The organism is Actinosynnema sp. NPDC091369 (genome assembly GCF_044757065.1).
Taxonomy (GTDB): Bacteria; Actinomycetota; Actinomycetes; order Mycobacteriales; family Pseudonocardiaceae; genus Actinosynnema.
On the sequence record NZ_JBIVUG010000018.1, the window covers coordinates 57672 to 101219 of the forward strand.

Consider the following 43548-nt stretch of genomic DNA (forward strand, 5'->3'; position numbering starts at 1 on the left):
CGCGACCAGCACGTCTCGGCGTTTGGGGCGCAGCTCCACTCCGTCATCACAGCACAGGGCGGCACCGGTGGCGTCCTACGAACTGATGACCCGGGGTCGGCCGGCCCGACGACGCGCGAGGAGCGCGCCACCGGCAGCATGGTGATCGTGGTTGAACCGTTGGTCGTCCTCATCGTGGCGTGCGAGATCGGGTTCTGGGTGGTGCTGGGCGCGGGGCTGCTGGTCCGGTACGTGCTGCGGAAGCCCAGGTTGGGCGCGGTGCTGCTGGTCTGCACACCGGTGGTCGACGTGGTGCTGCTCGTCGCGACCGTGTTCGACCTCAGGTCCGGTGGCGAGGCCACCGGCGTGCACGGGCTCGCCGCGATCTACCTCGGCGTGAGCGTGGCGTTCGGGCACAGCATGCTGCGGTGGGCCGACCAGCGCGTCGCCCACCGGTTCGCCGGCGGACCGCCGCCCGTGAAGCCGCCGAAGCACGGCATGGCGAAGATCCGCTACGAGTGGCGCGAGTGGGGCAAGTTCGCCATCGCCTGGGCCATCGCGTGCTCGGTGATGCTGTTCCTGATGTACGTGGTGGGCACGCCGGAGCGCACGCAGGCGCTGTGGGGGCAGATGGCGACCATGACGCTCGTCGGCGGGATCTGGCTGGTCGGCTGGCCGGTGTACCACAGCGTGACCGAGCTGGCGAAGGGCGGCCGGACCAGGGAAGAGGTCGGCGACCGGGGCGAGTGACCGGCGCGGGTCGCGGGGTAGGCCGCTACGGGCGGTGCGTGGCCCCCGTGCGACCATCGTGCGCTGTTGACACGCGTTTAAGCAGGAGGTTCGCCGCGGTGAGCACCGCCAGTGGTCCGTTCCAGCCGGGAGACCGGGTGCAGTTGACCGACCCGAAGGGACGGCACTACACGATCGTGCTCGAACCGGGCAAGGAGTACCACACGCACCGCGGCGCGTTGCCGCACGACAAGCTGATCGGGCAGCCCGAGGGGTCCGTGGTCGTCTCCGTCGGCGGCACGTCGTTCCTGGCGCTGCGGCCCCTGCTGTCGGACTACGTGCTGTCGATGCCGCGCGGCGCCCAGGTGATCTACCCCAAGGACGCGGCCCAGATCGTCATGTACGGCGACGTGTTCCCCGGCGCCCGGGTGCTGGAGGCCGGCGCCGGGTCGGGTGCCCTGACCTGCTCGTTGCTGCGCGCGGTGGGCGAGAAGGGCAGCGTGACGTCCTACGAGGTGCGGCAGGACCACGCCGACCACGCCATCCGCAACGTCGAGCAGTTCTTCGGCGAGCGGCCGGGCAACTGGTCGCTGACCGTGGGCGACGTGGCCGAGCACGAGGGCGAGGTCGACCGGGTCGTGCTCGACATGCTCGCGCCGTGGGACGTGCTGCCGGCGGTGTCGCGCAGCCTCATCCCGGGCGGCGTGCTGGTGGTGTACGTGGCGACCACGACGCAGCTGTCGAAGGTCACCGAGGCCATCCGGGAGCAGCAGCACTGGACCGAGCCGCACGCGTGGGAGACCCTCGTGCGGCCGTGGCACGTCGTGGGCCTGGCCGTGCGGCCGGAGCACCGGATGATCGGGCACACCGCGTTCCTGCTGACCACCCGCAGGCTGGCCGACGGCGTCACGCCGCCCCGGCCGCAGCGCCGCCCGTCCAAGGGCTGACCAGCGAGAACGGCCCCGTACCTCGGGTGCGGGGCCGTTCGCCGGGACTGAAGTCGATCAGCTGTTCGGGCAGGCCACCCAGCCGTCGTCGGTCTTCTTGAACGGCAGCGTGTCGGTGTCGTCCTTGACGTACTCCTTCATGCTGTCGGGCACGCCGCTGAACTTCACCGAGACGGTGGCCGTGGCCGCCGTGTCGCTGGTCTCCTCGACCTTGTCGACGGTCAGGTTGACCTTGATGTCCTTCGCCGCGGCCTGGGCCTCCTCGACCTGCTTCTTGAACTCCGGCGGCAGGTCCTCGAGCTGCTTCTCCAGCTCGGCGGCGAAGGCGCCCGGGTCGGTCGCCTTCTTGATGTCGTCGATCGTGCCGTGCTTCTCGGTGCAGGTCAGCGTCTTGAGCTTGTCGAAGTCGCGGGAGTTGACCGCGGCGACGTAGCTGTCGGCGGCGTCCTTGGCGGTGCCGTTGCTGCCACCGCCCATCGTCATGACGAGCACGACCACGACACCGATCACGACCAGCGCGCCGACCCCGCCCAGGATCCAGGGCAGGGGGCTCTTCTTCGGCGGCGCGCCGTAGGGGTCGCCGAAACCACCCGGTTGGCCGTAACCGGGCTGGTTGAACTGGCCGGGCTGGCCGTAGGGCTGCTGGCCGGGGCCGGGCTGCTGCGGCTGCCCGTAGCCACCGGGCGGCGTGCCGTAGCCCGGCTGCTGCCCACCCTGTGGGAAGCCCTGAGGTGGCGGGGGGTACCCGCCGGGCTGCTGGCCGTATCCCGGCTGCTGGCCGAATTGGCCTGGTTGCTGGCCAAATTGACCCGGCTGCTGACCGTAGGGACCCGGCTGCTGCGGCGGGACGGACATCACGTTCTCCTAGAACTTTCCGCTGGTGGCAGTGGACACTGCCCGGACTACGCGCGTGGGACTCGTTATGGGACGCACGGTAGCGGGTAGGAGGTTCCGGCAGACACCGGTATGGAGCAGTTGATCCGGCCGAGCGGGCGGTTTGTGTGATCACACGACGCCCGGGAACCCGCTGGGTGGCGGCTTTTGTCGGTGATCGCCGGTACCGTTGTCGTACGAACACGGGAGGAGGGTGCCGACATGCAGCACGGTCATCCCGGCAGCCAGCCCGATGAGGGTGGCGAGCTGAACAAGGGCAACAACTCTGGTGAGCTGACAGCGCAGATCAGGTTCCTGGAGGACGAGATCGCGTTGCTGCGCCGCAAGTTGACGGAATCCCCACGACACGTCCGCCTGCTGGAGCAGCGGTTGGCGGAGGCGACGGAGCGCGTCAGCCAACTGACCGAGCGCAACACGAAGCTCATCGACACCCTTCGAGAAGCGCGGAGCCAGCTGCTCGCGCTGCGCGAGGAAGTGGACCGCCTCGCGCAGCCGCCCAGCGGCTACGGCGTGTTCCTGGCCCGGTTCGACGACGGCACGGTGGACGTGTTCACCTCCGGCCGCCGCATGCGGGTCTCGGTTTCGCCGGCGGTGGAGACGTCGTCGCTGGTCCTGGGCCAGTCGGTGCGCCTGAACGAGGCGTTGACCGTGGTCGAGGGCGGCGACTTCGAGCGCACCGGCGAGGTCTGCACGCTGCGTGAGGTGCTGGCCTCGGAGACGGCCGACAGCTCGATCGGCCGCGCCCTGGTCGTGGGCCACGCCGACGAGGAGCGGGTCGTCTGGCTCGCCCAGCCGCTGATGGACTCGCCGCTCAAGGCGGGCGACTCGCTGCTGGTCGACTCGAAGGCGGGCTTCGCCTACGAGCGCGTGCCGAAGGCCGAGGTCGAGGACCTGGTGCTGGAGGAGGTGCCCGACGTCCGGTACGAGGACATCGGTGGCCTCTACCGCCAGATCGAGCAGATCCGCGACGCCGTGGAGCTGCCGTTCCTGCACGCCGACCTGTTCCGCGAGTACAAGCTGCGCCCGCCCAAGGGCGTGCTGCTGTACGGCCCTCCCGGCTGCGGGAAGACGCTCATCGCGAAAGCGGTGGCGAACTCGCTGGCCAAGCAGGTCCACGCCGCGCGCGGCGAGGACCACCGCGAGGCCAAGAGCTACTTCCTCAACATCAAGGGCCCCGAGCTGCTCAACAAGTTCGTGGGCGAGACCGAGCGGCACATCCGGTTGATCTTCCAGCGGGCCCGCGAGAAGGCTTCCGAGGGCACCCCGGTGATCGTGTTCTTCGACGAGATGGACTCGATCTTCCGCACCCGCGGCAGCGGCGTGTCCTCCGACGTCGAGACCACGATCGTGCCCCAGCTCCTCAGCGAGATCGACGGCGTCGAGGGCCTGGAGAACGTGATCGTGATCGGCGCCTCCAACCGGGAGGACATGATCGACCCGGCGATCCTGCGGCCCGGCCGGCTCGACGTGAAGATCAAGATCGAGCGTCCGGACGCCGAGGGCGCGAAGGACATCTTCAACAAGTACCTGACGCCCGACCTGCCGATCCACGCCGACGACCTGGCCGAGTTCGGCGGCGACCCGGTGGCCTGCATCGACGGCATGGTGCAGCACACGGTCGAGCGGATGTACGAGGAGTCCGAGGAGAACCGCTTCCTGGAGGTCACCTACGCCAACGGTGACAAGGAGGTCCTGTACTTCCGGGACTTCAACTCCGGCGCGATGATCCAGAACATCGTCGACCGCGCGAAGAAGGCGGCCATCAAGAGCCTGCTGGACACCAAGCAGCCGGGCTTGTCGGTGCGCCACCTGCTGGACGCGATCGTGGACGAGTTCGCCGAGAACGAGGACCTGCCCAACACGACCAACCCGGACGACTGGGCCAGGATCTCGGGCAAGAAGGGCGAGCGGATCGTCTACATCCGCACGCTGGTGACCGGCAAGAACCAGGAGTCGGGTCGGGCGATCGACACGGCCACGAACACCGGTCAGTACCTGTAACACCGCACTGCCTGCCACAACCCGCCTGGAGGACCCGCCCGGACGACGCGCCGGGCGGGTCTTCCGCGTTGCGGGGGTGTCAGGCGCGGGCGGTGACCAGGCCGGATTCGTAGGCGGCGATCACCAGCTGGGCCCGGTCGCGGGCCTGGAGCTTGTGCAGCAGCCGGCCGATGTGGGTCTTCACCGTGCCGGCGGACAGGTGCAGCTCGTCCATGATCTCGGCGTTGGAAAACCCTCGGGCGATCAACAACAACACCTCCTGCTCACGTTCCGTGACGCCCTCCAGGCGGATCGAGCGAGGCGGAGGGGTGCGGGAGAACTCGGCGACCAGGCGGCGGGTCACGGAGGGTGACAGCAGGGCGTCGCCGGCGGCCACCACGCGGATCGCGGCCAGCAGGTCGGTCGGGGGAGTGTCCTTGAGCAGGAACCCGCTCGCGCCGGCCCGCAGCGCCGAGTAGACGTACTCGTCCAGGTCGAACGTGGTCAGGATCAGCACCCGGGCGGCGCTGAACGAGCCGATCTCGCGGGTGGCCGCGATGCCGTCCACACCGGGCATCCGCACGTCCATCAGCACCACGTCCGGGGACGTCGAGCGCACCACGGACACCGCCTCGGCACCGTCGCCGGCCTCGCCGACGACCCGCAGGTCGGGGGCGGAGTCCACGAGCACCCGGAAGCTGCCGCGCAGCAGCGCCTGGTCGTCCACGATCACCACGTCGATCACGACAGCGGCACCTCGGCGCGCACCGCGAACCCGCCGTCGGCCAGCGGACCGGCCCAGAACGTGCCGCCGTAGACCGCCACCCGTTCCCTCATCCCGATCAACCCGTGCCCTCCGCCGCCACCGGCCAACACCCGTTCCCCCGGTCCGTCGTCGACCACGTGGACCCGCACCGAATCGTCCCCGACGGCGATCGACACCTCGCAGCGGGCCGGCGCCGCGTGCTTGACCACGTTGGTCACCGACTCCTGCACGAGGCGGTACACGGTGAGCCCCAGCGCGTCGGGCAGCGACCCGGTGACCGTCAACGACACCTCCACGCCGGCCAGCGACGCCCGGGTCACCAGGTCGGGCAGGTCGTCCATGCCGGGCATGGGGGCGAGCTCGACCCGCGCGTCCTCCGAGCGCAGCACGCCCAGCAGCCGCCGCATCTCGACCAGGGTGCCGCGGGACGCCTGCTCGATGACCTCCAGCGCCTCCTTGGCCTGCTCGGGCTGCGCCGAGGCCACGTGCGCGGCGACACCGGCCTTGACCGTGATCAGGCTCAGGCTGTGCGCGACCACGTCGTGCAGCTCGCGGGCGATCCGCAGGCGCTCCTCGGCGACGGCCTTGGACGACGCCTCGGCGGCCTGGCGGGCGTGGTAGGAGCGGCGGATGCGGGTGGTGCGGCCCAGCGCCCAGGCGGCGCACACGATCACCGTGAGGAAGACGGACAGCCCGAAGGAGTCCGGCCACGGCTCGCTGACGAGCACCGTCGCCGACGACACGCCGAGCGCGGTGACCAGCGAGCCCACCGCCACCCGCTGCGCGCAGGTGGTGGCCACCATGTACATCGCGAACGCGGTCGCGCTGTAGGGCTCCAGCGTGATGTGGGCGAGCGTGGCGACGTTCTGCGCCACCAGCACGATGCCCAGGGTGAGGACCGGCCGCTTGCGGCGCAGCGCCAGCGGCGCGCCCACGAGCAGCGCCACCGGGTAGCCCAGCCACGCCGGCGCGCCGCTCATCCGGGCGAAGTCCAGGTAGACCACGACCAGGGCGACGGCGATGGCCGTGTCCAGCGCGTACAGGGGGGCGTTCGGCAGCATCCGCAGGACTCGCGACGTCACGGGGGCACGGTAATCGGCGTGGCGGTGCGTGACGTCGGACCACGGTCCGACCCGAAATCGCAGACCTTGGTCCGATCCGCCCCGAGCCCCGCCCCGGCAAGCTCCTCCCCATGATCGAAGTGAGGCAACTGACCAAGCGCTACCGCGCCACGAGGGCCGTGGACGGGCTCTCGTTCGAGGTGAAGCCCGGTTACGTGGCGGGTTTCCTGGGGCCCAACGGCGCCGGCAAGTCCACCACCATGCGGGCGATCCTCGGCCTGGACCGCCCGACCAGTGGCGAGGCGCTGGTCGACGGCCGCCGGTACGCCGGGATGCGCAGACCGATGCACGAGGTCGGCGCGCTGCTCGACGCGGGCGCGGTGCACGGCGGCCGGTCGGCCTACGACCACCTGCGCGTGCTGGCCCGCAGCAACGGCATCAAGGACAGCCGGGTCGTCGCGACCCTGGAGCAGGTCGGCCTGGCCGGGGTGGCGAAGAGACGGGTGGGCTCGCTGTCGCTGGGCATGAAGCAGCGCCTCGGCGTGGCGGCGGCCCTGCTCGGCGACCCGGGCGTGCTGCTGTTCGACGAGCCGGTGAACGGCCTGGACCCCGAGGGCATCCGCTGGATCCGGCACCTGATGCGCGGCCTGGCCCGCGAGGGCCGCACGGTGCTCGTGTCCAGCCACCTGATGAGCGAGATGGCCCTGACCGCCGACCGGGTGATCGTGATCGGTCGGGGCAGGCTGATCCTGGAGGCGTCCATGGAGGACCTCCAGGAGAAGTTCAAGCGGGACGTGCTCGTGCGCACCCCCACCCCGGACACCCTGCTCCCACTCCTGGCCACCGCCGGCGCCACGACCCGCACCGAGGCGGGAGCGCTGCTGGTCCAGGGCCTGGACGCCCCGGAGATCGCCACCCTGGCCGCCCACCACCGCGTCCCGATCCACGAACTGACCCCGCGCAGCGCGTCCCTGGAGGACGCCTACCTCGAACTGACCGAGGACAGCGTGGAGTACCGCTCCAAGGAGACCACGGGATGACCGCCCTCCCACCTCACCCTCCGGCCACCTCAGCGCCCACCCGCACCGACCCCGTCGCCGCGCCGACCCCGCACCTGGAAGACCCTCCCTCGCCATCCCGACGCCACACATCCCCGAAAGCCACCCACGGCGTGTCCGACCTGGTCACCCACGACCGGCCACCCATGACCACCGCCCTGCCGCGCCTACCCTCGCCGGGCACTCAGGCTCCCGCCCCCCCCCGCACCGGCCCTGCACCGGTCCCTCAGGCTTCACCCGCCCGACTTCGCCAGGCGCGTCCTCCGCGGTCCGCCGGGGCGGTCACCCGTCGACCACCGTCCCACCACCCCTGCCCTGGGCCTCCCAGTCGTCACCCACCCGACCTCTCGTGGGCGTCTCCTCTACGGCCTGCGTGCGGTCCGCCGGGTGGTGCCGTCCTGCCGCGCCTGCCTTCGCGGGGCCTTCACGTGCCCGCCCACAGCGCGCCGGTCGTGCGCCGGGCTCCGCGGTCGTCACCTGCCCGACTTCTCCTCGCGGCCTGCTTGCCGCCGGGCGGGGTGATCACCCGATGACAGCGGTCCTGTCGGGCTTGCCTTCGTGGGGCACTCGGGTGCCCGCCGGCACCGGGCCGGTCCTGCGCCGGCCTTCCCCCACCCGACCTCCCGGAGCGTCCTCCGCCGCCTGGTTGACGTCCGCCGGGGCCACCGCCGTACCGGTATGCCCGTTCACCCGGGCTGCTCCGGTGGCTGCCCGGGTGATCACCGTCGGCTCCGCGCCGGCTCAACCTGCGGACTTCTCGTGTTCGGCCGGGCTGCCTTCGCCGGGCGCGTCTGCCAAGGCTGCCTGCCTGGGCGGTCGTCCCCCGCAACGGTCCGCGACTCCGCCCGCCCACACCGTGCCGAGCACGGGCCTGTCCGCGCCGGACATCGCCGACCTGAGCCCCGAGCGGCACCCATGCCCTCGCCGCCGCAGCAACCCGCGTCCAAGCAGCAGCCCCGCTGTTCCTGGGTCTGAACGCCCCGAACCCACCGACCCGACCCCGCGCCCGGCGAACACCTACCTCACCGACAGCAGCGCGTAGCACCCAAGGAGACCCCCGATGACCGACGTCCTGAGCTCGGAGTGGCTGAAGCTCCGCTCCGTCCGCTCGACCACCTACATCCTCCTGGCCATCACGGCGTGCCTGCTCGGCGGCGCGCTCGTGTCGTACCTGATGACGGCCGACTGGGACACCTCGCCGCCGGACTTGCAGCAGAAGTTCGGGTCCGCCGACCCGAGCGCGATGGTGGTCCCGTTCACCCAGTTCTGCCTCGGCGTGCTGGGCGCGATGGCGATCACCACCGAGTACGGCAGCGGCATGATCAGGACAGCCCTGGTCTCGGTGCCGCAGCGCAAGGCTTACCTGCTGGCCAAGACCGTCGTGGTGGCCGGCGCGTCCCTGCTGATCGGCCTGACGACCACCTTCGTCGCGTCCGGGACGGGCGAGCTGATCACCGGCGACCGTCCGGAACCGATCTCGGCCTACGCCGCGTTCGGCGACGCCGTGCCGACCCTCCTGGCGAACACCGCGTCGCTGGTCCTCATGGCTCTGCTCGGCCTGGGCCTGGGCTTCGTGCTCCGCTCCACCGCGGGCACGGTGGTCACCCTGTGCGCCCTGCTGTTCGTCCTGCCCCCGCTCACCCTGATCCTGCCCGAACCCTGGAACGGCCGGCTGTACTCGGTGATGCCGCCGTCCCTCGCCCCGCAGCTGTCCGGCGAGATGTCGGGCGCGCCCCTGTCGCCGGTCCAAGCCGGACTGGTGATGGTCGCCTACGCGGTGCTCGCCCTGGGCGCGGGTGCCCTGACCCTCCTCCGCCGCGACGCCTGACCCAGGCCGCACGGGCGGTAGGCGGGCGTCCGGCGGGGGTGGCGGTTACGGTGGCGGGCGTGTCCGACTTCGCCCTTGGCCTGGCCGCGCTCGGTCGGCCCGCCTACATCAACCTCGGCCGTGAGCACGCGTTGCCCGAACACCGGGACGTGGACGCCATGCGCGCGCAGTGCCACGCCGTCCTGGACGCGGCCTACGCGGCGGGGGTGCGGAGGGTGGACGCGGCCCGGTCCTACGGCCGGGCGGAGGAGTTCCTGGCGCAGTGGCTGGCCGCCCGCGGCCACCAGGACGTCCAGGTGTCCAGCAAGTGGGGCTACGCCTACGTCGCCGACTGGCGGCGCGACGTGGACACCCACGAGGTCAAGGAGCACTCGGTCGAGCGGTTCACCCGGCAGTGGCGGGAGACCGAGGACCTGCTCGGGGCGCACGTCGGCCTCTACAACGTGCACTCGCTGACGTCGGACAGCCCGCTGTTCGGCGACCCGGACCTGCTCCTCGCCCTGGGCGGGCTGCGGGACTCGGGGGTGCGCCTCGGTTTCTCCACGTCCGGCCCGCACCAGGGCGAGACGGTGCGGCGGGCCTTGGAGCTCACCGTCGAGGGGCGGCGGCTGTTCGACAGCGTCCAGTCGACCTGGAACGTCCTGGAGACGTCGGTGGGACCGGCGTTGGCGTTCGCGAGGGAGTCCGGCGCGGAGGTGTTCGTCAAGGAGGGACTGGCCAACGGCAGGCTGGCGGTCGACCCGCCGCCGCGCGTGCGCGAGCTGGCCGACAAGCACGACGTCGGCCCGGACGCCATCGCGTTGGCCGCGGTGCGGGCGCAGCCGTGGGCCGACGTGGTCCTCTCCGGCGCCGCGAGCCCGGACCAGCTGCACGCCAACCTGCGGGCACGGGACGTGGACCTGGACCCCGACGAGCTCGCGGACTGCGCCGAGCCCGCCGAGCGGTACTGGGCTACTCGGGCGTCGCTGGCTTGGGAGTGAGCCGGACGGCGCCGGAGTCGAGGTCCACGGGCCCGTACGGCGGCGCGCCGGACTCCTCGTCTTCGCCGAGCATCCGCGTCACCTCGCGCTGCCGCAGCTCGATGTGCTTGCCGCCCTGGAACACGGTGGTGAACTCGTCGAAGGCGGTGGCCGACACCACCGGGTGATGACCCTTGCGTCGGCGCACCCACCGCAGCACCCGCTCACCGGTCGCGAGGCCGACCAGCAGCACGGCCAGGCCGGGGATCGACATCGCGAACATCATGCCCATCGCAACCACTCCCGGATCAGGACCCGGCCGTCCGGCACGACCGGCCACCCGGGGTCTTCCGCCAACACCCGCACCTCGTCCACGCCCAGCCAGCCACCCCACGCCACTTCCTCCGGCTGGTGGGTGAACGGCCCGTCGCTGCGCACCTCGTAAACGTGGGCGACGTACCGGATGGTTCCGTCCACGAACGGGGTGCTGAACCGGAACTCCGGGGCCGCCACGACCCCCAGCTCCTCGGCCAGCTCCCGCACCGCGCACTCGTCGGGCGTCTCACCCGCCGAAACCACCCCACCGCACGTCGGGTCGTACAGCCCGGGGTACACGTCCTTGGTGTCGGTGCGCCGGTGCACGTACAGGCGCGTCCCGTCCAGGGACCGCACGACGATCACCGCGCAGAGGTGCCACAGGCCCTCCGCGCGCATCCGTGCGCGCGTCGCCGTGCCGATGGGCGTGCCGTCCGGGTTGACCACCACTACGTGTTCCACGTGAAGATCCTCCCCAGGTAGTACCGCTCCGTGCTACCTCGGGCCGACGCCTGCCGATGCCGCCGGTTCCTACCGTCGTGGCGTTCGCGTCACGAGGAGGAGTTGTGCCCACATCCCTGCGGCTCGCGGTCGCCGAGTTCCGCAACCGGCCCGGCCGCGCCGTGCTGCCCGGTGTCGCCCTGGTCGTCGGCATCGCCTGCCTGCTGGCCGCCCTGATGCTCAGCGACGCCATGGTCCGCGCCACCGACGAGGGCGCGCCCACTGTGCCCGCCGGTGTCGACCTCGTCGTCCGCCCGCCCGTGTACGGCGGCGCGGTCCTCGACCAGGCGACCGTCGAGCGGGTGGCGCGGGTCGCCGGGGTCACCGTGGCGCAGCCGATCCGCGAGGTCCGCGCCGACCTGCTGCTCGACGGCGGCCGGGCGGGCGACCGCCGGGCCACCGCCGACATCGAGCCGGACCGCGCGGACCTGCACCGCGTGCCGATCCTGGAGGGCCGCTCGCCCGGCCCGGACGGCGAGATCGCGATCGACCGGGTCACCGCCTACGAGCACGGCCTCAAGCCGGGCGCCTCGGTCCGGGTGGCCGACGCGGCGGGCAAGCCGCTCGACGTCGTCGTCCGCGGCATCACCAAGCGCGGATCGGTCGGCGAGGAGCCGGTGATCGTGGTCGGCGAGGGCCTGGCCGCGAAGCTCGGCGGCGAACCCCGGGTCGAGGCGATCTACGTCGTCGGCGGCGACCGGGACGCCGTCGCGCAGGTGGTGGGCGACGGTCAGAGGGTGGACACCCGGGCGGCGATCGCCGCGGAGCCGTCCGACAAGAGCCTGGCGGCCGTGCTGCTGCCGTTCAGCATCCTGGCGCTGGCCACCTCCGTCTTCGTCGCCTCCGCCACCTACCGGGCCGTCTACGCGCAGCGCCAACGGCACACCGCGCTGCTGCGCTGCCTCGGCGCGCACCGCGGCCCACTGGTCTGGTCGAACCTCGTCGAGGCGCTGGTCACCGGCGTGGCCGCGGGCCTGGTCGGCGCCGTGCTCGGCGGCTCGGTGGCCTGGCTGCTGGCCAGGCTGTTCGACGCCACCGGCCTGTCGTCGATGCTCGGCGCGGTCGAGCTGAGCCCGGCCCTGCTGCCCACCGTCGGCCAGACCGTGATCGGCGTCGTCACGGCCGCCGCGCTCAGCGCGTTCGCCGCCGTCCGGCCCGCGCTGGCCGCCGCGCGCATCTCGCCGCTCGCGGCACTGCGGACGTCCGAAGGCCAGACGCCCGACCAGGCGGTGGTGCGCCGGCGGCGGATCTTCGGCATCGTGCTCGTGGCCGCGGCCGGCCTCATGGGCGCGCTGGCCGTGCTCGCGCAGGGCTCGCTGGTGGCGATCTTCCTGGTCCTGTTCTCCGGGATCACCGCCGTGTTCGGCCTGTTCGGCGTGCTCGGACCGGTCGTCGTGCCCGCCCTGGGCCGGATCTTCGGCTCGGTCGCGAGCCGCTTCGGGGGCGCGCAGTGGAAACTGGCCGCGGCCGAGGTGCGGCGGGTGCCGCAGCGGTCCGCGTCGGTGGCGATGCCGCTGCTCCTGGCCGCCGCCATGGTCACGTTCTTCGCCGTCACGGTGGGTTCGGCACAACGCATGGAGGACGAGTTCAGCAACGAGCCCCAGCCCGACGCGGTGGTGGCGGACTCGGGCGGGCGCGCGCTGGACGGCGGTGTGGGCGCGGCGGCCAACCGGCCGGAAGCGGCGACGACCGTCGTGGTGCACGGCGTCGACGTCGACCAGGCCGACGAGGAGGGCCGCACGATCCCGACGCAAGTCCTCGGCGCCGACCCCGACCCCATGCGCGAGTGGCTGACCAGGCAGGACGTCAACGCGAAGGACTTCGGGCCGGGCACCGTCATGCTCGACGAGTGGTACGCCGAGCGGTTCGGCGCGCGGCTCGGCCAGCCGTTCACGGTCCAGGGGCTGCCCGGCGGTCCGCGCACGGCCACGTTCGTCGGCACGTTCACCGGCTCGGTGCTGGACGACGCCGACGTGCTGCTGGCCGACCCGGACCTCGCGCCCGCGACGAAGGTGCTGGTGGCGTTCGCGCCGGGCGCGGACCCGGCCGCCTACCAGGCGGGCGTGCGGGCCGCGCTGCCCGACTCGCCCACCGTTCTGGTGAAGACCAAGGCCGAGACGAGCGCGCAGAACCAGCGCTACCTCGACCTGGGGATCGTGATGCTGATGGTGCTGCTGGGGCTGTCCGTCGCGGTCGCCGTGACCGGTATCGGGACCGCGTTGACGATCTCGGTGCAGGAGCGCCGCAAGGAGCTGGCGCTGCGCCGCGCCCTGGGCGTCACCAAGGGCGGGTTGCAAGGGGGCGTGGTGGCCGAAGCGGTGCTGTTGGCGCTGGTCGGCGTGCTGGGCGGCGGTGTGTTCGGCCTCGTCTACGCCGAGCTGACGCTGGCCTCCGTCGGCGTGTTCGTGTGGCCGACGGCGGCCGTGGCCCCGCTGCTGGTCGGCGGCGCGGGCGTGGTGGTCCTGGCGGTGCTCGCCGCGTTCGGCCCGGCCCGCGGCGCGTCCCGGATCGGGCCCGCCGCCGGGCTCGCGGCCGGCTGAAACGTGACCCTGGTTCGGGCGGTGTGCCGGTGGAAGGTCGTAGTCTGCGTACATGCGGCGGATCATGGGAACCGAAGTCGAGTACGGCATCTCGGTGCCGGGTGACGCGACGGCGAACCCGGTGCTCACCTCGACACAGGTCGTGCTGGCCTACGCGGCGGCCGCCGACATACCGCGGGCGCGCCGGGCGCGCTGGGACTACGAGGTCGAATCGCCGTTGCGCGACGCGCGCGGCTTCGACCTCGGCACCCCCGGCGGCCACCCGGGCGACAGCGATGTCGAGGACCTGGGCGCGGCCAACGTCATCCTCACCAACGGCGCGCGCCTCTACGTCGACCACGCGCACCCCGAGTACTCCGCGCCCGAGGTCACCAACGCCCGCGACGCGGTGATCTGGGACAAGGCGGGGGAGCGGGTGATGGAGGAGGCCGCGATGCGCGCGGCCACCGTCCCCGGCCAGCCCCGCCTGCAGCTCTACAAGAACAACGTCGACGGCAAGGGCGCCAGCTACGGCACCCACGAGAACTACCTGATGCAGCGCAGCACGCCGTTCACCGCGGTGATCGCCGGGTTGACGCCGTTCTTCGTGTCACGGCAGGTCGTCGTCGGCTCCGGCCGCGTCGGCATCGGCGCGGCGGGCGAGGAGGCCGGCTACCAGCTGTCCCAGCGCTCGGACTACATCGAGGTCGAGGTCGGCCTGGAGACCACGCTCAAGCGCGGCATCATCAACACCCGCGACGAGCCGCACGCCGACGCGGACAAGTACCGCCGGCTGCACGTCATCATCGGCGACGCGAACCTGGCCGAGTACTCCACCTACATCAAGTGCGGCTCGACGTCGCTGGTGCTCGACATGATCGAGGCCGGCCGCCGGTTCGACGACCTGCGCCTGCAGGAGCCGGTCCGGGCGGTGCACCAGATCAGCCACGACCCGACGCTCAAGACCAAGGTCGAGCTGTCCAACGGCCGCAAGTTCACCGGCCTGGACCTCCAGTTCGCCTACTACGAGCGCGCCTCCGCGTTCGTGGAGCAGGAGGGCTACGGCGACCGGGACGTGCTGCGGGTGTGGGGCGAGGTGCTCGACGCCCTGGCCCGCGACCCGCAGGAGTGCGCCGACCGCCTCGACTGGGTGGCGAAGCTGCGGTTGCTCGAAGGGTATCGGGCGCGGGACGGTCTCGCCTGGGGCTCGCCCCGGCTGTCCCTGGTCGACCTGCAGTACTCCGACGTGCGACTGGACAAGGGCCTCTACAACCGGCTGGTGGCCCGCGGCTCGATGAAACGCCTGGTCAGCGAGGAGGAGGTGCGGGCGGCCATCCTCGCGCCGCCGGAGGACACGCGCGCCTACTTCCGCGGCCGCTGCCTGGAGCGCTACCCCACTTCGGTGGCCGCCGCCTCGTGGGATTCGGTGATCTTCGACCTCGGTCGTGAATCCCTCGTCCGGATCCCCACCCTGGAACCGCTGCGCGGCACGAAAGCGCACGTCGGAGCCCTGCTGGAGGCTTCCGACACGGCCGAGCAGCTGGTGGAGGCGCTCACCAGGGGCTGATCAACAGACCCGAGTGGCGGGCACAGGATGTCGTGCCTGGTGGGTAGTGTTTAACTCGCAGGACCCGAAGACCGGGAGGTCGACATGGCCCAGGAACAGGTTCAGCGCCAAGGCGGCGGTGACGGCGACGAGAACGGCGACGGCGCGGCCGGCGCCGGCCAGGAACGCCGCGAGAAGCTCGGCGAGGACGTCGACGCCATCCTCGACGAGATCGACGACGTGCTCGAGGAGAACGCCGAGGACTTCGTCCGCGCGTACGTGCAAAAGGGCGGCGAGTAAGAAGCCGCCGGCGGGACAGGAGAAGAACGCACACATGGACCACAGCTCGACCGGGCACTACCCGGCCGCGTCGTTGCCCCCGGCCTACCTCAGGCCGGGGTCGTCGTCGTTCACCGATTTCCTCCGCGCCCAGGCTCCCGAACTGCTGCCGTCGAGCCGCCACCTGCCCGAGGGCAGCGCGGTGCAGGCTCCGCACGGCACGACCATCGTCGCCCTGACGTTCAAGGGCGGCGTGGTGATCGCGGGCGACCGGCGCGCCACGATGGGCAACGTGATCGCCCAGCGCGACATGAAGAAGGTGTTCATCACCGACGACTACTCGGCGGTGGGCATCGCGGGCACGGCGGGCATCGCGGTCGAGATCGTCCGGCTCTACGCGGTCGAGCTCCGGCACTACGAGAAGATCGAGGGCGTCTCGCTGTCGTTGGACGGCAAGGCGAACCGGCTCTCCGCGATGATCAAGGGCAACCTGGACGCGGCGCTCGCGGGCCTCGCGGTCGTGCCGCTGTTCGCGGGCTTCGACACCGACGCGCCCGACCCCGACCGCGCGGGCCGCATCATCTCCTACGACGTGACCGGCGGCCGGTACGAGGAGTCGCAGGGCTACCAGGCCGTGGGCTCGGGCTCGCTGTTCGCGAAGTCGGCGATGAAGAAGCTCTACGACCCCGACGCGGACGCCGAGGCCGCCACCAGGACCGCGATCGAGGCCCTGTACGACGCGGCGGACGACGACTCGGGCACCGGCGGCCCGGACGTGATCCGCAAGATCTACCCGGTCGTGGTGACGATCACCGCCGACGGCGCGGTCCACCTGCCCGACGCCGACACCGCCACGCTGGCCGAGTCGGTCGTCGAGGGCCGCAAGGCCAGGCCGGCGGGCTGAGCGCCGTGTCGACCCCCATCCCCACCCGCATCCGCCGAGCCCGGGAGCCGCAGCAGTGACGATGCCGTTGTACGCCTCACCCGAGCAGATCCTCCGCGACCGCGCGGAGTACGCCCGGAAGGGCATCGCCCGAGGCCGGAGCGTCGTCGTGCTCCGGTACGCCGACGGCGTGCTGTTCGTCGCGGAGAACCCGTCCGCGACCCTGCACAAGGTGTCCGAGATCTACGACCGCATCGCGTTCGCCGCGGTCGGCCGCTACAGCGAGTTCGAGAACCTGCGGCAGGCGGGCATCCGGTTCGCCGACATCCGCGGCTACCAGAACGACCCGCGCGACGTCACGGGCCGCTCGCTGGCGAACGTCTACGCCCAGACCCTGGGCTCGATCTTCGCCGAGCAGATCAAGCCGCTGGAGGTGGAGATCTGCGTGGCCGAGGTCGGCACCGAGCCGGAGCAGGACACGCTGTACCGCCTGACCTACGACGGCTCGATCGTGGAAGAGCCGCAGTACGTCGTGATGGGCGGTCAGGCCGAGGCGACGGGCACCGCCCTCAAGGACGCCTACACCGAGGGCCAGCCGCTGGCCGAGGCCGTGGGCACGGCGGTGAAGGCCCTCAGCTCGGGCAGCACCACCACCGGCAACGGCAAGCCGGACCTCCTCGACCGCGGCAAGCTCGAGGTGGCCGTGCTGGAGCGCTCCCGGCCGCGGCGGGCGTTCCGCCGCATCACGGGGGCGGCGCTGGCGGCGCTGCTGCCCGGTGACGAGCCGGCGCCCGCCGAGGAGCCGCCCGCCAAGGACGGCAAGAAGAAGCCGGTGACGGACGTGAACCTGCCGCCGAACGACGACAAGGCGTAGCTCCCACCACGACCGGAGGCCCCCGACGCCACGTCGGGGGCCTCCGGTCGTGCTACAGGAAGATCTTGACGAGCTGGTCGCGGCCTTCGGGGTCGCGCAGCACGACCTGGTTGCCCGCGCGCAGCTCCGAGTCGACGAACTCGTAGATCAGCAGCGCCCGGTTGACCAGGTCGACCTTCTTCAGCCCGGTCCGCTCCTGGAGCTTGCCCAGCGCCTCGACCGCCTCCGCGGTCAGCGCGACGTTCACCCGATCCGCCACGGCGGGTCGCTCGGTCGACGACATGACCCGAAGGCTAGTCCCCGGACCACCGAAAGACCACATTTCCGGTGGCGAATCTTTGCAGGAACTGTTGTGGCGCGCAGTCGGCGCGGTACGGTGAGGGCGCTCGTCCGAGCACGCACCCGCAGTCCACATGCAGAACCGGCAGCTGGAATCCGAGGGGGAGAACCCGGCCGCCGGTGGGGGTCATGTGGAAGGAAGGTGCAACGGATGGGTGAAGTGAGACCGGACCCGGAGCCTGTCGGGTCCGATCCGGCCGCGGGGTGGGGCGACCCGACCCGCGCGGCCCGGATACGCCTGGAGAAGTCGGGCTTGCTCGTGGAGGCGACGGTCCCCGCCGCCCACACGTCCCGCCTGCTCGACGCGGCGGTCGTCGCCGTGGCGGCGGCGGGTGCCGTGGTGTGTCCGGTGCTCACGTTGCGGGTGGTCCCACCGGACTTCCCCACGTGGGCCGCGGTGGCTCTGGTCGCCGGGCAGATCGGTCTGCTCGGGGTGCTGGCGCTCGTCGCACGCCGCAGGTGAAGGAGCGGCTGGGGCACTCGACGCGTGAGTGCCCCTTTCGCGTCACGTCAGGCGCGGGCCAGGGGCGAGGGCAGTTCGGCGAAGTCCTTGGTGCGGTCCAGCGCGCCGAGCACGGCGAGCAGGTCGGCGGGCGGCGCGGTCAGCCGGCGGGCGTCCAGGTCCAGCCAGCCCGCGGTGGTCACGATGGTGGCGGCGGTCCGGCCGTCGGCCCTGATCACCTTGTTGTGCAGGCGGAACCGCGCGCCGTCCGACGCGAGGCCGTCCAGTCGCAGCTCCACCACGATCGGGTCGAGCAGGCGCATCTCGGCGCGGTACCGGATGTCGTCGCCGTGGGAGATCGGCCCGATCCGGCGGGCGGCGAACTCGGCGGCCGGGAAGCCCGCGGACGCGAAGTACTGCATCCGGTTGTCCTCGGCCGCGTCCAGGTACGCGGTGGTGCGCATGTGGCCGTTCTGGTCGACGTCCGGCCAGCGCACGTGGGTGGTGCTGGTGAAGGGCATGCGTCGAGTATGCGGACCCCCACCGGCACCACCCGCCGGACCTGCGCGACGGACTACGCGGTCGCCCGCGCCAGGAGCCGCCCGGTGCGCTCGCGCACCGACGGCGTGTCCAGCCCGCGGACCACGACGGTGGTCCGCCGCCGCAGCACGTCGTCCACCTCGGTCGCCCACTCGTACCGCTGCGCGTGCGCCACCTGCGCCCAGATGTCGGGCCCGTCGGGGTGCACCCGGTCCAGCAGCGACGGGTCGTCCGACGCGAGCGCCAGCACCTCGTGGCTGACCGTCCCGTAGTGCGTGGCCAGGTGCCGGAGCACGTCGTCGGGCACGGCGGGCAGCTCGCGGCCCAGCTGCGCGCTCACCCGCTCGGGCAGCGCCGCGCCCGGCAACGCCGCCGGCACCCCGTCGAACGCGTGCGCCAGGTCCCGCCCCAGCGCCTCGCCGACCCGGGCCAGCACCGACGCGCCGATCCGCCGGAACGTGGTCCACTTGCCGCCCGCCACGCTGATCATGCCGCCGCGGCCCCGCGTGATCACGGTCTCGCGCTTGGCGTGGCTGGTGTCGCCCGACCCGCCCGGCAGCACCCGCAGCCCGGCGAACGCGTACGCCAGCCGCGACCGGTCCAGCGCCGCGGCCGAGATGCCGACCGACGCCTCGCCGAGGATCTGGTCGACGTCGGCCTGGGAGCACCGCACGTCCGCCGGGTCGCCCTCGTACGGCTCGTCGGTGGTGCCCAGCAGCAGCTGCCCCTCCCACGGGATGGCGAACGACACCCGCACGTCGTCCACCGGGATGGTCATCGCCGCGCGCCACGGCGCGTCGGTCCTCAGCACCAGGTGCGCGCCCTTGGACAGCCGGATGCTGGGCGCCGCCGCCGGGTCCTCCATCCGCCGCAGCGAGTCCAGCCACGGCCCGGTGGCGTTGACCACCACCGACGCGTCCAGCCCGAACTCGCCGCCGTCGACCTTGTCCCGCAGCTCGACGCCGGTCACGGCCGACCCGCGCTTGCGCAGCCCGACCACCTCGACGTGGTTCAGCAGCACCGCGCCCGCCTCGGCCGCCGCGCGCGCCGCCGTGATGGCCACGCGCGCGTCGTTCATCTGGTGGTCGTGGTACAGCGCCGCACCGCGCAGGCCCTCGGTCCGCAGGTGCGGCACGTACTCCGCGGCCCGCCGCGCCGACAGCACCTTGCCCACGCCGTCGCCGAACCCGGACAGCGCCGAGTACAGCACCACCCCCGCGCCGAGCACGGACCGCGAGTGCGGCCCGCCCCGGTACACCGGCACCAGGAACGGCAGCGGCCGGACCAGGTGCGGGGCCAGCCGGTCGCCCAACGCGCGCCGCTCGGCGTGGTTCTCCCGCACCATCGGCACCGCGCCGGGCCCCATCGCCAGGTACCGCAGGCCGCCGTGCACGAGCTTGGACGACGCGCTGGACGTGGCGCCCGCGAAGTCGCCCGCCTCGACCAGCGCCACCCGCAGGCCCGAGCGGGCCGCCGCCCACGTGGTGGCGATGCCCAGCGCGCCGCCGCCGATCACGACCAGGTCGAAGGCGCCGTGTCCCAGCGCCTCGCGCGCCCTGGCCCGTTGCTCACTCATCGTTGTCGTCCTCGTCAATCCAGCCGACGGTCCGCTCGACCGCCTTCTTCCACTTGCGGTAGCCCTTGTCACGCGTCTTCGCGTCCATCGTCGGCAGCCACTCGGCGGCCTTGTGCCAGTTCTCGCGCAGGGTCTCGGTGTCCGACCAGTAGCCGACCGCGAGCCCGGCGGCGTAGGCCGCGCCCAGGCAGGTGGTCTCGGCGACGATCGGCCGCACCACCGGCACGTCGAGCACGTCGGACAGGAAGCCCATGAGCAGGTTGTTGGCGGTCATGCCGCCGTCGACCTTCAGCGTGGTCAGCTCCACGCCCGAGTCGGCGTTCATCGCGTCCACGACCTCGCGGGTCTGCCAGGCGGTCGCCTCCAGCACCGCGCGGGCGATGTGGCCCTTGTCGATGTAGCCGGTCAGGCCCGCGATGACGCCGCGCGCGTCGGACCGCCAGTGCGGCGCGAACAGGCCGGAGAACGCGGGCACGAAGTACGCGCCGCCGTTGTCCTCGACCGACCGGGCCAGCGTCTCGATCTCGGGGGCGCTCCCGATGAGCCCCATCTTGTCGCGGAACCACTGCACCAGCGCCCCGGTCACCGCGATCGCGCCTTCCAGCGCGTACGCGGCGGGCTGGTCGCCGATCTTGTAGCCGACCGTGGTGAGCAGGCCGTTCTCCGAGACCACGGGCTTGTCGCCGGTGTTGACCAGCAGGAAGCTGCCGGTGCCGTAGGTGCACTTGCCTTCGCCGGGGGAGTAGCACGTCTGGCCGAACAGCGCGGCCTGCTGGTCGCCCAGGGCGGAGGCGACGGGGACGCCGTCCAGCGTGCCGGTCGCGGTGCCGTAGACCTCGGCGGACGAGCGGATCTCCGGCAGCATCGCCTTCGGCACGCCGATCGCGTCGACCAGCTCGTCGTCCCAGTCCAGCGTCTCCAGGTTCATCAGCATGGTGCGGCCGGCGTTGGTGACGTCGGTGACGTGGCGGCCGGTGAGCTTCCAGATCAGCCAGGTGTCCATGGTGCCGAACAGGACCTCGCCGCGTTCGCCGCGCTCGCGCAGGCCGTCGACGTGGTCGAGCAGCCAGCGGACCTTGGGGCCGGAGAAGTAGGTGGCCAGCGGCAGGCCGCACTTGTCGCGGAACCGGTTCTGGTCGCCGAGCTCCTTGACCAGCTGGTCGGTGCGGGTGTCCTGCCAGACGATCGCGTTGTGCACGGGCTTGCCGGTGGCCTTGTCCCACACCAGCGTGGTCTCGCGCTGGTTGGTGATGCCGACGGCGGCCAGGTCGTGCACGGTCAGCGACGCCTTCTGCAGGGCGCCGTGCACGACGTCGAGCACGTTGGCCCAGATCTCCTCGGCGTCGTGCTCGACCCAGCCGGGCCTGGGGAAGATCTGCCGGTGCTCCTTCTGCGCCACGGACACGATCGCGCCGCCGTGGTCGAAGACGATGCAGCGTGAGGAGGTCGTGCCCTGGTCGATGGCTGCCACGAAGGATCGGGTGGAGTAGGTGCTCACGGGACGCTCCTCAGTAGACGGCGATGTCGACGAGCCCGGCCAATGCTCCGCCGATCAGGGGACCGACGACGGGGATCCAGGCGTATCCCCAGTCCGATCCACCCTTTCCGGGGATCGGCAGGACGGCGTGCGCGAGCCGGGGTCCGAGGTCGCGCGCGGGGTTGATGGCGTAGCCGGTGGGCCCGCCCAGGGACATGCCGATGCCGACGACGAGCAGGGCGACGATCAGCACGCCGGTGCCGGAGGTCTCCAGCCCCTTGGTCTGGCCGGTGGCCAGGATGACGAACACCAGCACGAACGTGGCGATGACCTCGGTGGTGAGGTTCTGGGCGCGGTGGCGGACCTCGGGGCCGGTGGCGAAGATGCCGAGCACCTCGCCGGTGTTGGCGCGGAACTGGCCGAGGTAGGCGAGGTAGCACAGCACGGCGCCGGTGAACGCGCCGAGGAGCTGGGCGAGCAGGTAGAGGGGGACGGTGGCCCAGTCGCCGTTGTGGATGGCCAGGCCGACGGTGACGGCGGGGTTGAGGTGGGCGCCGGACAGCGGCGCGACGGCGTAGGCGCCCGCGAGCACCGCGAAGCCCCAGCCGAACGTGATCACCGCCCAGCCCGCGCCGTTCGACTTGGACTTCGCCAGCACCACGCCCGCGACGACGCCGTTGCCGAGCAGCAACAGCAGTGCGGTGCCCAGGAACTCACCGATGAAGATCGACTGGTTGGTCATCCACGCGCCCTCTCTGGCCTGAATGCCGTTCGACAATGTCGTACGGTGCGCGTGAATCCTGTGCCGACGCTCACAAGATGTCAACCCTTCCGGAACGCCGCGCTACCAGGGGATGGCGCCGAGCTCGCGCGAGATGGACCGCGCGGCCTCCCGGACGTAGGACACGAGGTCGGTGCGCGGCTGCTTGTGCGCGTCGCACAACCGCTCGACCGGCCCGGAGATCCCGACCGCCCCCACGGTCACCGCGCGCCGGTCCCGGATGGGCGCGGCCAGCGACACCTCGCCCTCGACCAGCTCCTCCACGTCCGACGCCCAGCCGCGCTGCCTGACCTGCTCCAACGCGTCGCCGAGCCGGTCGAGGCCGGTGATCGTGGCGGCGGTGTAAGCCTTGAGCGGCTCGTCGTCGGCGAGGCCGAGGCCGACGGGGTCGTCGGCGAGCAGGACCTTGCCCAGGGCGCTGGCGTGCGCGGGCAGGAGCGCGCCGACCTCGAGGACCTGGCGCGAGTTGTCCGGGCGGAACACGTGGTGCACGACCAGGACCTGGTTCTCGTGCAGCGTGCCGATGCGGACGCTCTCCATGCTGCGCGAGGCCAGCGAGTCCGACCAGTTCAACGCGCGGGTGCGCAGCTCGTTGCCGTCGAGGTAGTTGCTGCCGATGTGGAACAGCGCCGCGCCGAGCTGGTACTTGCCCGTGTCGGGCGACTGCTCGACGAACCCGACCAGCTGGAGCGTCCGCAGGATGCCGTGCACGGTCGGTTTGGGCAGCTCCAGGGCTCGGGCGAGCTCCGCGACCCCCATCCGCCGCGCGCCGCTGGCCAGCAGCCGCAACACCGCGGCCGCCCGTTCGATGGACTGGATGGGTCCGGGCACGCGATCACTGTAGCGCGAAGGCGTTCGACCATGTCGAACCGACGTGGGTCAGCGCGGTTCCGGCGCCAGCCCGAGTCGTCGACGGCAGTCGGGCGGCATGCCCACGCCGTCCGCGATCCGCTCGATGGTGTCCAGCGTGGGCAGCCGCCGTCTGCGCATGTACTCGCTGATCCGCCCCTGCGCGATGCCCGTGACGCCCGCGAGGTCGTTCTGGCTGTACCCGGCGTAGCGCCGGAGCAGGACCAGCAGGCTCGCGATGTCCCGCGCCTCCAGCGCGGCGACGACCTCCAGGCGCGACCACAGGCTGTCCGGCACGCGCGCGACCCATCCGACTCTTCGTTCCATGACAAGTCCCCCCGACTGGGAATCGCCTGCCACCCAGGGGAGTGTTACGGAAGGGAACCGCGCAATCACACGGTGATATCTCACCCTGTGCTGCCCAGCCCGAGGTGCTCCCTGGGACGGTTCGAACCCGTCGACCTTTGGGGGGATCGAATGCGTCACCTGACGAAGCTGCTCGCGGTGCTGGGCCTGCTGCTCGCCGCGTTGACCGCCACGCCCGCGGGCGCGTCGGCCGGCGCCCCGACCGCGCGGACCGCGCACACCCCGATCCAGAGCACGCACGACTGGCGCTGCCTGGACTCGGACGTGTCGTCGCCGACCCACAACGGCACCGCGGTGCAGATCTGGGACTGCAACGGCTGGGACAACCAGAAGTGGACCTACTACGACGACTACACCATCCGCAGCACGCACGACGGCCGCTGCCTGGACGCCGACGTCTCGTCGCCGACGCACGACGGCACCAGGGTGCAGGTGTGGGACTGCAACGGGTGGGACAACCAGAAGTGGACGATGTACACCAACGGCGAGATCGTGAGTTGGCACGACGGCCGCTGCCTGGACCTGGACGTGTCGTCGCCGACGCACAACGGGAGCCGGGTGCAGGTCTGGACGTGCAACGGCTGGGCCAACCAGGCTTGGTACAAGTCCTGACGACCCGGGCGGGCGTCCCGGCCGGTGGCGGTCGGGACGCCCGCCCGCGCCGTCACAGGTCCAGCGACCAGGTCTGCGCTTCGACGTCCCGGCCGAACAGGCGTTCCGGGGTGCTGGTGTCGAGGCGGAAGCCTGCCTTCTCGTAGATGTGCCGTGACGCGGCGAGCCCGGCCACGGTCCACAGCACCACCCGCGCGTACCCCGCCCGGCGGGCGAAGCGCAGGCACTCGTCCACCAGTCGCGCGCCGATGCCCAGGCCGCGCGCGGCGGGCTCGACCAGCAGCAGGCGCAGCTTGGCGGTGCGGTCGTCCACCCGCACGCAGAACACGGACCCGACCGGCTCGCCGTCGACCTCGGCGATCCACGCCGCCTCGCGGTCGGGGGAGTGGTGCTCCGCGTACTCGCCCGCGACCCGCGCCACCAGGGCCTCGAAGCTCTGGTCGAAGCCGCACTCCTCCGCGTACCGCACGCCGTGCCGGTTGACCACCCACCCGAGGTCGCCCGGGCGCAGCGGTCGCAGCAGGTACGACCCGGGCTTGCCGGTGAGCAGGCGTTCCACCTTGCGCATCGACGCCACCAGCTCGGCGCGGTCCGACGGCGGCACCCGGTCCAGCAGCGCGCCGATCTCGGCGTCCGAGCGGGCGTTCAGCCCGGCGAACACCGACTCGCCGTGCGGCGTGAGGGCCACGACGTGGCGGCGCGAGTCGCGCTCGGACGCCGTGCGGGTGACCAGGCCGTCGCGGTCGAAGCGGCTCAGGATGCGGCTGAGGTAGCCCGCGTCCAGGCCGAGCGCGGTCCGCAGGTCGGGCACCTCGCACGGGCCCGCGGCCAGCTCGAACAGCACGCGCACCTCGGTCAGCGAGTACGGGGAATCGAGGTAGCCGCGGTCGAGCACGCCGATCACGCCGGTGTAGAAGCGGTTGAACGCGCGCACGTCGGCGACCGTCATCGTTGACTCCCTCAACTGAACTGTTGACTGCGTCAACCTTATTCGAGCGGGCGGTAGATGGCCAACGCAGCCGGCCGGGAGCGGAACTCGAACGTCGACCCGGTGGGGCCGACCTCGCCGTCCGTCGCGATGGCCACCTCGCCGTCGAGCAGCCGCACGTCCAGCCACCGCGTCTCCAGGTGCCGGTAGGTGCGGCTGCGGTGCAGCGAGCCGAGCAGCGCGCCGAGGAAGAACCGGGCCCGCGAGAACCGGGTGTCGGCGCGGATGTAGCGGACGTCCATCAGGCCCGCGTCCAGGGCCGGGCGCATGGTCGGCGCGAAGCCCTTGGGTCGGTACGGGCCGTTGCCGACGAACAGCATCCACACCAGGTGCGGCTCGCCGTTCAGCTCGACCCGCAGCGGGCGCGACGTGCGCAGGACGCGGGCCAGCGCGATGCCGGCGGCGGGCCACTTGCCCCACCTGTCCTGCAACTGCTCCCGCATCCGGACCATGTCGGGGTATCCGCCGAGGCTCGCGGTGTTGACGAACCAGCGGGGGCCGGAGCCGTCCACGGACACCGCCGCCAGGTCCACCAGCACGCCGTCGCCGTCCGCGACCGCCCGTGCCGTGTCGTCCAGCCCCCGCACGCCGACGTCCCGGGCGAAGTGGTTCAGCGTCCCCGCGGGCACCAGGACCAGCGGCAACCGGTGCGCCGCCGCCAGCGCCGCGACCGCGGCCACCGACCCGTCACCGCCCGCCACCCCCAGTGCGTGCGGAGCGTGATCGGCGATCACCGTGTCGAGATCCTCGATTCCCACGATCGTGGCCTTCGGCCATTCCTGCAGGATCTCGGCGGTCGGGTCGGTCCCGCCCAGGCCCGCGCTCGGGTTCACCACGACCACCAGGCCCTCGCCGTCGACCAGCGCCTCCAGCTCCTGGTGCTCGCGCGCCGACGCGGGCTCGGTGCGCCCCACCGGCCACCAACGCCTGGTCAGCAGGGCCGCGCCGACCCCGATCGCGGTGCCCGCGGCCACGTCCGACGGCCAGTGCACGCCTGTGTGCACCCGCGAGTACGCGACCGCCGCGGCGACCGGCGCGACCGCCGCGGCCAGCACGGGGGACTCCATGGCCAGCGCCGTGGTGAACGCCGCCGCCGACGCCGCGTGCCCGGACGGGAACGACGACGACGTGGGGCGCTTGGTCAGCCGCCGGGGCACGAGCAGCAGGTCGGCGGCGGGTCGGCGGCGCGGGAACAGGCGTTTCGCGACCAGGCTGGCGCTGAAGCTCGCGCCGCCGATCGCCGCCAGCCCGCGCAGCGCCGCACGCCGCGTCACCCCTTTGCGCAGCGCCAGCACGCCCGCGACCGCGAGCCACAACGCGCTGTGGTTGGCCGCGCGCGACAACTTCTTCATCCCCTCGTCCACCGGGGAGGCGCGCAACGCCCCGGAACGCCTCATCACGGCCAGGTCCAGGCGGTTCACTCGTCGGAGCACACGAGAACGTTATCCGCGAAAACGGTGCGACGCCCGATTGGATCACTGAGGAAAGCGCCGAATGCGCCTACTGTTGAGGGATGCAGCGGCGGATCTTCGGCATTGAGACTGAGTTCGGGGTGACCTGCACCTTCCACGGGCAGCGCAGGCTGTCCCCGGATGAGGTCGCGCGTTATCTGTTCCGCCGGGTCGTCTCGTGGGGACGCTCGTCGAACGTCTTCCTGCGCAACGGCTCTCGGCTCTACCTGGACGTGGGCTCCCACCCCGAGTACGCCACGGCGGAGTGCGACGACCTCGCCCAGCTCGTGACGCACGACAAGGCTGGTGAGCGGATCCTCGAGGACCTGCTCGTCGACGCCGAGCGCAGGCTCGCCGACGAGGGCATCGGGGGAGACATCTTCCTGTTCAAGAACAACACCGACTCCGCGGGCAACTCCTACGGTTGCCACGAGAACTACCTGGTCGCGCGGGCGGGGGAGTTCTCCCGCATCGCCGACGTCCTGCTGCCGTTCCTGGTGACCCGGCAGCTCATCTGCGGCGCGGGCAAGGTGCTCCAGACGCCGCGCGGAGCGGTCTACTGCCTGTCGCAGCGGGCCGAGCACATCTGGGAGGGCGTGTCCAGCGCCACCACCCGCTCCCGCCCGATCATCAACACCCGCGACGAGCCGCACGCCGACGCCGAGCGCTACCGCAGGCTCCACGTCATCGTCGGCGACTCGAACATGTCCGAGGTGACCACGTTGCTCAAGGTGGGCAGCGCCAACCTCGTGCTGGAGATGATCGAGCAGGGCGTCCAGTTCCGCGACTTCAGCCTGGACAACCCGATCCGCGCGATCCGCGAGATCAGCCACGACCTGACCGGCAGGCGGACCGTGCGGCTGGCGGGCGGCAAGGAAGCCTCGGCGCTGGACATCCAGCGCGAGTACTACGAGCGCGCGGTGGAGCACGTGGCCAAGCGCGCGCCCGACCCGATGGCGGAACGGGTGCTGGAGCTGTGGGGCCGCACGCTGGACGCGGTCGAGGCCGAGGACCTGTCCAAGATCGACCGCGAGATCGACTGGGCCATCAAGTACCGGCTGATGGAGCGCTACCAGGCCAAGCACGGCATGGACCTGTCCAACCCGCGCATCGCCCAGCTCGACCTCGCCTACCACGACATCCGGCGCGGCCGGGGCATCTTCGACCTGCTCCAGCGCAAGGACCAGGTGGAACGGGTGACCGACGACGGCGAGATCGAGGCCGCCAAGGACACCCCGCCGCAGACCACGCGGGCCAAGCTGCGCGGTGACTTCATCGCCGCCGCGCAGGCCGCGGGCCGCGACTTCACCGTCGACTGGGTGCACCTCAAGCTCAACGACCAGGCGCAGCGCACCGTGCTGTGCAAGGACCCGTTCCGCGCGGTGGACGAACGCGTGGAGCGGCTGATCTCGTCTCTCTAGCGGTATGCCGGGCGGGGGATCTTCGTGAGGCTCACACCCCATGAAGATCCTTCTCCTGGCGACGGCCACCGCGGCGTCGCTGTTGGCCGCACCTCCCGCCCAGGCGCACCAGGCGTCCTGGGAACTCCACCCCACCGGTGTCGACGTGCGGCTCCGCGCGGTGTCGGCGGTGAACTCGCACGTCGCGTGGACCAGCGGCAAGGGCACCGTGCTGCGCACCACCGACGGCGGGGCGTCCTGGCGGGCCGTGACGCCGCCCGACGCGGCCGACCTCGACTTCCGCGACGTCGAGGCGTTCGACGCGTGGCACGCGGTCGCGCTGACCGCGGGCCCCGCGGACACCTCGCGCCTGTACCGCACCTCGGACGGCGGCCGGACCTGGTCGTTGGCGTTCCGCAACGACGACCCGGCCGCGTTCTACGACTGCATGGCGTTCTTCGACCGGTTCCGCGGCCTGGCGATGAGCGACCCGGTGGACGGGAAGTTCCGGGTCCTTTCCACGCACGACGGCGGCCGGTCGTGGCAGCGCGTGCCGGAGGAGAACTTCCCGCCCGCGCTGCCCGGCGAGTTCGGCTTCGCGGCCAGTGGCCAGTGCGTGACCACGGCCGGGCCGCGGGACGCCTGGATCGCCACCGGCGGCGGCGCGACCGCCCGCGTCCTGCACTCCGGTGACGGCGGCCGGCACTGGACGGTGTCGGACACGCCGCTGTCCAGCTCGGCGTCCACGGGCGTGTTCTCGGTGGCGTTCCGCACGCCGCGCCAGGGCGTGGTCGTCGGCGGCGACTACAAGAACCCGGCGTCGCTGGTCGCGGGCCTGGCGTGGAGCGGCGACGGCGGCGCGACCTGGGACGGGCCCGCGCAGGCGCCGTTCGGCTACCGGTCCGGCGCGGCGTGGTGGGGTGACGCGGTGGTGGCCGTGGGCCCGACCGGCAGCGACATCAGCCGTGACGGCGGCCGGACGTGGCGGTCCCTGGACACCGGCAGCTTCGACACCATCGACTGCGTCGCGGTGTGCTGGGCGGCGGGTGAGCACGGCCGTGCGGGCGTGCTGAGCAGGGGATAGGCGCGAGCGGACCCCGGGTCGAGTGGCCCGGGGTCTTCTCCGGCCCGATTGACAAAACAGATTTTTACGTACAAGGTTATTTTTGCGATGAGAGACGTCCTGTACCTGGAGCAGATCGAGCAGGCCGAGGCACTGCTCAAGCCGCAGCGCATCGAGGTGCTGCGGCAACTGGCCGAGCCGCGGTCGTGCACCGAGGTCGCCGCCGCGCTCGACCAGACCCCGCAGCGGGTCTACTACCACGTGAAACGCCTGGTGGAAGCCGGTCTCGTGACGCAGGTGGCCGAACGGCGCGTGCGGGGCATCAACGAGGGCGTGTACCAGGCGAGCGCGCGCTCGTACTGGTTGTCACCGGGGCTGGTCGGCCGGCTCGGGCTGCGCCGTGCCCGGGACGAGCTGAGCCTGGGCTACCTGCTGGACCTGGTGGAACAGGTCCAGGCGGACATCGCGGGCCTGGACCGTACGCGGCCCGAGCTGCCGTCGCTGGGCGTGTCCGGCGAGATCCGGGTGCACCCCGACCGGCGGCAGGAGTTCTTCGACGACCTCAAGACGACCTTGCAGGACCTGTTCGCCCGCTACGGCGGCGCGGAGGGCGACGCCTTCCGGCTGGCCGTGGCGTGCTACCCGAAGGAGGAGACCGATGAGTGAGACCGTGGTCCTTCGCGCCCGCACGACCGCGCCCCCCGAGCGCGTCCGCCGGGCCCTGACCGACGCCGGTGAGCTGGCCACCTGGCTGGCCGAGCACGCGGTGGTCGAGCTGCCCGACCGGTTCGGGTTCTGGGGCCGGTTCACACCCGGGGGCGACGCGCCGCACCAGACGCTCAGGCACGTGGACGAGCACTCGCTGCGGTTCGACTGGCGGGTCGGCGGCGAGGAGACCACCGTCGGGATCGGCTGGGCCGCCGAGGGCGGCGACACGGTCGTCACGCTCTCGCAGAGCCACTTCCCGGGTTGGGACGTGGCCGTGGTGGAGACCAGCGTCCTCGGCTACCTCTACACGTTCTGGTGCCTGTCGCTGGCCAACCTCGTCGACCACGTCGAAGGCCGCCCGCTCACGCCGAAGGTCGACTTCACCACGACCGAGATGCGCGGCGAGGTGCTGATCGGCGCGCCGGTCGACGCGGTGGCCCACTCGCTGGTCGACGCCGGGCAGTACGCGCGGTGGTTCGGCGCGAGGATCGACATCGAAGCCTGGGAGGGCGGCCGGGTCGCGATGGGCGGGTTCGACCTGAACCCGGAGCCCGCGAAGGTGGTCGACTTCGAGCCCGGCCGGCGGATGGGCATCGACTGGGGCGGCATGGTCTCGACCTGGGAGCTGGCCGAGTCCGACGGCGGCACGCGGCTGACGTTCGTGCAGAGCGGGTTCGACACCGGTCAGCCGCCGTACGGGGCGTGGGCGGGCTGGCTGTCGGGCGTGGCCGAGCTGCGCCGCTTCCACGAGCTGCCCGACTGGCGGCCGATCTGGCTGCGCCCGGAGGTGCCGGGTCTGCCCGAGGGCATGCTCACCGAGGGCTGAGGCGGATCAGCTTCAGCTCGACGGCGGTCCGCACGGCCGCCGTCCGGGTGTCCACGCCCAGCTTGTCGAAGATCCGCACCAGGTGCGTCTTCACCGTCGCCTCGCTGATGAACAGCGCTTTCGCGATCTCCCGGTTCGACAGGCCGCGGGCCAGGTGGTCGAGGATCTGCACCTCGCGCTTGGTCACCGCGGGCGCGGGCGGGCGGCGGAGCAGGCGCCGGGCGATGTCGGGGGACAGCACCGTGCGGCCGGTGGACGCCTGGCGGACCGCGGCGGCCAGCTCGTCGGGCGGGCAGTCCTTGAGCAGGTAGCCGGTCGCACCCGCCTCGACCGCGCGCACCACGTCCGCGTCCGAGTCGTACGTGGTCAGCACCACGACCTGCGGCGGGTCCGGCAGGGCCCGGATGCGCCGGGTCGCCTCCACGCCGTCGATGCCCGCGCCGAGTTGCAGGTCCATCAGCACCACGTCGACGTCCCGCGTGGCGGCGAGGCGGACCGCGTCCTCGCCGGTCGCGGCCTCGGCGACCACCTCGAAGTCGCGGGCCAGCAGCCCGGCCAGGCCGAACCGGACCACCGGGTGGTCGTCCACCACCAGCACCCGCAACGGCCCGGTCACGGCGTCGGCACGCTCACGGCCAGCGCCGTGCCCTCGCCCGGCGCGCTCTCCACCGTCATCGTGCCGCCCAGCTCGGCGACCCGGTCCCGGATCGCGTCCAGCCCGTAGCCGCGGCCCGGCTCCGGGCGGAGCGAGGCCGGGTCGAACCCGCGGCCGTCGTCGCACACGTCGAGCGTCACCGCGTCACCCAGGTAGGTCAGCGTGATCACGGCCGTGGTGGCGTCGGCGTGCTCCCGGACGTTGGCCAGCGCGCCCTGCGCGACCCGCAGCAACGCCACCTCCACCGGCACCGGCAGCGGGTACGGCTCGCCCTCCACCTCGACCCGGTCGCACAGGGCGTGCAACGCGTCGGTCAACGTGCGGCCCTCCAGCGGTGAGAGGTCGCGCACGAACCGGCGCGCCTCGGCCAGGTTCTCCTTGGCCACCTCGCGGGCGCGGCCGGTGTCGCCGAGCTCCAGCAGCAGCGCGATGCTGGACAGGCCCTGCGCCAGCGTGTCGTGGATCTCCCGGGCCAGCCGCTGCCGCTCCTCCAGCGCGCCGGCCTCGCGCAGCAACCGGCGGCGGTCGAAGAACACGGCGGCGGTGATCACGGCGACCCCGACCGGCCCCAGCACCAGGCTCGGTTCGACCGCGTCGGCCAGCCGCACCTGCGCCAGCACCACGGCGGCGGTCAGCACCGCGGCCAGCGGCACGGCCAGGCGCGGGCGCAGCTGCCGCAGGCACTGGAAGAACAGCGGGATGGCGCACCAGCCGAAGCTCGGCGCGAGCCACAGCAGCCCCAGCCACAGCGCCAGCACCGCGGGCAGCGCGGCGTTCCACCGCACGCCGACCGGGTAGGCCGCGCCCAGCAGGGCGGCGGTGACCAGCACGGCGGGCGCGACGCCGTGGTACGCGACGTACCGCGCCGCCGACGCCGTCAACAGCACGTAGAAGCCCGCGTGCATCGCCCGGTGCAGCCACACGGGCCGACCCTAGGCCGGCTGACGGCACCCGGGGTCAACCGATGGGTTGAACCGGGGTCGACCGGAACCACCAGGTCGGCGCGGTGCGGCGGGGAGAGGCTCGAACCCGACACGAACAGGGCTTTCCCGAGGAGGGGGTGGCGATGCGCAAGACCACGATCGCGGTGCTGGTGGCGTTGTCCGTGGCGGGCGCCGGCGGGTACGCGGTGGCCGACCAGCAGCACGGGCGCAGCGGGGTCGCGGTGCGGACCGCGACGACGATCACGATCGACGCGGCGGTGGAGGCGGCCCGAGCGGCGCTGGACGCGGCCGAGAAGGACGGGCAGCGGGTCACCGTCGCCGTGGTGGACCGGGGCGGTGACGTGGTCGTGCTGCTGCACGGCGACGGCGCGGGCCCGCAGACCGAGGAGTCGGCCCGCCGCAAGGCGTTCACGTCGGTGTCGTTCAACGCCCCGACGTCGGCCCTGGCCGCCCGCGTGACCGGCGAGGGCGCCACCCTCCGCGACATCCCCGGCACGCTGTTCCTGGCCGGCGGCCTGCCGGTCGTCTCCGACGGCGCTCCCGTCGCCGGCATCGGCGTCGGCGGCGCCCCGAGCGGCGACCTGGACGAGCGCTACGCCCGCGCCGGCCTGACCGCCATCGGCGCCTAACCCCCTCTCCCCTCGGACCCGCCGGTGGCCCCCCACCGGCGCGTCCCCCCAACCCCCGAGAGTCGAACGCTCAAGTCCCGAGAGTCCTACGTTCAGGTCCCGAGAGTCCTACGTTCAGGACCCCTGAGTTCAACGCTCAGGTCCGCGTCACGACCCCGTGACCGAAGCGGCGCACGCTGCGGCAATCGGCTGAATGGACCATTCACCCGCCTTCACGGCGGGGATGGCGACACCGCGTGTTCGTCCGGGGTTAGGGTTCCGGTGTGGCCATCGCACGTGCCGAACGGCTCGTCAACCTGGTGCTGTGCCTGCTGTCGACCCGGCAGTACCTGACCGCCGAACGCATCCGCGCCATCGTCCCCGGCTATGCCGACGCCGCGACGGACGAGGCGTTCTTCCGCATGTTCGAACGAGACAAGACCGAGCTGCGCGACCTCGGCGTGCCGCTGGAGACAGGCCGCAGCGCGGGGTTGGAGGCGATCGACGGCTACCGCATCGCCCGCCGGGACTACGAGCTCGGCGACATCGACCTGGAGCCGGACGAGGCCGCCGCCGTCGCGCTGGCCGCCCGGCTGTGGGACTCGCCGCAGTTCACCGGCGCGGCGCACGGCGCGCTGATCAAGCTCCGCGCCGCGGGCGTGGACGTCGACCAGGACGTGCACGTGCCGGTCGAGCCGAAGGTCCGCACCAGCGAACCGGCGTTCCCGCCGCTGCTCGCGGCCGTGCAGGAGGGGCGCGTGGTCGAGTTCGACTACCGCCGCCCGGTGCCGGTCGAGGTGCGCACCCGCACCGTCGAGCCGTGGGGCGTGGTCGCCTGGCGCGGCCGGTGGTACCTCGTCGGGCACGACCGCGACCGGGACGCGCCCCGCTGCTTCCGGCTGTCCCGGATCGTCGGCGACGTCCGCGCGATCGGCAAGGCGGGCTCCGTGCAGCGGCCCGACCGGTTCGACCTGCTGTCGTTCGTGGTCCGCAACCAGCCGACCGCCGACCAGCCGCCCGCCACGGCCAAGCTGTGGGTGGCGGCCGGCCGCGCCCAGGGCGTGCGCCGGCGGGCGAAGGTGATCGGCTCCCGCGAGTTCGACGGCGAGCCGGGTGACGTGCTGGAGATCGAGCTGCGGTTCCCCGACTCGGCCGCCGGGTGGATCGCGGGCTTCGGCCCGGACGTGGTGGTGCTCGAACCGGAACTTCTGGCCAAGACGGTGCGCGAGAAGCTGCTCGGCGCGCTGCGCGGCGCGGGGGTGCGCGCGTGAACGCCTCCTCTGACCGGCTGCCCCGGCTGCTGGCGCTCGTGCCCTACCTGTTGGCCCGGCCCGGCATCCCCATCGACGAGGTCGCCGCCGACTTCGAGGTCACGCCCAAGCAGATCCGCAAGGACCTGGAACTGCTGTGGATGTGCGGCCTGCCCGGCTACGGCCCGGGAGACCTGATCGACCTGTCGTTCGAGGGCGAGACGGTCACCGTCACGTTCGACGCGGGCATGAGCCGCCCGCTGCGCCTGACCGCCGCCGAGGCGACGTCGCTGCTGGTGGCGCTGCGCGCGCTGGTGGAGACGCCCGGCGTGGCCGACCAGGACGCGGTGCAGCGCGCGGTGGCCAAGATCGAGGCCGCGGTCGGCCAGGCGCAGCCCGCCGGCGTCGCCGTGGGTCTGGCCCTGCGGGAAGCGCCCGAGACCTCACGCGTGCGGGACACGGTGTCCGACGGTGTGGTGCGCAAGCGCGCGCTGCACCTGCGCTACTACACCCCGTCACGCGATGAGATCACCCAACGGGTCGTGGACCCGATGCGGATGCTGCTGGTGGAAGGCCGCGGCTACCTGGAGGCGTGGTGCCGGGCGGCGGACGGCGTGCGGCTGTTCCGGCTCGACCGGATCGACGCCGTCGACGTGCTGGACGAGCCCGCCGCCCCGCCGCCGCACGCCACGCCCACCGACACGTCGGAGGGGTTGTTCCAGCCGGACCCGTCTCAGCGCACCGCCGTGCTGGTGCTCGAACCGGACGCCCGCTGGGTCGCCGAGTACTACCCGACCGACGGCCTGGTCGAGCTCGGCGACGGCCGGGCCAGGGTGCTCATGCGCTACGCCGACACCGCCTGGATGGTGCGCCTGCTGCTCGGGCTGGGCGGCGAAGCGCACGTGGAGCAGCCGTCCGACCTGGTGGCCGAGGTAGCCCGGCAGGCCGATGCGGCATTGCGCCGGGCGGATCACCTCCCGGCAACCTAGGGCAAGTACGGTGGGTCCGTGCCGTACTTGCCGATCCTGGCGCCGATCGTCCTCGGGGTGGTCGTGCTCGTCCTGACCAGCGTCCGAGTCATCCGATCCTTGCGTCGCTTCCGCGCCGCAAGCACTCTGGTGGGTGACAGGGTCGGCGATGGCGCCGGTCTGCTGCGGGCGCGGTTCGCCGCGCTCGGGGTGGCCGTCGCCGAACGGCGTCCGGATCACGCCCGCGAGGGCAAGCCCCGCGTACCATCGGTGGACCGGGGGAGACAGGAGGACAACGGTGCCTAACCTCGGACCAACCGAGCTGATCATCATCGCCGTGGTGATCATTCTGCTCTTCGGCGCGAAGAAGCTGCCGGACATGGCGCGGTCGATCGGCCGCTCGGCGAAGATCCTCAAGGCGGAGACCAAGGGCCTGCGCAGCGAGGACGACCCGCAGCAGCAGCCCGGCACGACGGCGCAGCAGGCGCCCGCGCCGCAGCAGCTGCCGCCCGCCCAGCCCCAGGTGGTCCAGCAGCCGGTGGCGCAGCCGCAGCAGGTCGTCCAGCCCGTGGCGCAGCCCGTGCAGCCGCAGGTGGCCCAGCCCATCGAGCAGTCCCCGCAGAACCTGCAGAACAAGCAGAACACCAACTAGAGCCGCGTCAACGAGAGCCGAAGGACGGTCCGCACGGTGGGGGCAAGTCCGGTCCGGTGGTGGGCCCAGCGCCGGGAGCGCCGCAAGATCACGAGTCGCCGGGGCAACCCCGACGGCACCATGTCGTTGAAGGACCACCTCTACGACCTCCGGCACCGGCTGGGGTTGGCGCTGCTGTTCATCGCGCTGGGTGCGATCTTCGGTTTCATCTGGTGGGACTGGCGCATCCTCGGCCTGCCCGACCTCGGTGACATCGTCGTCGACCCCTACTGCGGCATCCCGGAGACCCAGCGGCTCACCCAGGAGGGCCAGGGCTGCCAGCTCCTGCAGACCAAGCCGTTCGAGGTCTTCATGATCCGGCTCAAGGTCGGCGCGGGGGCGGGCATGGCGCTGACCGCGCCCCTGTGGCTCTACCAGCTGTGGCGGTTCATCTCGCCGGGTCTGTACGCCAAGGAGCGGCGGATCGCCATCGTGTTCGTGGCGTGCGCCTCGGTGCTGTTCGTCGCGGGCGCCACGCTGGCGTTCTACGTCGTGCCGCAGGGTCTGGCGGTGCTGGTGGGCTTCGGCGACGACCAGTTCATCACCGCGTTGACGGCGGGCGAGTACGTCAGCTTCGTGATGGCGTTGCTGCTGATCTTCGGCGTGAGCTTCGAGCTGCCGCTCATCGTGGTGATGCTCAACCAGATCGGCGTGATCAGCTACGAGAAGCTGAACAAGTGGCGGCGCGGCATCGTGTTCGGCCTGTTCATCTTCGCCGCCGTCGCCACGCCCGGCACCGACCCGATCTCCATGGTCGCGCTGGCGGTGGCGCTCGTGCTGCTGTTCGAGGTGGCCATCCAGCTCGCCCGGGTGCACGACAAGCGGGTCGCGCGCCGGCGCAAGGCCGAGGGCCTGGACGACCTCCCGGATGACGTCGCCGCGCCCTTCGACTACACGCCGTCGGCGGTCGAAGAGCCGTCACCCGATCCGGTGCCCACGCCCGACCCGGTGCCCGAGGCGCCCGGCCGGGTTCGGTACGACGACGTGACCTGATCACTCGATGGAGTGAAGTCTTTGTAGGCTTCGCGACCATGTCGACGTCACTGCGGGCGGCCCTGCTGGTGTGCCCCGCCTCGGGCAAGGGCAGGGCCGCGCGCATGGCGGGCACGGTCGCGCACCGGCTGCGCGCCGAGGTCGACCGGCTCGACCTGCACGTCGCCCGCACCGCCGAGGGCACCGCCGAAGCCGCGCGCCGGGCCGTCGCCGACGGGGTCGACGTGCTGGTGGTGCTCGGCGGCGACGGCGGCGCGCACCTGGCCGTGCAGGCGTGCGCGGAGTCCTCCACCGCCCTGGCCGTGGTGCCCGCCGGCACCGGGAACGACCTGGCCGCGGCGCTGGGCACGGCCACGGTGGACGACGTCGTGGCCGCGTTGCGGGACGGCACGCGCGCCCGGTTCGACCTCGGCCGCGTGGAAGGCGGCCCGTGGTTCGCCACCGTGCTGTGCGCGGGCTTCGACTCCGCGGTCAACGAGCGCGCGAACGCGATGCGCTGGCCCGCCGGGCCGCGCCGCTACGACCTGGCGATCCTGGCCGAACTGGCGGCGCTCACACCGCGCCGGCTGGTCGTCGAGACCGAGGACGACGTGCTGGAGCTGGACGCCCTGCTGGTCGCGGTCGGCAACACCACCAGCTACGGCGGCGGCATCCCGGTGTGCCCGGAGGCGTCGGTCACCGACGGCCTGTTCGACCTGACCGTGGTGCGCGCCGCGCCCCGCCGCACGCTGCTGCGGATGCTGCCCACGCTGCGCACCGGGCGGCACGTGGACCACCCCGCCGTGCACACCCTCCGCGCCCGCTCCGCGCGGCTGTCCGGGCCGTCCTGGGTGGCCTACGCCGACGGTGAGCGGCTGAGCGCGGTGCCGTTGACGGTCACGTGCGTGCCCGGGGCCCTCACCGCCGTCACCGGTGGCGGCTGAGCACGTCCCGCCTGCGCCACGAGCCGTGCGGCTCCGCCGTGCCCCGCTCGAACAGCCACCCGGCGATGGCCAGCACCCCGTCGGCCGCGTCCAGCGGTGTGCCGTGCGCGGACTCGACGGTCTCGATCTCGTGCCGGCCGCAGTCCCGGATCGCATCGCAGCGCACCGAGATCTCGCCCTCCACCTGCCACGGCGGCGGTGACCGGGGCACGTTGCGGTGCGGGTCGCGGGGCAGTGCGACCCGCACCCGGAACGCCACCTCCTCGAACTCGGCGAGGGCGGACAGCCCCGCGTAGGGCGCGCCGGGCAGGTGGTCGAACACCAGGCCCGCGCCCGGTCTGCCCAGGTGACCGGCCAGCCGCTCGACCCGGGCGGCGGCCAGTCGCAGCACCGCGAGAACCGGGCCGACCTCGACCAGGTCGGGGAACACCCACCTGAGGTCGCCTTCCGCCAACGGGATCGCTTCCACGTCCGACGAGTGTGCCGCACGATCCACCTTTGTGGTCTCCATAGCTTCAGTGTCGACCAAAGAAGTGTTCCGGGATCCCGTGCGGATCTGAAGCGATTTTGTCGGTCCCGTGTGACAGCCTGGACAGGTGTCAAGCACTTCGCGGTCTCCGGCCGACTCGTACGCGGACTTCCGCCGCCGCTCCTCCCGGCCCAAGCTGGCCGACTTCCTGGGGGTCATCTCGTTCGAACTCGACCCGTTCCAGCAACGCGCCTGCGAGGCGCTGGAGGACGGGCACGGCGTGCTGGTCTGCGCGCCCACCGGCGCCGGCAAGACCGTCGTCGGCGAGTTCGCCGTGCACCTGGCCCTGTCCGAGGGCAGCAAGTGCTTCTACACGACGCCGATCAAGGCCCTGTCGAACCAGAAGTACGCCGACCTGGTCGCCCGCTACGGCGCGAAGAAGGTCGGCCTGCTCACCGGCGACACGTCGGTCAACGGCGACGCGCCCATCGTCGTGATGACCACCGAGGTCCTGCGCAACATGCTCTACGCGGGCTCCTCGACGCTCACCACGCTGGCCTACGTGGTGATGGACGAGATCCACTACCTGGCCGACCGGTTCCGCGGCCCGGTGTGGGAGGAGGTCATCCTGCACCTGCCCGAGTCCGTGCGGCTGGTCGGCCTGTCCGCCACGGTCAGCAACGCCGAGGAGTTCGGCGAGTGGCTGGTCGAGGTCCGCGGCGACACCACCGTCGTGGTCGACGAGCACCGGCCCGTGCCGCTGTGGCAGCACATGCTCGCCGGCGGCCGGATGCTGGACCTGTTCGCCGGCGAGGGCCCCGACGGGCACGCCCGCATCAACCCCCAGCTGCTGCGGCACACCGACGACCTGTCCCGGTTCCACGTGCCGTGGAGCCGCAACCGCAACAACAAGGACCAACGCGGCCGCCCGCCGCGCGGCTCCGGCTTCAAGCCGCCGTCCCGGGTCGACATCGTGCAGCGGCTCGACGGCGCCGGCCTGCTGCCCGCCATCGACTTCGTGTTCAGCCGCGCCGGCTGCGACGCGGCCGTCACCCAGTGCGTGCGGGCCGGGCTGCGGCTCAACTCGGCCGACGAGGTCGAGCAGATCCGCGGGATCATCGAGGAGAAGACCAAGGACCTGCCGCAGGGCGACCTCATGGTCCTCGGCTACTGGGAGTGGCGCGAAGCGCTGGAACGCGGCATCGCCAGCCACCACGCCGGCCTGCTGCCCGCGTTCAAGGAGACCGTGGAGGAGCTGTTCGTCCGCGGCCTGGTGAAGGTCGTGTTCGCCACCGAGACGCTGGCGCTGGGCATCAACATGCCCGCCCGCACCGTCGTGCTGGAGAAGCTGGTCAAGTACAACGGCGAGGCCCACGTCGACCTGACACCCGGCGAGTACACCCAGCTCACCGGCCGCGCGGGGCGGCGCGGCATCGACGTCGAGGGCCACGCCGTCGTGGTGTGGCAACCCGGCGTCGACCCGAAGGCCGTCGGCGGCCTCGCCTCCACCCGCACCTACCCGCTGCGGTCGTCGTTCCGACCCGGCTACAACATGGCCGTCAACCTGGTCAACCAGCTCGGCGCGGCCGCCGCCCGGGAGATCCTGGAGCAGTCGTTCGCCCAGTTCCAGGCCGACCGGTCGGTCGTCGGCCTGGCGCGGCGCATCGAGCGCAACCGCGAGGCGCTGGGCGGCTACGCCGAGGCGATGACCTGCCACCTCGGTGACTTCGCGGAGTACGCCTCCCTGCGCCGCCGCGTCGCCGACCGGGAGAAGGCGCTGGCGCGGCAGAACACCTCCGCCAAGCGCGCCGAGGCGGCCCAGTCGCTGGAACGGCTGCGCAAGGGCGACGTGATCGCGGTGCCGTCCGGGCGGCGGTCCGGCCTGGCCGTGGTGATCGACCCCGGCCTGGAACCCCTGGGCGAGGCCCGCCCGTTCGTGGTGACCGAGGACCGCTGGGCCGGCCGGCTGTCGTCGGCGGACTTCCCCATGCCCGTCGAGGTGCTGGGCAAGATGCGGCTGCCCAAGCAGGTCGACACCCGGTCGCCGAAGTCGCGGCGCGACCTGGCCGCGTCGTTGCGCGCCACCGGCATCGTCGCCCCCGCGATGCGCAAACGCCGGTCCAACGCCGACGACGACGCCGAACTGGCCACGCTGCGGCGGGCGTTGCGCGCCCACCCGTGCCACGGCTGCGAGAAGCGCGAGGAGCACGCCCGCTGGGGCGAGCGCTACCACCGGCTGCTCGCCGAGACCGAGCAGCTGGAGCGCAAGGTCGCCGCCACCACCCACTCGCTGGCGCGCGAGTTCGACCGCATCCGCGGCCTGCTGCGCGAACGCGGCTACCTGCACGCCGGGGAGAGCGGACCCGGCGAGGAGGTCACCGAGCACGGCAAGCGGCTCACCAGGCTCTACAGCGAATCCGACCTGCTGGCCGCCGAGTGCCTGCGGCACGGCGTGTGGCGCGACCTCGACCCCGCCGAACTGGCCGCGGTCGTGTCCGCCCTGGTCTACGAAGCCCGCCGCGACGGCCCGCTCGAAGCGCGGCTGCCACCGGGCAAGGTGTCCGACGCGCTGACCGCGACCGCGCGGCTGTGGGCCGAGCTGGAGGACGACGAACGCCGCCACCGGCTCGACCGCACCCGCCAACCCGACCCGGGCTTCGCTTGGGCGGTGTACCGGTGGGCGCGCGGCGAGTCGCTGGAGAAGGTGCTGTCCGCGGCGGAGGAGAACGGCGCGGAGCTCGGCGCGGGCGACTTCGTCCGGTGGTGCCGGCAGGTGATCGACTTTCTGGACCAGATCCGGGACGTCGTCGGCGGCGGCGACCCGGTCGGCGCCACCGCCCGAAAGGCGGTCGACGCGCTGCGCCGCGGGGTGGTGGCGATGGCCACCGTTTGACAAAGCTTTGCGGGGCGGGTGGGTACCGCGCGGGTGGCTGTGGTTTGATCGCGCCCGCAAGCCTTGAACAGCTTGTCCAGATCGTCGAAGACCGTTCCAGACCTTGTCCAGACCGACCGTCGGAGGCCGAGCATGACCAGTCCGTACGGACCGTCCGGAGGGAACGACCCGCAGCCGCAGTGGGGCCAGCAGCAACAGCCCTACGGTGGTGGGTACCCCGGCACGCCGTCGGGTGGTTTCCCCGCTCAGCAGCCCAACCCCTACGGGCAGCCGGACCCGTCGCAGCAGCAGTGGGGTCAGCAGCAGCCCCAGCAGCAGCCGTACACCCAGCAGTACCCCGCCGGGTACGACCCGAACAACCCGCAGTCCAACCCGTACGGCCAGCCGCAGCAGGGCCAGTACGGGCAGCCCGGCCAGTTCGGCCAGCAGGGGCAGCCGGGCCAGTTCGGGCAGCAGCCGGGCCAGTACGGCCAGCCGGGGCAGTACGGCCAGCAGCCGCCCGCCAAGAAGTCCAGCGCCGTGCTGTGGGTCGTCGTGGCGCTCGTCGTGCTGGTGGTCGCGGCCGTCGGCATCACCGGGTTCGTCGCGCCGGGGTTCTTCAACACGAAGGTGTTCGACCAGACCGCCGTGCAGAACGGCGTGGTCGGCGTGCTGAAGGACGACTACAAGATCTCCGACGTCGAGGGCGCGACCTGCCCCGCCGAGCAGGAGGTCAAGCCGAACACGACCTTCGAGTGCAAGGTGAAGGTCGGCGGCAAGGACAAGACGGTCAAGATCACCGTGAAGACCGAGGACGGCGAGTACGAGGTCGGCCAGCCCGCCGGCTGATCGCCCCGCGTTGTGCCCGAGGCCACTCCCGCGCTGGTTGCGGGGGTGGCCTCCGGCGTTGCGCGGGCAAAGTCGTTAGCGAAGCGAGCGACTCGTGGTGCACCATGCGGGGGTGACCGACCACGACGTCCGCGTGCTGGACGACTCCGAGTACCGAACCGCCCACAGCCTGTTCCGCGGCACGCTCCACCACGCGCCCGCGCCGGACGACCAGTGGAAGTTCGTGCAGGAGTCGTACGAGCCCGGCCGCACGTTCGGCGCGTTCGCCGACGGGGAGATGATCGGCACCGTCCAGTCGTTCCCGTCACGCCTGGCCGTGCCGGGTGGCGGCGTAGTGCCGCACGCGGCCGTGAGCCGGGTCGGCGTGCGGGCGGACTGGACGCGTCGCGGGGTGCTCAGCGCGCTGCAACGGGCGCAACTGCGGGCACTGCGGTCCAACGGTGACGTGGCCGCCACGCTCCGCGCGTCCGAGACGGCGATCTACGGCCGTTACGGTTACGGCGTCGCCACCCGCTACCGGTTCCTGCGCATCGACCGCCGCAAGGCCGCGCCCCGCACCCGCCCGGTCGGCCGGGTGCGGCTGGTCGGGGCCGAGGCGGGGGAGCGGATCGCGCGCGCGTTGTTCGACGAGCTGTCGCCGGGGCGTGCCGGCACCATCGCCCGGTGGCCCGCGTGGTGGGGCCTGACCGTGCGGCGCGTGGCGGCCGAGGAGAACGTGCAGTTCGCGGTGCGGTACGACGCGTCCGGCGAGGCCGACGGTTACGCGATGTTCAAGGTCGCGCCGGGTGAACACGACTCGAGCGACGAGAAGCCGACCACGTTGACGGTCGGTGACCTGTGGGCGCGCGACGCCGAGGCGTGGGCCGACCTGTGGCTGTTCGTGCTCGGGGTCGACCTGGTGGGGCGGGTGGTGGCGTCCGCGAGGCCGGTGGACGAGCCGGTGGAGTGGCTGCTGGGTGACCGGAGGACGTGCCAGGTCGCCGAGGAGGCCGACGAGACGTGGCTGCGCCTGCTGGACGTGCCGGCCGCGTTGTCGGCTCGGACTTACCGGGCCGGTGAGCCGGTGGTGATCGGGGTGCGGGACGCGTACCTGCCGGAGAACGCGGGGTCGTACCGGGTGACGGCGGACGGCGTGACGCGGGTGGACGACGCTCCGGAGCTGGTGCTGGACGTCGACGTGCTCGCTTCGACCTACCTGGGCGACGTGTCGTTCTCGACGCTCGCCGCCACCCGCCGCCTGGACGTCGTGGCCCCGACCGCTCTCGCTCGCGCCGACGCGTTGTTCGCGGTGTCCGAGGTCCCGTGGAGCGGCACCTTCTTCTAACCGCTTCCTGGTCCTACCTCGGCCCAATCCGCTGCACCTTCGTCAGATCCCCACGGTTGAGGTCATCGCGCGCGAGCACGAAGTCACCGTTGACCATGCGCTCCTGGTCGAACCGCACACCGACCACCCGCTCCGCCAGGAACTCCCGCAACTTGTGACGCATCGTGCTTCCGTGATCGACCGGGTGACCCCAACCCGGGTCGACCTCGTCGGTTCCGAACAACAGCCAGTGATCCGCCCGCACCGCCGCGTCCAACTCGGGCACCTCGCCGGTGTGGCTGTCCAACGCGGGCAACACCAAGCGGTCCGGGTCGCTCGGGCGGTACCAGAGCAACAACGGCTTCGCCCACCGCGCCTCGGCATTGTCAAAGTGAGGTTGTCCCCGATGACCGGACACCGGATTTCATGCCACGAGGGTGAGACCTTGACGATAGCCGACGCGGGCTTCGTGCGGGGTGCGGTAGCC

General features: G+C 72.3%; 46 protein-coding genes (1 of these 46 cut by a window edge). 27 read left to right on the top strand and 19 right to left on the bottom strand.

Translation table 11 applies throughout. The features are described from left to right. On the bottom strand, positions 1–39 hold the beginning of the coding sequence (locus ACIQMJ_RS37850) for a sensor histidine kinase (RefSeq protein WP_499765832.1). It extends 1083 nt beyond the left edge of the window; only the first 39 of its 1122 coding nucleotides appear in the window; its start codon is at positions 37–39; its stop codon lies off the left edge, out of view. 99 nt (positions 40–138) lie between these two features. Here ACIQMJ_RS37850 and ACIQMJ_RS37855 point away from each other — a divergent pair, with 99 nt between their 5' ends. Next, entirely contained in the window at positions 139–729 is a 591-nt protein-coding gene (locus ACIQMJ_RS37855; RefSeq protein ID WP_499765833.1) for a hypothetical protein, read from the top strand. Positions 730–827: 98 nt separating this feature from the next. Then, on the top strand, positions 828–1655 hold the full coding sequence (locus ACIQMJ_RS37860) for a tRNA (adenine-N1)-methyltransferase (RefSeq protein WP_499765834.1): 828 nt from the start codon (positions 828–830) through the stop codon (positions 1653–1655). Between the two features lie 57 nt (positions 1656–1712). On the opposite strand, the gene ACIQMJ_RS37865 is transcribed toward ACIQMJ_RS37860, so the two are convergent. Further along, complete coding sequence (locus ACIQMJ_RS37865) at positions 1713–2510, bottom strand: Rv0361 family membrane protein (RefSeq protein ID WP_499765835.1); 798 nt, start codon at positions 2508–2510, stop codon at positions 1713–1715. A gap of 240 nt (positions 2511–2750) precedes the next feature. Between ACIQMJ_RS37865 and arc the strand changes: the two genes are divergently transcribed. Further along, positions 2751–4550 (top strand): proteasome ATPase, encoded by a 1800-nt coding sequence (gene arc / locus ACIQMJ_RS37870; protein WP_141982916.1) that lies wholly within the window; start codon positions 2751–2753, stop codon positions 4548–4550. Positions 4551–4629: 79 nt separating this feature from the next. Here arc and ACIQMJ_RS37875 read toward each other — a convergent pair whose 3' ends face one another. Both ACIQMJ_RS37875 and ACIQMJ_RS37880 read right to left on the bottom strand, forming a co-directional pair. Next, positions 4630–5274: a response regulator gene (locus ACIQMJ_RS37875; RefSeq protein ID WP_499765836.1), complete on the bottom strand. Its 645-nt coding sequence runs from the start codon at positions 5272–5274 to the stop codon at positions 4630–4632. After that, positions 5271–6377, bottom strand: coding sequence for a sensor histidine kinase (locus ACIQMJ_RS37880; RefSeq protein ID WP_499765837.1), 1107 nt, complete (start codon positions 6375–6377; stop codon positions 5271–5273). Before ACIQMJ_RS37880 ends, ACIQMJ_RS37875 begins: the two co-directional genes overlap by 4 nt. 110 nt (positions 6378–6487) lie before the next feature. Between ACIQMJ_RS37880 and ACIQMJ_RS37885 the strand changes: the two genes are divergently transcribed. The 3 genes from ACIQMJ_RS37885 to ACIQMJ_RS37895 all read left to right on the top strand — a co-directional run bounded on the left by ACIQMJ_RS37885 (position 6488) and on the right by ACIQMJ_RS37895 (position 10222). Further along, positions 6488–7396, top strand: a complete 909-nt coding sequence (locus ACIQMJ_RS37885; RefSeq protein ID WP_499765838.1) for an ABC transporter ATP-binding protein — start codon at positions 6488–6490, stop codon at positions 7394–7396. 1078 nt (positions 7397–8474) lie between these two features. Beyond that, complete coding sequence (locus ACIQMJ_RS37890) at positions 8475–9242, top strand: ABC transporter permease (RefSeq protein ID WP_499765839.1); 768 nt, start codon at positions 8475–8477, stop codon at positions 9240–9242. A gap of 59 nt (positions 9243–9301) precedes the next feature. Then, a complete protein-coding gene (locus ACIQMJ_RS37895) occupies positions 9302–10222 on the top strand; it encodes an aldo/keto reductase (protein WP_499765840.1) in 921 nt (306 codons plus the stop codon). Here ACIQMJ_RS37895 and ACIQMJ_RS37900 read toward each other — a convergent pair. Together ACIQMJ_RS37900 and ACIQMJ_RS37905 are read right to left on the bottom strand one after the other, a co-directional pair. Next, on the bottom strand, positions 10194–10493 hold the full coding sequence (locus tag ACIQMJ_RS37900; RefSeq protein ID WP_499765841.1) for a DUF6191 domain-containing protein: 300 nt from the start codon (positions 10491–10493) through the stop codon (positions 10194–10196). The genes ACIQMJ_RS37895 and ACIQMJ_RS37900 overlap by 29 nt on opposite strands. After that, a complete protein-coding gene (locus ACIQMJ_RS37905; protein ID WP_499765842.1) occupies positions 10484–10978 on the bottom strand; it encodes an NUDIX hydrolase in 495 nt (164 codons plus the stop codon). Before ACIQMJ_RS37905 ends, ACIQMJ_RS37900 begins: the two co-directional genes overlap by 10 nt. 104 nt (positions 10979–11082) lie before the next feature. On the opposite strand from ACIQMJ_RS37905, the gene ACIQMJ_RS37910 reads away from it, so the two are divergent. The 5 genes from ACIQMJ_RS37910 to prcA all read left to right on the top strand — a co-directional run bounded on the left by ACIQMJ_RS37910 (position 11083) and on the right by prcA (position 17118). Then, positions 11083–13557, top strand: a complete 2475-nt coding sequence (locus ACIQMJ_RS37910) for an FtsX-like permease family protein (protein WP_499765843.1) — start codon at positions 11083–11085, stop codon at positions 13555–13557. A 52-nt stretch (positions 13558–13609) separates the two neighbouring features. Continuing rightward, positions 13610–15103, top strand: coding sequence for a depupylase/deamidase Dop (gene dop / locus ACIQMJ_RS37915; RefSeq protein ID WP_499765844.1), 1494 nt, complete (start codon positions 13610–13612; stop codon positions 15101–15103). A gap of 84 nt (positions 15104–15187) precedes the next feature. Beyond that, on the top strand, positions 15188–15382 hold the full coding sequence (locus ACIQMJ_RS37920) for a ubiquitin-like protein Pup (protein ID WP_053716644.1): 195 nt from the start codon (positions 15188–15190) through the stop codon (positions 15380–15382). A 34-nt stretch (positions 15383–15416) separates the two neighbouring features. After that, on the top strand, positions 15417–16265 hold the full coding sequence (gene prcB, locus ACIQMJ_RS37925; RefSeq protein ID WP_499765845.1) for a proteasome subunit beta: 849 nt from the start codon (positions 15417–15419) through the stop codon (positions 16263–16265). A 55-nt stretch (positions 16266–16320) separates the two neighbouring features. Further along, the gene (gene prcA, locus ACIQMJ_RS37930; RefSeq protein WP_499765846.1) at positions 16321–17118 is read left to right on the top strand and encodes a proteasome subunit alpha; all 798 of its coding nucleotides are present in this window, start codon (positions 16321–16323) and stop codon (positions 17116–17118) included. Between the two features lie 52 nt (positions 17119–17170). Here prcA and ACIQMJ_RS37935 read toward each other — a convergent pair whose 3' ends face one another. Further along, positions 17171–17401, bottom strand: coding sequence for a hypothetical protein (locus ACIQMJ_RS37935; RefSeq protein ID WP_499765847.1), 231 nt, complete (start codon positions 17399–17401; stop codon positions 17171–17173). A gap of 207 nt (positions 17402–17608) precedes the next feature. Between ACIQMJ_RS37935 and ACIQMJ_RS37940 the strand changes: the two genes are divergently transcribed. Further along, a complete protein-coding gene (locus ACIQMJ_RS37940; protein ID WP_499765848.1) occupies positions 17609–17920 on the top strand; it encodes a hypothetical protein in 312 nt (103 codons plus the stop codon). Between the two features lie 47 nt (positions 17921–17967). Here ACIQMJ_RS37940 and ACIQMJ_RS37945 read toward each other — a convergent pair whose 3' ends face one another. The 6 genes from ACIQMJ_RS37945 to ACIQMJ_RS37970 form a co-directional block, all read right to left on the bottom strand. Then, entirely contained in the window at positions 17968–18420 is a 453-nt protein-coding gene (locus tag ACIQMJ_RS37945; RefSeq protein WP_499765849.1) for an acyl-CoA thioesterase, read from the bottom strand. Between the two features lie 53 nt (positions 18421–18473). After that, positions 18474–20015, bottom strand: a complete 1542-nt coding sequence (locus ACIQMJ_RS37950; protein ID WP_499765850.1) for a glycerol-3-phosphate dehydrogenase/oxidase — start codon at positions 20013–20015, stop codon at positions 18474–18476. Continuing rightward, positions 20008–21513, bottom strand: a complete 1506-nt coding sequence (gene glpK, locus ACIQMJ_RS37955; RefSeq protein ID WP_499765851.1) for a glycerol kinase GlpK — start codon at positions 21511–21513, stop codon at positions 20008–20010. The genes ACIQMJ_RS37950 and glpK overlap by 8 nt, the downstream gene beginning before the upstream one ends. 10 nt (positions 21514–21523) lie before the next feature. Further along, entirely contained in the window at positions 21524–22270 is a 747-nt protein-coding gene (locus ACIQMJ_RS37960) for an MIP/aquaporin family protein (RefSeq protein WP_499765852.1), read from the bottom strand. A 66-nt stretch (positions 22271–22336) separates the two neighbouring features. Then, complete coding sequence (locus ACIQMJ_RS37965) at positions 22337–23104, bottom strand: IclR family transcriptional regulator (protein ID WP_499765853.1); 768 nt, start codon at positions 23102–23104, stop codon at positions 22337–22339. Positions 23105–23152: 48 nt separating this feature from the next. Beyond that, positions 23153–23449, bottom strand: a complete 297-nt coding sequence (locus ACIQMJ_RS37970; RefSeq protein WP_499765854.1) for a helix-turn-helix domain-containing protein — start codon at positions 23447–23449, stop codon at positions 23153–23155. Positions 23450–23599: 150 nt separating this feature from the next. Between ACIQMJ_RS37970 and ACIQMJ_RS37975 the strand changes: the two genes are divergently transcribed. Beyond that, a complete protein-coding gene (locus tag ACIQMJ_RS37975; protein WP_499765855.1) occupies positions 23600–24100 on the top strand; it encodes an RICIN domain-containing protein in 501 nt (166 codons plus the stop codon). Between the two features lie 52 nt (positions 24101–24152). Here ACIQMJ_RS37975 and ACIQMJ_RS37980 read toward each other — a convergent pair whose 3' ends face one another. Continuing rightward, positions 24153–25049: a bifunctional helix-turn-helix transcriptional regulator/GNAT family N-acetyltransferase gene (locus ACIQMJ_RS37980; RefSeq protein WP_499765856.1), complete on the bottom strand. Its 897-nt coding sequence runs from the start codon at positions 25047–25049 to the stop codon at positions 24153–24155. A 38-nt stretch (positions 25050–25087) separates the two neighbouring features. Further along, positions 25088–26521, bottom strand: a complete 1434-nt coding sequence (locus ACIQMJ_RS37985) for a bifunctional phosphatase PAP2/diacylglycerol kinase family protein (RefSeq protein ID WP_499765857.1) — start codon at positions 26519–26521, stop codon at positions 25088–25090. A gap of 80 nt (positions 26522–26601) precedes the next feature. On the opposite strand from ACIQMJ_RS37985, the gene pafA reads away from it, so the two are divergent. The 4 genes from pafA (at position 26602) to ACIQMJ_RS38005 (ending at position 30536) form a co-directional block, all read left to right on the top strand. Beyond that, positions 26602–27960 (top strand): Pup--protein ligase, encoded by a 1359-nt coding sequence (pafA, locus tag ACIQMJ_RS37990; RefSeq protein ID WP_141982938.1) that lies wholly within the window; start codon positions 26602–26604, stop codon positions 27958–27960. Positions 27961–28000: 40 nt separating this feature from the next. Then, complete coding sequence (locus ACIQMJ_RS37995) at positions 28001–29023, top strand: WD40/YVTN/BNR-like repeat-containing protein (RefSeq protein WP_499765858.1); 1023 nt, start codon at positions 28001–28003, stop codon at positions 29021–29023. Between the two features lie 87 nt (positions 29024–29110). Continuing rightward, on the top strand, positions 29111–29668 hold the full coding sequence (locus tag ACIQMJ_RS38000; protein WP_499765859.1) for an ArsR/SmtB family transcription factor: 558 nt from the start codon (positions 29111–29113) through the stop codon (positions 29666–29668). Then, the gene (locus tag ACIQMJ_RS38005) at positions 29661–30536 is read left to right on the top strand and encodes an SRPBCC family protein (protein ID WP_499765860.1); all 876 of its coding nucleotides are present in this window, start codon (positions 29661–29663) and stop codon (positions 30534–30536) included. Before ACIQMJ_RS38000 ends, ACIQMJ_RS38005 begins: the two co-directional genes overlap by 8 nt. Here the strand turns inward: ACIQMJ_RS38005 and ACIQMJ_RS38010 are convergent. Continuing rightward, on the bottom strand, positions 30523–31152 hold the full coding sequence (locus tag ACIQMJ_RS38010) for a response regulator (protein ID WP_499765861.1): 630 nt from the start codon (positions 31150–31152) through the stop codon (positions 30523–30525). The genes ACIQMJ_RS38005 and ACIQMJ_RS38010 overlap by 14 nt on opposite strands. Then, positions 31149–32114 (bottom strand): sensor histidine kinase, encoded by a 966-nt coding sequence (locus ACIQMJ_RS38015; RefSeq protein ID WP_499765862.1) that lies wholly within the window; start codon positions 32112–32114, stop codon positions 31149–31151. The genes ACIQMJ_RS38010 and ACIQMJ_RS38015 overlap by 4 nt, the downstream gene beginning before the upstream one ends. Positions 32115–32257: 143 nt before the next feature. Here ACIQMJ_RS38015 and ACIQMJ_RS38020 point away from each other — a divergent pair, with 143 nt between their 5' ends. The 7 genes from ACIQMJ_RS38020 (at position 32258) to ACIQMJ_RS38050 (ending at position 37568) form a co-directional block, all read left to right on the top strand. Continuing rightward, positions 32258–32764, top strand: coding sequence for a GlcG/HbpS family heme-binding protein (locus ACIQMJ_RS38020; RefSeq protein ID WP_499765863.1), 507 nt, complete (start codon positions 32258–32260; stop codon positions 32762–32764). Positions 32765–33027: 263 nt separating this feature from the next. Continuing rightward, positions 33028–34014: a helix-turn-helix transcriptional regulator gene (locus ACIQMJ_RS38025; RefSeq protein ID WP_499765864.1), complete on the top strand. Its 987-nt coding sequence runs from the start codon at positions 33028–33030 to the stop codon at positions 34012–34014. Beyond that, entirely contained in the window at positions 34011–34982 is a 972-nt protein-coding gene (locus ACIQMJ_RS38030; RefSeq protein WP_499765865.1) for a helix-turn-helix transcriptional regulator, read from the top strand. The genes ACIQMJ_RS38025 and ACIQMJ_RS38030 overlap by 4 nt, the downstream gene beginning before the upstream one ends. Before the next feature lie 18 nt (positions 34983–35000). Next, on the top strand, positions 35001–35267 hold the full coding sequence (locus ACIQMJ_RS38035; protein WP_499765866.1) for a bacteriophage holin: 267 nt from the start codon (positions 35001–35003) through the stop codon (positions 35265–35267). A gap of 34 nt (positions 35268–35301) precedes the next feature. Further along, a complete protein-coding gene (locus tag ACIQMJ_RS38040) occupies positions 35302–35613 on the top strand; it encodes a twin-arginine translocase TatA/TatE family subunit (RefSeq protein WP_499765867.1) in 312 nt (103 codons plus the stop codon). 120 nt (positions 35614–35733) lie between these two features. Further along, complete coding sequence (tatC, locus tag ACIQMJ_RS38045; RefSeq protein ID WP_499765876.1) at positions 35734–36645, top strand: twin-arginine translocase subunit TatC; 912 nt, start codon at positions 35734–35736, stop codon at positions 36643–36645. A 38-nt stretch (positions 36646–36683) separates the two neighbouring features. Continuing rightward, the gene (locus ACIQMJ_RS38050; RefSeq protein WP_499765868.1) at positions 36684–37568 is read left to right on the top strand and encodes a diacylglycerol/lipid kinase family protein; all 885 of its coding nucleotides are present in this window, start codon (positions 36684–36686) and stop codon (positions 37566–37568) included. Here ACIQMJ_RS38050 and ACIQMJ_RS38055 read toward each other — a convergent pair. Then, the gene (locus tag ACIQMJ_RS38055; protein ID WP_499765869.1) at positions 37552–38037 is read right to left on the bottom strand and encodes a hypothetical protein; all 486 of its coding nucleotides are present in this window, start codon (positions 38035–38037) and stop codon (positions 37552–37554) included. The two genes, ACIQMJ_RS38050 and ACIQMJ_RS38055, sit on opposite strands and share 17 nt — an antisense overlap. Before the next feature lie 127 nt (positions 38038–38164). Here ACIQMJ_RS38055 and ACIQMJ_RS38060 point away from each other — a divergent pair, with 127 nt between their 5' ends. The 3 genes from ACIQMJ_RS38060 (at position 38165) to ACIQMJ_RS38070 (ending at position 43082) form a co-directional block, all read left to right on the top strand. Beyond that, the gene (locus tag ACIQMJ_RS38060) at positions 38165–40930 is read left to right on the top strand and encodes a DEAD/DEAH box helicase (protein ID WP_499765870.1); all 2766 of its coding nucleotides are present in this window, start codon (positions 38165–38167) and stop codon (positions 40928–40930) included. Between the two features lie 132 nt (positions 40931–41062). After that, the gene (locus ACIQMJ_RS38065; protein WP_499765871.1) at positions 41063–41758 is read left to right on the top strand and encodes a DUF4333 domain-containing protein; all 696 of its coding nucleotides are present in this window, start codon (positions 41063–41065) and stop codon (positions 41756–41758) included. Between the two features lie 112 nt (positions 41759–41870). Next, the gene (locus ACIQMJ_RS38070; protein WP_499765872.1) at positions 41871–43082 is read left to right on the top strand and encodes a GNAT family N-acetyltransferase; all 1212 of its coding nucleotides are present in this window, start codon (positions 41871–41873) and stop codon (positions 43080–43082) included. Between the two features lie 13 nt (positions 43083–43095). Here the strand turns inward: ACIQMJ_RS38070 and ACIQMJ_RS38075 are convergent, their stop codons facing one another. After that, positions 43096–43416 (bottom strand): hypothetical protein, encoded by a 321-nt coding sequence (locus ACIQMJ_RS38075; protein ID WP_499765873.1) that lies wholly within the window; start codon positions 43414–43416, stop codon positions 43096–43098. Positions 43417–43548: the final 132 nt, after the last annotated feature.

What these genes read in the sequence shown, in the direction of transcription:
- ACIQMJ_RS37995 (WP_499765858.1), top strand. Translation starts at nt 28,001, where the DNA reads ATGAAGATCCTTCTCCTGGCGACGGCCACCGCGGCGTCGCTGTTGGCC.
- ACIQMJ_RS38000 (WP_499765859.1), top strand. Translation starts at nt 29,111, where the DNA reads ATGAGAGACGTCCTGTACCTGGAGCAGATCGAGCAGGCCGAGGCACTG.
- ACIQMJ_RS37940 (WP_499765848.1), top strand. Translation starts at nt 17,609, where the DNA reads ATGGGTGAAGTGAGACCGGACCCGGAGCCTGTCGGGTCCGATCCGGCC.
- pafA (WP_141982938.1), top strand. Translation starts at nt 26,602, where the DNA reads ATGCAGCGGCGGATCTTCGGCATTGAGACTGAGTTCGGGGTGACCTGC.
- ACIQMJ_RS37920 (WP_053716644.1), top strand. Translation starts at nt 15,188, where the DNA reads ATGGCCCAGGAACAGGTTCAGCGCCAAGGCGGCGGTGACGGCGACGAG.
- ACIQMJ_RS37980 (WP_499765856.1), bottom strand. Translation starts at nt 25,049, where the DNA reads ATGACGGTCGCCGACGTGCGCGCGTTCAACCGCTTCTACACCGGCGTG.
- ACIQMJ_RS38050 (WP_499765868.1), top strand. Translation starts at nt 36,684, where the DNA reads ATGTCGACGTCACTGCGGGCGGCCCTGCTGGTGTGCCCCGCCTCGGGC.
- ACIQMJ_RS37945 (WP_499765849.1), bottom strand. Translation starts at nt 18,420, where the DNA reads ATGCCCTTCACCAGCACCACCCACGTGCGCTGGCCGGACGTCGACCAG.
- ACIQMJ_RS38020 (WP_499765863.1), top strand. Translation starts at nt 32,258, where the DNA reads ATGCGCAAGACCACGATCGCGGTGCTGGTGGCGTTGTCCGTGGCGGGC.
- ACIQMJ_RS37865 (WP_499765835.1), bottom strand. Translation starts at nt 2,510, where the DNA reads ATGTCCGTCCCGCCGCAGCAGCCGGGTCCCTACGGTCAGCAGCCGGGT.
- tatC (WP_499765876.1), top strand. Translation starts at nt 35,734, where the DNA reads ATGTCGTTGAAGGACCACCTCTACGACCTCCGGCACCGGCTGGGGTTG.
- ACIQMJ_RS38065 (WP_499765871.1), top strand. Translation starts at nt 41,063, where the DNA reads ATGACCAGTCCGTACGGACCGTCCGGAGGGAACGACCCGCAGCCGCAG.
- ACIQMJ_RS38005 (WP_499765860.1), top strand. Translation starts at nt 29,661, where the DNA reads ATGAGTGAGACCGTGGTCCTTCGCGCCCGCACGACCGCGCCCCCCGAG.
- ACIQMJ_RS37900 (WP_499765841.1), bottom strand. Translation starts at nt 10,493, where the DNA reads ATGGGCATGATGTTCGCGATGTCGATCCCCGGCCTGGCCGTGCTGCTG.
- ACIQMJ_RS37970 (WP_499765854.1), bottom strand. Translation starts at nt 23,449, where the DNA reads ATGGAACGAAGAGTCGGATGGGTCGCGCGCGTGCCGGACAGCCTGTGG.
- prcB (WP_499765845.1), top strand. Translation starts at nt 15,417, where the DNA reads ATGGACCACAGCTCGACCGGGCACTACCCGGCCGCGTCGTTGCCCCCG.
- ACIQMJ_RS37935 (WP_499765847.1), bottom strand. Translation starts at nt 17,401, where the DNA reads ATGTCGTCGACCGAGCGACCCGCCGTGGCGGATCGGGTGAACGTCGCG.
- ACIQMJ_RS37975 (WP_499765855.1), top strand. Translation starts at nt 23,600, where the DNA reads ATGCGTCACCTGACGAAGCTGCTCGCGGTGCTGGGCCTGCTGCTCGCC.
- ACIQMJ_RS37950 (WP_499765850.1), bottom strand. Translation starts at nt 20,015, where the DNA reads ATGAGTGAGCAACGGGCCAGGGCGCGCGAGGCGCTGGGACACGGCGCC.
- ACIQMJ_RS37885 (WP_499765838.1), top strand. Translation starts at nt 6,488, where the DNA reads ATGATCGAAGTGAGGCAACTGACCAAGCGCTACCGCGCCACGAGGGCC.
- ACIQMJ_RS37890 (WP_499765839.1), top strand. Translation starts at nt 8,475, where the DNA reads ATGACCGACGTCCTGAGCTCGGAGTGGCTGAAGCTCCGCTCCGTCCGC.
- ACIQMJ_RS37855 (WP_499765833.1), top strand. Translation starts at nt 139, where the DNA reads ATGGTGATCGTGGTTGAACCGTTGGTCGTCCTCATCGTGGCGTGCGAG.
- arc (WP_141982916.1), top strand. Translation starts at nt 2,751, where the DNA reads ATGCAGCACGGTCATCCCGGCAGCCAGCCCGATGAGGGTGGCGAGCTG.
- dop (WP_499765844.1), top strand. Translation starts at nt 13,610, where the DNA reads ATGCGGCGGATCATGGGAACCGAAGTCGAGTACGGCATCTCGGTGCCG.